Raw genomic sequence first — 57671 nt, 5'->3', positions numbered from 1 at the left:
TCGATTGGTGTTCGCGATGGCGCGATCGGTGGGCTGGCGACCGCGCTCCAATCAAGATCACCGCCTGATTCTGCAAGCCTTGCGAACGCGCAACGTCGATCAAGCCTGTAATCTGCTCACGCGGCACATTCAAACCATTGAGCGCCTTGCCCTTCCGGCGCCCTGAGCAAATCTGGCAAGCTTCATTGCGGATCGCCGACGATCGCAAGCGACGATCATGCGGCAAGCGACTAGCCTCATTGCAACGGGCTCTATTCCCAGATAGTTATGCCACCCACTAGCGACATCTCCACGGACGGCCATGATTCGTCACATCGTCTTCTTCAGCGCCAAGGACGAGGCGCATATCGACCATATCATCGAAGGTCTTTCGCTTCTCACCACGATACCACATGCGCGCCGGCTTGAGGTTGCCCGCAACCGCAAGACCGATCAGCTCGGCAACGATATCGATGTCGTGGTCTATGGTGAGTTCGACAGCGAGGCGGAGCTCGCAGCGTACAAGGCGCACGATCTCTACCGGGAGTCGATTAAGCGGGTCCGACCGCTCCGCGAGCTGCGGTTCGCGGCCGACTACGATGCATAGATACCCCTTGCGCCTCCACGGCAGGATGATCCAGGTGCTGTCGCAGCAAAAAGTCCACCGCCTGGTTAACTTGGCAATGGGCCTCAAGTTTCGGCCCATCGCAGGCAAGCGTCGTTCTCATCGGGGGGGCCAACAGATGGAACGGCACTTTCACGACGTCAGCCGCCGGTGACCGATAACCACGATGTACGTTCGCGAGTTGCAGTGGGTTGACCCTGTCATAGCGATGCGACGTCTCGGGCATCGATCGCATCTCACGTTTCTCGATAGCGTAGCAAGGCACGAGCTGCTTGGGCGCTACTCATATCTAACGTGCGACCCGTTCAGCACCTATAGGGTCGCGAACGGCCAAGTCAGTTGGAACGGACTGACTCTCGAGGCCGATCCATGGAAGGTCCTTCGCACGCTACTCGCGAAGTACCCGCAAGAGCATCGTCCCGATCTCCCGCCGTTCCAGGGAGGAGCGGCGGGCTACCTTGCCTACGACATGAACAGGACATTGGAGCGATTGTCTGCGCCGGCAATTGCCGGTCTGGGTTTGCCCCAATCCATCCTGCATTTCTATGATGTGGTCATCAGCTTCGACCACCGGGATAACAAATGCTGGATCGTCTCGACCGGATGGCCGGAGCAGGATCGGGTGCGACGGAGCGAACGAGCGCGTCGTCGAGCCGACCAGTTTGCAGCATTGCTTGCCGGTCCAAAGGCGCCACAGAAGGGTTGTCCCAGCAAAGCGGGCGCATGGCGCTCGAACTTCAGCCGCGAGGGCTACGTTGCGGCGGTACAACGCGTGATCGACTTGATCCTGGCGGGTGACGTGTTCCAGGCGAATATTGCGCAGCGTTTCAGCGCCCGCCTGTCGACCTCGTTTGATCCACTCGCCTTCTATTGCCAGCTACGATCATTGAATCCAGCGCCTTTTGCGGCCCTGCTGCGATGGGGAAAGCTGACCATCGCATCAAGTTCGCCGGAACGATTCCTGAAGCTTGAGGGACGACAAGTCGAGACACGACCTATCAAGGGCACGATCGCGCGTTCTCCTGATTTCAAGGAAGACCAGCGCCGTGCGGCTGTTCTCCTCGCTTCCGAAAAGGATCATGCCGAGAACACGATGATTGTTGACCTTTTGCGCAACGATCTGTCACGCGTTTGCACCGCGCATTCGGTCGAGGTTCCGGCCCTGTGCAATCTCGAGTCCTATGCCTCAGTGCACCATCTCGTGTCGATCGTTACGGGGAAACTTGCCGGAGGCGAAGACGCCGTTAGCCTGCTCCGTGCTTGCTTCCCCGGCGGCTCCATTACGGGAGCGCCAAAGCTGCGGTCGATGGAAATTATTACAGAAATCGAGCGCATAGCGCGAGAGGTCTATTGTGGGGCGATCGGCTTCATCGGCTTCAACGGGCACATGGACACAAGTATTGCGATCCGCACGGTCACGATCGACGGCGACCTGGCTGTGTTTCATGCGGGCAGCGGTATAACGGCCCTGTCGGAGCCCGAGGCCGAATACGAGGAAACGCTCGCCAAGGCAGAGCGAATCTTTGATGCATTTGGTTCTGAACCAGCTGGTGCATTTTGATTGTCATCATCGATAATTACGATTCCTTCGTGTTCAACATTGCCCGCTATTTCCACAAGCTCAGTGAAGCAACGGAAGTGATCCGAAACGATGCTATCAGCATCAGCGAGCTCGTTGGTCTCAACCCGCGCGCGGTGGTCATATCGCCCGGCCCCTGCACCCCAAATGAGGCAGGAATATCGACAGCAGTGGTTCGCGAACTTTCAGGACGCGTACCAATTCTCGGCATCTGCCTTGGACATCAATGTATTGGAAGCGTTTTCGGAGGACGGGTGGCGCGTGCGCATCGGCCCATGCACGGTCGGCGCTCGTACATTGCGCATGACGGCCGAGGGTTATTCAAGGGGCTGCCAACCCCGCTTGACGTCGGACGCTACCATTCTCTTATCGTCGAGCTTGATCAGTCATGTGCGCAGAATCTCATAGTGACAGCGCGTTCGGAGGAAGGCGAGATCATGGCCTTCACGCACGGCTATTATCCCACTTATGGGGTCCAGTTCCATCCCGAGTCGATACTTACGTCACAGGGGCACGTCCTGCTTATGAACTTCTTGCGACTCACAGAGGATTTTCGAAACCACGCGGAGCAATGAGAGGCGGCTCGCCTGCCGATCAAGATGGTGGACTGTTGGTTTCCGACGTGGTTGGAAGGCGCAGCGCCATATGGCAGGCATTTTGTGGTAATCAGCGCTGTTCCGTGCTCGGCTCCGCAGTCAGCGGCGCGCCTCCGACAGAAACCGGACCTTGCGGTTTCGTGAGCGTCATCGAGGCACCACGCGCTGAGGGCTGATCTAGTCGGTTAGAAAGATCTCGTGGAATGGTTCGTCACGAGATCACCATGTCAAAGGATAGTCGTAAGGATGGCGATAAGGATAGGCATACGTCTATCCTCAAGGACGGCTCGGACACGCTGCAGCGTGTCGAGATCATTACCGGGACGGGCCGGCGACGGCGCTGGTCGACCGATGCGAAGGCGGCGATTGTCGCGGAGAGTTTTGCGCCGGGTGCAAGCGTGTCCGCGATGGCGCGACAACACGACATCAGCCCAAGCCTGTTGTTTCTGTGGCGTCGTCGGACAATGCGGGCGAAGGTGGTGGAGCGCGGGTACGGAGACGTGCCAGCTGGCTTTTGCCGGTCGCGATCACCGGCTGCGGGGGCAAATTGCCCTCGTGCGAAGAGCAGGCGGCAATCGAGATCGAGGTCGGCGCGGTTTGTATCCGTGTCAGGGGGACGGTCGACCGCCGGGCGCGGTGCGAGGTGCTGGCCGCAGTAGGGACGGTTGGCCGATGATCGGGCTCCGACCAGGGTTGTCGATCTGGATCGCGACGCAGCCGATCGATTTCCGTCACGGCATGGACTAGCTAGCGATGCTGGTGAGCGAGGCGTTTGGGGCCGATCCGTACGACGGCGGACTTTGTGTCTTCCGCTCCAAGCGCCGAGATCGCGTGAAGAAGTCCGGTCTTGGCAAGGCCATCAGCTACACTCTCAACCATTGGGAAGGTCTGACGCGCTTCATCGATGACGGGCGCATCGAGATCGACAGCAATACGGTCGAACGCAGCATCAAGCCGATAGGCCTGGGAAAGAAGAACTACTTGTTCGCCGGCAGTGAAGGCGGGGCCGAGACATGGGCCATTCTCGCGTCGCTCATCAACACGGCGAAGCTGAACGACATCGATCCGCGGCACTATCTGACCAATGTTCTCGAGCGCATCGTCTCCGGACGTACAAAGATCAATCGGCTGCACATGCTGTTGCCGTGGAATTGGAAAGCCGAGCGCGATGGTTCTGAGGCAAAGCTCGCCGCCTGATCAGTTCGACGGCAGGGCATCTGTAACTTCCTGCGCATCGCGGGTGTCGTCCGTCATAGACTCGTCGCGGATCACGCGCGGCGTCACCTCGTGCAGATAGACTTGCAGCGACCTCGCCAGCTCGGTGAACTCCGGCAGCAGCACCTTGTCGACGAAGCCCAGTGACGCACGGATCATCACCGTGTTGCGTCGCTGGCGGTGATAACGAAATGGCCGGAGCCCGTATCGACGGCAAAGCGCTAAAACAAGCGTAAGCGCGTAGGTCACCCCATGTAGCGGATGATGTTCGATTGTCAGAGAATCTCCTGGCGATTTGTCCCAGGAGTTCATGTGAGGGAACATATGTCTGATACCAAGAATTTCGAAGTTATCACGGCTGCAGCCGAGCGGCTTAAATAGAACTGCTGTGTCTATCATTTTGCGGACAATAGCGCGCTCTTGGATCGAGAGACGGCTCGGCAATATGGTCATGTTCACGAGGAATGTCTAGCCAGCTAGACCGCTACTGTGTAAGCGGTGCGACGTATTTGGTCCGGACGCGCCTGATGCGTGATCCAAATGGTAAACTCTCCTCCTCGAAGACCCGCCCGAAGCCGGATGTCGTAACCGGCGATCAGTCATAAAGCTTGCAGTGGACTAGGCTGACCGCCCCTCCGGTCCGTCGCGCCGCTGTAGCGGCCGCTGATCGTAAGCGCGCCGAACGGCCTTTTGTCTGGACCTGAACGTCCTGACGTCTAGTGGCAAGCTGCCCTGGGGCCCCTTCCATTTGTGATTTGTCGCGCAGGTCTGTCAGCTTTCAGTAAGCTCCCCCGGATACAGAGCCGTTGAGGTTGGCGGGATGTGGCAGGGACAGTGCTAGCGTACCAGAACGGTCGGCGCCGAGTCATGTTTCTCGTCAGCCTCATCAGCAGTGCGGATGCGGCAGGAACCTTTCGTCAACTCAGCCCCCCGCCGGTAGGATCCGGACCGCGCCCGCACTGCTTCATTGGGCGGCTCGGCGTACAAATCAAGCACATCCTCGATGCGCCGGAGGCAGACAGGCGGTGCGCAAGCTAAAGGCGCAGATGCCGCCGATGCCGGGATGAGTGGTGACGATATCGCCAGCAGCGTGGACGTCGGCCACTCGATGGTCTATCGAACCCGTCGGCGTTTTGTCGCAAGGCAACCCGGTGGCCGCCCAGAGCGGAGAGCCCGTGCAGGGGCAGAGCGCGAGCTCAACGACAAAGAAGAGGTCCTTCTGGTGGCCACCTCCTGCTTCAGCCCTCCGACCGCGCGCGCTGGACACTGGAGCTGCTGGCCGACGAGACGGTCAGACTGACGTCGCAGGAGAGCCTGTCGCGCGAGACGGCGCCTGGCCGAGAACGATCTCAAGCCATGGCGCAGAAGCATGTGGTGCACTCCAAAGGTACAAATGGGGTATGTGGCCAGTGAAGGCCATCTAGCACCGGCCGCCGTCGACTTTGCCGAGCGCATGCGCGAATTTCATTGCCCCCGAAGCATGCCAATTGGCTCAACATCATCGAGATCGAGATTAGCGCGCTCGCCCGTCAGTGTCTCGACCGGCGCATCGACAGTTATGCCCATCTCGTCAGAGAGACCGCTGCATGGGAGAACGCCGCAACGCCGAGCGCGCACCCATCAATTGGATGTTCGCGATCGAGAAGGCGCGCACCAAATTAGGCCGCTCTCTATTCTAAAATATCTACCAGAGTGCCGAAAGCAAAAAGACTCAAAATCTCTGTGCCGAAACACTAGGTGCCCACGAGCCCCGTTCAGCCAAGTTGCGGCCGATGGAAGAGAAGAACGCGGCCTCCCGGTAGGCTCTCGGCCGTGTAGGGCTGACCGTGGACTAAGAAACGGGTCATTGGGACATCCCGGCTCGGCAGAAGACCTAGGCTCTGCAATATGTCGATCACGACAGGCGAAGCCTCTTGGGGGCCGTGCGTCCAGTGATCGCCGAACAACTCTCTCAGTTCAGGCACTTGCGGGAGTGGCTGATGGCCTGATGCCGGTGCGGCAGACGGCAGGGAAAGGTTTGGCGCCAGCGCCGAAGGAGCGTCCTCACGCCATTCGAAAAGTGCCGGCGAATCAAACCCTGGCGCAAGACCGCCATAGATATCTGAGGAAGTCCTTGGTGCCGCAGCTTCACTCGGCAAAGTTGGCCGAGGGTGATGAATGAGTTGAACGTCGTTGGGGCCTTTCGGTCCCAAGATGGCCGTGTAGCGTTCGCCGCCATCGCTCTCTCATGAACTTAATGGACCCAAGGTGACTGGGACCTCTTCCCTGATGGGATTTCAGAGCGCCGCGCCAAGAGTATAAGTCAGCACCGATCAACGCCAGCCTCGTTGTGGCCGGCGGCGGCTAAGCCATCGTCTGGTCGCGCTGCCCCCATTAATGGTGAGCCTCGCGTCCTGCGTGGCTCTGCGGCTCGGCTACAGCGTCGCGCATCACGGGCCTCTTCGGCTCGTGCTCTGAGCATAATCGACCATGCCTTCCCGCTTGAAGAAGTCGAGAACGTCTTCATTGATGCGAATGGAAATGGTGTTGTTCGTTGCTAGAACGGAGCAATCGCGGTTGCTGCCATAGAGCAGATAATAGCAGACCTCCTCACCGTTCCCAAGGTCCTCACTTAACGAGTAACGCACACTTGCTCTGTATGAAGCTCAACATCAGCGGCACAGACAGCCGCGATGGTCGCGCCGGCACCGGCCAACGGAAGGAGGTTCAGAACTAGCGAAGAGCTCAAGCTAAATGATCTCGAAGTATCTCCGACGTTCAAAGTCGGTGACCCGATGTTGAACGGATTCCCACTCCCAACGGCGCGAGCAAGCGAACGCTTCAACAAACCTTTCTCCGAAGACATCACTGGCCGCTGCAGACTCTGCAAACCGAGATGTTGCCTCTGATAGGCTTTGAGGCAGCCTCGCGGACGGACGACACATTTCCAGGCTTGCATCACCGACGATCGAAGCCGGTAGTTCCGGACCTGTCTCGACGCCCAATATTCCTGAACCAATCGCACATGCGAGCGCGAGATACGGGTTCACGTCTGCGCCAGGCAGCCTATATTCCAGGCGATGCGCAGATGGCTCTCCCGGAATGGCGCGAACCGCGCAGGAGCGGTTGTCAAGGCCCCAGCTTGGACAGATTGGTGCCCAGCAGCCAGGTACCAATCTCTTGTAGCTGTTGACGTTCGGCGCAGCGAGCACACAGAACTCATTCATGTATTCTAGTTGTCCGGCGATGAATTGCCTCATAAGATCGGAGACGTTGCCTAACGCATCACCGTCGTAGAATACATTTTTACTATCCGAGGACATCGAGATGTGAATATGGCCGGACTGGCCGGGCCATTTCTCGGAAACCTTGGCCATGAATGTAGCCATCATGCCTCGCGTTTGCGCCCAGGCTTTTATCATCGACTTGAATATGATTGCTCGATCGGCGGCTTCCAGCGCATCACAATGACGAAGTGACGCTTCGACAACGGCAGGTCCCGTTTCAAAGTGTAGTCCGCTGAGAGGTATTCTAGCCTTCTCACAAATCGCCAAGATCTCATCGAACAGCTCATGTTGTGCGACAGAGCGCGCAATCGAGTAGCCGAACGGGCCGCGCGTTAAAGGAGCCCATTCGCCGAACGGCTTGTCTTCAATCGTGTCTGCGTTCTCCTTAAACAGCATAAATTCAAACTCGAACCCGGCAGTGCAGTCGTATCCGTGGTCAGCAGTCCTTCGCAGGACCTTACGCAGAACACCGCGCGGACAGATGTTCTCATGTGCGCCCGCGAACTCCGCGAGATAGAGATATTGATCGCCGAGATGAGACACCGAACGGCCGGTGCCTGACAAAATCCGCAGGTCAGCATCTCCGAACGCCGATAGCGGCTTTTGCGTGAAACTGGCCGGAATGACCCGGTCCGTACAATCCCACGCCAGCACCGCTTCAGAGAACTTGATAACTTTATCTTCACCCGCGAGATCTTCACCTAAGACGTGTTTGCCTCGCAGAACGCCATCGAAGTCGCTTAAGCCGACCATCGCCGCGCGGGCTGGATTCGCTCCGGTCAACCTGGGATCAGTTGGCATCAGTCGCGATCCTGCATCACCAAATCGAACACCTGGTCCATCCGCATTGCTCGCAACTTGCGATAGTCATTCTCAAGCTGAGTCAAGTCGCTATTCACGAGATAAACGATGCCTGGTGTCGACACTAAGTCGATCGTGGGAACTAGCTCTTGACCAATCGGGACGAATGCAATGGCATCCGCGAAGCTCGGGAGCTTGCGGATTGCTTCGAGTCCCGGGTAACCGGCAACGACACCGCTCATATCTGAGATCAGCGAGACGCAAAGTGCGTGAGCCTGCCGCTTGTAGGGCCCGCGCAGCCTCATATATTCACCAAAGCCCTTGGGATCTGCGTAACGCCAGGCCGTCAAGGTCATATGGTTGTGCCCCAACGCCATCGTTCGTGCTTTTGCCGACATGGTCCCTTGAAGCCTCGCTCCGAAGTCCACCAGAACCGGTCCCCGATGATCGACGATGATCTCAGCATGAGCCGGTCCGTCGACGATCTGTAGTGCCTGCAACGCACGCACCAAGTAGTCGGACAGTTCCTGAACGATTGGTTCGTTGCCCCCCAACAATCTCTCAAGTGAGCAGACCGATGATGCCCTCTCAATCGGAACCGTGTCATAGGTCCACGCCTCCGTAACGAAGGCTTCCCCTTCGATCGAGACGGCATTTACGGTATATTGCTGGCCGTTTATTTTTTCTTGCCCAAGGGCAAAACGATTCAACGCTCCGACACGGTTCGTCTTCCCGACAATTGCGCTCACAGCCCGCTGAATATCAGCGTCTGTCGAGCAAAAGAATACATCCTCGGTACCCGTACTGTTCAGCGGCTTGATCACGATCTGATCGAACTTCGCTTCACGCTTCCAGCTCGCGATCTCTACAGGACTGTCGGACACGACTTGTCTGATCGATCGCACGCCTGCAAAGGTCAGCGCGCAAGACAATCGCGCTTTGTCACGCCGAGCAGCGGATAGCGCAGTCCCATTTGATGGTAAGCCAAGCCGCTCCGACAGAGAATCGGCGAGTTCAACTCCGGTCTCGCAGCCCGCGACAACGAACTCCAATTCCCGGCCATGGAGAGCCTGAAGATGATAATCAACGATGTCGTCATATCCCATGCGCTCGGTGGGGCGAATGACTTCATCATAAAGATCCGCATTGAAATGCGATTGGAATATGGACGGAATCTGTGCAGCCGACATCACATGCACCGTTCCAATTCCATAGCGCTTGAATTCTTCCGGTAGGTATCGGCCGGTAGAATATGCGTCTACGATTACACAACTCCGTTCTTTCATGCGGATCTCCGATACTGCAAGTAGATGTTTCCGACAGCGACAGCCGTAATGAGAGCATTTCCTATGAACGTATGTAACGAAGGCACGATGCGAGAATCGAAGTACTGGAACAGGAAGGTGATGATAGGGGCGGTGGACAGGACCATGTTGACGGTGAAGGGCTCTACCCGGCGAATGCCCTGCTGGATCAAGAGCAAAGGAACAATGATCGTCGACAGCCCAATTGCCGCGATCGCAAACCAATGCTGCGAGATCTCAGGCACGATAGATGAATGGTCGACCAGTCCCAGCAGCAAGAGAATCGTTCCATAAAAGCGATGCGCCAGGACTTGTCGGCCAGAAAACCCACGATCGAACAGCAGTTTGACAAGTATATTTGTAAGGGCCAGCGATAGGCCGGCCACGATCGCCAAGACGATGCCGAAGGACGATCGAGCCCCCCACTCCACGCCTGCGTTGCCGCTGGCCGAGATCCAAATCATGTAACTCCCGATCGTTGCGATCGTAACGCTCACGACAATATCGGATGCTGGAGGGGCACCCTGGCGCCTGATCAGTGCGTTTAACCACACTGTTGCGGTGGGCCCCAGCGCCACCATGAAGGCGATGACGATCGCAGGTTCAGCGTATTTCAGTCCGATAAATAGGCCGATCCAGCTGATTGCTGTCACGACATTGAGCGCGACGAAGACGAGGAGCGACCATTTCGCCACCGTTGCCTCGCGTCCTTCCTGGCGAGCCAGGAGATTGAACATCAGACAAACCACAGCGAAGGTCAGCAGGAGCGCGACGAACACATCCGCTTGCTGAAAATACGACGCCGCATAAACCTCGCCTGCCGCGCTCACGACGACATAAAGCGCCACAAATAGGACTCCCAGAACGAAGCGATTCGCCAATCCTCCAGTCTTCCTGTGCCCGCGAGGCGGCGCACGGCCCTCGCAGGACCGGACGCGTGCTTCGGCTCCGAGGGAGTGTCCTTTCGACGTGCACGGACCACGTTTGGTTTGAAATGTCACAACCTGCCTCTAGTTCTTCTTAGTTCGGTAGTACCCAACACACGCCTCTCCAAATGCCTTGAACAGTTGCTTGCTGAGGAGATCGGTTGAGACGTGCCATTCGGGGTGCCATTGCACACCGATTTGGAGCGTCGGGGCGCCAATGACCGAAGCCGCCTCGACCAAACCGTCAGGCGCCCACGCCTCGCGCCTCAGCGCCGGGGCAAGCGCCTCGATGCCTTGATTGTGCAGCGAGTTGACTTGCGCTTCGATCGTCCGCGCGATTGGAAAGAGCGCGCCATCGGAGCATATCCTGACGGTGTGCGCGGCGTCGTACTGACGGTCTCTTGGACGATCTGGCTTCTCGGCATGCATCGCGCCACTTTCCGGCTTCCACTCCGCAAGCGATGAGCGGAGCGTGCCGCCGAAATAGACGTTGAGTTCCTGAAGCCCACGGCAGATGCCCAGAATAGGCATTCCGAGCGCGATGGCGCTCTCTATAGTTACGGCAGAGAGCCTGTCCCGCGGACGGTCAAGGATCCCAAGCTCAACGTCCTGCCGATCAGCCTGCGTCAAGGACGCAGGCGCTCTCAGGACGGCGGGGTCGATGTTCGATTCATCACCTGTCAACACTAAGCCGTCGAGCCGGCGCATGATCGCCGGGGCGATCTCCTCCCTCGCATCTTCGGCGTCGATCGTCGGCAATATGACGCAAGCCACTCCCGCATGACGATGGAGTGCCTGCAAGTACTTGCGCCGCAACCAGTCGCGATGCACACCATCGACCAGAAGACGGTTCGAAGTGACGCCGACCACGGCTCGGGTGCTCTCTGGCCGTAGAAACGTCACGCGAGCTGCCCTCGCGCGCGAACCTCGGCAACGGCCTGCTCATACAAGCGTCGATTTCGCTCTTTTAACTGACCTATGACGCTAGGTTGACCTTGAGGTCCCTTGACAAAGAGACCACCCCAGGTCGCGGCAACCTTCGCATAGTTCGGATCCTGCATTCGGATTTTCTGAGCTTTGCGCAACAGCCAAAACGGGATGCCCGGCGAAAGATGATGCTCAAGGTGGTACTCATCCAGATTCTGTCCGAGGATGGCTCGTTCGAGGAAGTTTCCTTTCCGATTCCTGGTGAGATAGACGTTCTGCGTCTCGGTTTCGCACATAGGTGAGTGCTCGGCTAGCTCGATAAACCATCCGAGGACCTGAAACGTGGTGAGATAGGGCACGATCCAAAACAGGACGACGATATGGAGCAGCCCAACAGCATATGACCCGGCCAGGATGCTGATCCAGAAGAGATAGAAGCCATACTTGTCGATAAGTATGCCTGAGCGGCTCTGCTCCTCGACATCTGTGATCGAAAATCGATTGGCCCAAAGATACTTCAGATACGCTACTGTCGCGCCGCCGAAGATCGGCTTCCAGATCATGTTGAAAGCGTACCGCTCCGGAGGCTGCACGTTGTAAACGCCGCTGGCCAGAAAGAACTTCAGGTCGGGATCCTTGTCCGGATCTCCGAGATAGGGATGATGCAAATAGACGTGCGAGATCCGGTAGGCCCAGTGGCGCTGGAACAAGGGATAGGAAGCGAACAGAATGCCCAGGACGTAGTTCCAGGTCGTGTTCTTCGCGAGCGTGCGGTGAGCCGCATCATGAGCAATGGTTGTCAATCCGCGCTGATAGGCGCCAATCAGAAGGACGGCCAGCGGGTAGAGCCACCATGAGACCGACACAGTCGCGAGCGTACACGCTGTGATGACAGCGTAATCTTTGGCAATATAAGCCGCTCCCGTTATGTTGTCGGGCCTGAGCTCGGAGAGCTGCTTATTGATTTCTCGGCTGAATTGAACGGCCTCATAGCGTGATGACCTCAATTTCCAAGCGTCTGCCTGATTCATGAGAACCTCCTCCTGATCGCCTTGCAGGTTGTCAGATTGCGGAAAGCGCCTTGTCCAGATCGCGCAGGATGTCGTTGACATCTTCGATGCCGACGCAAAGCCGGATCGAGCCGCCAAATATGCCGGCGGCTTCGCGCTTTTCCCGCGGGACGGTGGTGTGGGTCGTCGAGACAGGATGGGTCACGAGCGTGCGGGCATCGCCTACATTCGAAACGTGATACATCAAGTCGACGTTCTGGATGAACTTGCGCCCGGCTTGTTCGTCCTCCACCTCGAACATGACCATCGCCCCGTGTCCGTATGCAGCATTGAGTGTCTGTTCAACGGTTTCCCGATCGGCGCCTTCGAAGAGCCCGGGGTAGAAGACACGGCGCACTTTTGGATGCTCCTTGAGAACGTCGGCCACGATCCTGGCATTCGCGCAGTGCTGCTTCATGCGAAGTGGCAGCGTTTCAAGCCCTTGGATCAGTTGAAAGCTCGCAAACGGGGCGATGGCTGCGCCGGTATCGCGCAACCAGGTCATGCGAGCCTTGAGAAGAAACTCGCTCCTTCCAAGATCGTCGACATCGCGCACCGCATTATGCCAAACAACTCCGCCATGCGCATCGTCGGGACGGTTGAACAAGGGAAAGCGAGAGGCTCCCCGGTAGCTAAACTCGCCGTTGTCAACGATCAGTCCACCGAGCGTCGTACCGTGGCCGCATATATATTTCGTTGCGGAGTACGTCGTAATAGCAGCGCCGAGATCTGACGGCCGGCATACCAGTGGCGTCGTCGTATTGTCCACGACCAAAGGCACGCCGTACTTTCGGCCGATCTCGGCCAGCTGTTTGACGGGGAGCGGAATCAGACAAGGATTCGAAATCACCTCTCCGAACAGGCATATCGTGCGATCATCAATGGCACGTTCAAATGTCTCGGGCTTTCGAGGATCGGCCGTCCTCACGCTGATCCCAAGACGCTTTAATGTGTTGTGGAGCAGGTTCCAGGTATTGCCATATAGATACGGAGAGGCGACGACATTGTCCCCCACTTCGCCACTTGACAGGTTGACGATCGCAAGGAACGTCGCTGCTTGACCTGACGCAACGGCGAGCGAGTCGCTCCCCATATCGACGGCGGCGTAGCGCCTTTCCAGCGCGCGGGTCGTTGGATTGATGATCCTTGTGTAGGTGAACCCATCGGCCTTGACGTTGTAGACGTCAGCGATGTGGTTGAGATCGCCATCGAGTTCATAAGCCGTATTCTGGTAAATCGGCACTGCGACGGCTTTCGTCGCCGGGTCTCGCCGATAGCCCGCATGCAGAACAGCAGTCTCGGCCGAAAACGGCAGCCGCGGGTCCCCAGCCACTCGAGCCGGCATCTTTATGCGAGCCCCGCATGCCTCTTGGCCCGACATCGGCTTTGCTAACCGAGCCTGACCGGACCGGAAATATGTACGAAAAGCGCACCCCAACTGCTCGATCCAGCTGGATTGGATTTCCCCAATGCAACCGACGCGAAAACTCCGCGTGGCAAGATGCAGCTTTGAGTAGATGTAAAGGTTGTGGGCCGCCAAGTGGCGATAAAGCCCATCGAATCCTGCCTGGTCCACGATTCCCGACGGCGCACTGAACGCGACGCAGACCGGCGACTGCAAGTCCGCGGACAGCAGCGGAGACACCAGTCCTTCGAGTTCCTTGACGAGATCGTCCCTGACCTTTTCGTACCTGCAGCGTCTGGCATCGATGCCCTCCTCGTGCAGAATCTTCAGGGCCTTTGTCGTTGCCTGAACGATGTGGGTGGGAGGGGTCGACCGCCACTCACCGGTGCGCTCGAGCGAGAGCCATTGATCTCTCACGTCGAGGACAAACGACCTCGGTTCTTGAACCGCATTCTCCAGCAGCTCGCGGGACGCGATGACAAACGCCACTCCCGGCGGCCCTTCTATGCACTTGTTGCTCGACGTGACCAGGACGTCAGGTCCACGCTGGCTCAGGTCGATATTAAGGCCGCCGAAGGAACTCATCCCATCGACGATGGTCTTTACGCCACGTCTTCTCGCCTCCTCCACGATCGCGTCCAGCGGATTGACGATTCCGGTTGTCGTCTCACAATGCACGAAGCACAGGTGCGTAACGCCAGGATTTCGGCTCAGATGCTCGCCAATTTCTTGAGGATCCAAAGGATCGGTCGCTCGCTTCACAAGCTTCAGTGCTTCGACGCCCCACAGCCGCAAGATTTGCAAAATACGCTCGCCATAGATGCCGTTTATGCAAACGAGCGGCCTGTGGGCTCGGGACACAAATGAAGAGAGAGCGGCCTCCATCGCAAAGGAGCCCCCTCCCTGAATAGGCACGACCGAATAGTCGTCAGCATTTCCCAGCAAGTTGAGCATCAGCCGCCTCATGCAGGCGGTCACTTCCTTGAACTCGCAATCGCGCGATGCGAGATCAAGCTGCATCTGGCTCCTGACCGCCAGCGATAACGACAATGGACCAGGCGTCAGCAAAGAGCGCTGTCTTATCAAACCATTCCTCCTCAAGTTGTATTCTTCAATAGACCTGGAGTACGCCCACCCCACCAGGGAGCCCCTGTGGCGAGTGTCGACTTCCTCCGTTCAACAGCTTCGGGTCAGATGCCCATAGATTGCGGGCGCGCTTCGCGTCTGTGTCCGAAACCCTGCCGGATGACAACCTCCACATCTCATCGCAGATGCAGAGCGATCTTTCACAAAGCTGCTCACCGATACCATTCATCACCTCCAAGATATTGGCCTTGCGACCGCGCCCTCGAACGCAACCGGCGGCGACGCGCGCTGTCATCTAGCCATCACGCATGCGCAGGCGTGAGCGCGGTCGCCTTCTTGCGTCGCGAAGCGGCAGGTCGACCGACCGACTTACGTGCGAACCTGCGTCATTCAGGCAAACCTGACATTAGGAAAGCGATGCAGCCGGATCATCGCGCCGGGATGCAGATTAAGGCATGGCACACTTGATGACGTCGCAGGCAGCGGGAGTCTGATGCATGGGCTTGAGACTTGATGCATTCGCACTTCGTAGCTCGTTGGAGGTTTGGGACGCTGATGACTGTCGCTGTCCATTTCGAGATCGTACAACTTGACGTTAGGGGCGTTTCAACCCTCTCCGGGGATTTTCTCGTGAGATTTTTTTCCTGACGTACTCCCATCTGGCGGCGACAAGCCGACGTAGGCAGCGGAGTGCGGAGGTTCACAGCGAGCTGAAGTATTTTGAGAGTTCGACATCAGGACATTCGGCATTCCGCCTGCGGCCGCATACCAGCAGGTAAGGATGGCCAGCCTTTCCGTTCACGTATTCCTCGCCATACCGCAGATGGAGGTACCGAGCTTCTCCGCCATGCCGCCGAGATCCTCCTGGATAGCTGGCACCTGGAAAGTGTACGCCTCGTCGCACATGACCGCCGCTGTCAGGTGTCGTTGCGCTGAATGAAGCGCCCTTGGCAGGCTGTGGTCGAATCCGGCTTGAAGGTAATCTGAGCGACCTTGCGATTGCTGTCGCTTTAGCAACGAACAGTTCGACCTTTCGGCGAGGCGCCGTGACGCAGAACCTGTCGTCCTGCTTTGCTAGGACCAGGTCGACTCGACTCCAGATGAGTGGCACGTGTCCCTCTGTGAGCGCGATCGTTAGGCTGGCAGCATCTCTCGGGCCTGCACTCCGCTTCGTGGCGAGAAAGTCTCACGAACGATCATCGCCGTGGCGAGCGTGCCGCGGTTGACGGGCTGGTCCAAATCGTAAGGCCCAAAGTGAAAGGAGTTCCATCGCGTCCAACACTCAATGGAGCGCAAGTACCTCGGCGGTAAGGCGCTCTGATTCGACGGATCGCATCTCGCAGCCGTTCTGCTCGCGTTGGCCCCTCTGCAGCGCCTGCTCGTTGATGGCGAGCTCGCGTTCGACGCGGTCTACCGCGCGGTCGAACAGGTTGACGGTTGACCAGAGCAGATCATCAAGAGATCGTCCTTGTCGCTTGCCATGGATGAGCTCCCTTGCCTTTTCGGCCGCGCCATGGCCGCCTTCATGACGATCAACGACGGCAGGCGGTACGGAGCAGAACCCGAAGCGCGGAAGTCCGTAGCGCAGCACGGGATGGCTAAGGTTCGCGGCTGCTTTGTCTCGCAATGCCAAGGCGCGGGTGTAGGCAGGCGTTGTCCGCCGTCGAGCGGCGGGCCACCGAAGCAAGCTTGCCGAAAGCCGGCATGGCCGCGACAGGAGGGAGTCGTGGTCGACTGCCAAATTCGGGTCCTGAAAACAAGTGCCCGCTCGCCGGATGCGGCCAAGCCCGGAAACCGAGGCCCCTCATACTGCGCGAGAGATCGAAGCCGGCCGAGACGCTGTCCGGCTCGGCTTTAACGGGAGCTCGGCGTGTCGCTGGCCGTACGCGCAGCAAGAAGCGCCAAGCGAAAAGTCAACTTACTGGAAGTCGGACTTCCTCTCTGGACTTTGTTGTCACATCGTAGATTCTGATCTGGAGCATGGGACGGCGTTTCTTGAGCTCCTCCGCTCCCGCCCATGCTCCATCTCTGCTCGCGTACTCGGTTTTGAGTTGGCCATCCACTTCGAGCACATAACCGGAAGCGGGCAATCGACGAGTGGGTGCGACCATTTTGTTCCTTTAGAGCCAAAAGTCCGATCGCAGGCTCGCCAGAGCTGGATCGCCTTGGCCGGCTTGCGGGATATCGTGCGAATCGATGGTGCGACGCGAGGGACCTCTAACCATCAAGAATTGACCGCGCCATCAAGACATCCACTACCGCTTCCGCTGAATGCTCTAGGGTCTGCTCCATGGTCCTGAGATGAACCTCCGGTGTCGTTGGTGCTTCGTAGCACGAATCGATCCCGGTGAAGTTCTTGATCTTGCCGGATCTCACCTTTGAATACAGGCCTTTTGGGTCTCGCCGCGCGCATTCCTCGAGCGGCGTATCGACAAAGACTTCTATGAACTCATCCTTGCCAACCAGGCTGCGCACCCTGTCCCGTTCGGCCCTAGTGGGCGAGATGAACGAGCAGATCACGATCAAGCCGCTGTCCGCCATCAACTTGGCAACTTCGCCGACACGCCGGATGTTCGCCACGCGATCCGTCTCCGAGAAACCGAGGTCCGCGTTCAATCCGTGCCGGAGGTTGTCGCCATCCAGCAGCATGGTATGCCGCGACATCGCAAACAGCTTTTGATCAACAAGGTTGGCAATCGTCGACTTTCCCGCGCCAGACAAGCCAGTGAACCAGATGACGCAAGGCTTCTGATTCTTGAGCGCGGCGCGCTCCCTCCTGTCCACGGATAGCGCTTGCCTAGCAATATTGGTGGCCCGCCGTAGCGGAAAGGCAATCATGCCGGCCCCGACCGTACGATTCGTGTAACGATCGATGACGATAAATGATCCGGTCTTTCGATTGAGGTCGTAAGGATCGAATACGGCGGGCGTTGCGGTCACAACATCGCAGAAGGCGATCTCGTTGAGGGAAAGCGTCCCGGCGGCCAGATGCTCACAAGTGTTGACGTCGATTCGATGCCTAATTGTGGTAATGCTGCCAGAAATCGTCTGCGATCCAATCCGCAGGACGTAATTGCGTCCGGGAGCGAGCGGCTCCTTGTCCATCCAGATCACATAAGCAGCAAGCTGGTCGGCCACCTTCGGTCGGTCGTCCGGTCGCGACAGAATGTCGCCACGACTGATATCGATTTCGTCTTCCAGTGTAATGGTAACCGCATCCCCGGCTTCGGCGGCGACGAGGTCACCATCGTGGGTCACGATCCGCTTGACGCGCGTGGTCCGCCCCGACGCAGCGACAACGATCTCGTCTCCTGTCGAGATCCTCCCGGAAGCCACCGACCCGGCATAGCCCCGAAAATCCGGGTTTGGCCGGTTTACCCATTGGACCGGAAAGCGGAAAGCCTGGCTTGCGGTGCCGGACTGGATGTCAATGCTCTCCAAATGCTCGAGCAGGCAGGGACCATGATACCAGTTGGCATGAGCGGAGCGGTCCACGACGTTGTCGCCGTAGCGGGCCGAGATCGGGATCGGAACAATCGAGGTGAAGCTGAGACCGGCGGCAAAGGCCAGATAGTCACGGGCGATCCGATCGAAGCACTCCTTGTTATATGCCACAAGATCGATCTTGTTCACTGCCAGCACGACATGGCGAATACCGAGCAGCGAGCAGATAAAGGAGTGGCGGCGGGTCTGAACCATCACGCCTTTGCGGGCATCGATCAGGATGATGGCGAGCTGGGCATGCGAGGCGCCGGTAGCCATATTGCGGGTATACTGCTCGTGGCCGGGAGTGTCGGCCACCATGAAGGAGCGCCGCGGCGTCGTGAAGAAGCGGTAGGCGACATCGATTGTGATGCCCTGCTCCCGTTCGGCCTCCAGCCCGTCCACGAGCAGCGCGAAGTCGATGTCATTGCCGGTGCTACCATGCTTGATGCTGTCGCGTTCCAGCGCCGTGAGCTGATCGTGGTAGATCATCTTGCTGTCGTGCAGCAATCGGCCGATCAGCGTCGATTTGCCGTCGTCCACCGAGCCACATGTGATGAATCGCAGCTGATCCTTCGTCCTGGCCGGGACCAGTTCTGTTGCCGGATTCGTAAACATCAAAAGTAGCCTTCCCGCTTCTTCTTCTCCATTGAAGCGGCTTCGTCGGCATCAATTAGGCGTCCCTGGCGCTCCGACACAGTCGTAGTCTGCATTTCCGCGACGATATCTTCGATCGTCGTCGCATCGGATTCAATAGCTCCGCTCAAAGGATAACATCCAAGCGTGCGAAAGCGGATCATGCGCATTTCCGGCGTCTCGTCGCCGTTAAGCGGCAATCGCTGGTCATCGACCATGATCATCGCACCATTTCGACGCACTATCGGTCTTTGGTTCGCGAAGTAGAGCGGAACCACCGGAATCTTCTCGAGCATGATGTATTCCCACACCTCGAGCTCGGTCCAGTTTGACATCGCAAACACGCGCATGGTTTCGCCCTGGCGGATCCGTGTGTTGAACAGGTTCCAGAGCTCCGGCCGCTGATTACGGGGGTCCCATACGTGTCCGGCCGAACGGAAGGAGAGTATCCGTTCTTTTGCGCGACTCTTTTCCTCATCGCGCCGCGCTCCGCCAAAGGCAGCATCAAATCCGTGGAGGTCGAGCGCCTGCTTCAGCGCGTCGGTCTTCATCACCTGGGTATGGAGCGCGGAGCCGGAATCGATCGGATTGATCCCGCGCGCGAGGCCCTCCTTGTTGACATGGACGATCAGGTCGAGGCCGAGCCGCCTGGCTGTCGCGTCCCGGAAGCTGATCATCTCGCGGAACTTCCAGGTCGTGTCAACGTGAAGCAGGGGAAACGGCAATTTTGCCGGATAGAACGCCTTGATTGCAATGTGCAGCATTACGCTTGAGTCTTTTCCGATCGAGTAAAGCATGACCGGCCTTTTGAACTCGGCGACCACATCACGCATGATTTCAATCGATTCAGCTTCGAGGCGGCGCAGATGTTTCGGTAGCATGTGCCTTCTTTTCGATGCAGGATCTCTGTTCTTCGCCGTTCTATGGCTCCAGCCTAGAGTGGGAATATCCGCGGCGGAAACGGCTGGCCAAGACGCATGGCTCGTCGATGAGCTCAAGCCCCACTGGAGAGGAGACTTGCAGACGCGGGAGCATATCGCATTCCGCCGCTGGTGCGGTCGGCGCCTGGGTCACACCTGATCGGGAGATCAGCTCGTGCGGGTTAAGGATAATGGCTAAATCAGCCAGCGTGTTTTATTCGCAAGCATTCAGATCCGTTAGCGGATATTGAGGATCCGCTCAAGCCGCGCGACTTCGCCTCGCAGCATCTCGATAGCCGCTTCGCTGTTGCGAATGCCATCCAGCCCCGCAGCTCGATCAGCTTCTGACGCCAACAGCGTCTGTTGCAACTGGGCAGCCATCGTGTGGACCGGCTCTCCAGCGTGAGGTGGGCCGGATAATGCTCCCGCCTTGGAGCTTCGCAAATCCCACCAGGTTCGGAATACCTGACGATAAGGTTCAGTTACCTCCCCTCCCCTATCCAGGACTCCGGCTTGCTGTGCATGTACCAGTTCCTGCTCATATCCGAGTTCTAGCAGAAGCTCGGCGCCGACCAGATCGGTCACGGTTTGCATCTCTTCGACGCTCAATTGAGATTGCCATGCCTTGACAGAGCTTTGGTCGACGGCGTTTCGTTCCAAGATTTTTCGGTCTCCGAAGCTACTCGATCGAAGATAATCTGCTTGTCTCATCCCCGCCGATGCGACGGCCGCTGGATCACAGCCGAGGCCCCTCAACAGACGCCGGATTTCCTCGTCCGGATGCGCCACGAACAGTTCGTATTGCACGAACTGTGTGCGCGGGCGAGTGCGGTGGGCGGCGAGCTTGGGAAGGCCCAGAACCAAATCGGCGAGTGACGTTATGATGCCGTCGGGCAGACGGAGCATGAGATCGACGAGACTGGAGACGCTGACCGGATGCGAGCTTTCTGCCCGCAGTGGGACCCCCCACGTCGATTTCAGTGAAGCCGCGATGGCATAGGGATTGCGCATCAGAAGGATGTGTGGCGCCTCTGGATAGACAGATTCAAGAAACTCAAGCGCCGTCCAATAGCGTGGTGTCTTGTCTAGGATGATGCGCTTGCCCGCTTGTGCCAGATACTGATCATAGGCTGCATCGGCAAAAGCGCGGCTAGGGATCGTGCTATCTATCCGACCCAAGAATTCAGAGGTCGCGGCCTCAATCAGCGAGCCACCCGCCGGATGGCGCTGATCCACCCTGCCAAATGCTTCAACCGCCAGCATCAACCAGGGTTCAGGCGGAGCCACAATGTCTGGATGGTGCTGCAGCAAATGCGCCAGGAGTGTCGTCCCGGATCGTGGAAGACCGAGGAGAAAGCACACCGCAGGCGAACGGCCAAAACATCCGCTCATCGTTCAGACGCCTCGTCCTTGAAAAGCGAACCCTGTCGGCGCTCGCTCGATTGATCGACAGAAAGCCAGCCGCAAAGCGCTAAAACGACCAGAATTTTGTCTGCCACTCATGACTTGAGAACCGTTCAGTTCGATCGATCGGCTGGATACAGAAAGACACCGCAATCGCGTCCTCGATTACTCGACAGTTGAAACGAAGTCACGAGCCAGCTCAACTACACGAAGATTGATTGCGGATATGGGAAGGTTGGAACGAACTATACAGACGTTTGCCGAAGACCGCCAAGGCACATGGGAAGGTTATTACGTATAATCACAGCTCCCTGTTGCTGAGGTATTGAAGACGTAAATGCGACATGCAACCTCGCTGATGCTCGGCATACACCAAAGAAGTTCGGCAAAAGAGCGGACGGCTCGGCGAGCTCGGCAAAGAAGCAGACCATGTCGCGGACATCTCACGTGGCAAGGTGCAGCAATCTTGTCAGCGCGCATCGCTGCCGACGCAAGCGTGAATGCTGCCCTTGGTCCGCCAAGACACTCCATAGTCCGGCCAGCCTGTTGTTCGCCAGCCTATCCTTCCGAGTTATACCAAGTAATTGATTTTCCTGCTCTTGGAGAGTTGCCCCTCCCTTAATCGGCGCAAGGAGACTTGTAAACGATGGAACCTGACTTAAGATGCCTCCGGATCTACCTGATCCAGCAAGCGCGCTTGGCCGCATCTCTACTGACGGAGACGAGCTTGTCCGGTCATTTATGTGGGAGATCAGATCGATTCGTGCGTCGAAGAACTTGCCAAATTAAATGTGCTGGGCATCACTCGGCCACGGTGGACGATCCTGATGGCTGTGAACTATTTGGGCAAAGAAATGCGTGTACCGGTCAACCTGGTGTCACGATTGATGCTCGTCGACCCCTCCTTCGTGACAACCCACTCAAAGCTGCTAGAGAAAAACGGTTTGCTGCGGCATAAGTCCTCCGCAGACGATGCCCGGATCGGGCAGATGTCGCTGACGGCCAAAACGCGCAAGCATCTCCGACTTTGGAGCCACGACAGGCAGCCCTGGTTGAGCTCGCTTTTGATGAAAGCGGCGTTGACCGATCAAGCGAGTTCATTGCCAAGGCTGCTACAGTGAGGCTTCGCCTGGAAAGGGCCCGCTCTGGCGTTCAGAAGATCAAACGCACGACTGTCAGAAATGGAGCTCGCTAACATGAGTCTCCCATCCTTCGAATATGTTTTGAAGCAGCGCGGTCGAAGGTGGTTGGGTCGTGTCCCCAGTGATGGTGTAGCTCGGTAGAGCAAAGCCGTCCGCACGCGCGCCCTCCCATAGCGCCGTAGCGGGCGGGCGGCTTTGCGGTGGTCACCGGCAGTTCGCCGGTAGGGTCGGGTTGCTGACACCAACCTGATTCGAGGAACCACCGATGACCGATGAGATGATGAACCTCCGCACGCTCGTGGAGAAGACCCCTGATGCGGATCTGCTGCGCGAGATGATCGGCTTTGCTGCCCAGCGCCTGATGGAGCTGGAAGTGGAAGGCCAGACCGGGGCCGCCTACGGCGAGAAGAGCCCCGAGCGTCTGGCGCAGCGCAACGGCTACCGCGACCGGACCTGGGAGACCCGCGCCGGCACGGTCGAGCTGCGCATTCCCAAGCTGCGCAAGGGCTCCTACTTCCCCGGCTTTCTGGAGCCGCGCCGGATGGCCGAGAAGGCGCTCACCGCCGTGGTGCAGGAAGCTTATGTGCAGGGCGTCTCGACCCGCTCGGTCGACGATCTGGTGCAGGCGATGGGCATGAGCGGCATCTCCAAGAGCCAGGTCTCGCGGCTGTGCGCGGAGATCGATGACAAGGTGAAGGCGTTCCTCGCTCGCCCGATCGAGGGCGATTGGCCGTATCTGTGGATCGACGCCACCTACGTGAAGGTGCGCCAGCAGGGGCGCATCGTGTCGGTCGCGGTGATCGTCGCGGTCGGCGTCAACAGCGACGGCCGGCGCGAAGTTCTCGGCATGGACATTGGTCCCTCGGAGGCCGAGACATTCTGGACGGCGTTCCTGCGCAAGCTCGCCCGCCGCGGCCTGCGCGGCGTCAAGCTGGTCGTCTCCGACGCCCACGAGGGCATCAAGGCGACTGTCGCCAAGGTGCTCAACGCCACCTGGCAGCGCTGCCGCGTGCACTTCATGCGCAACGCGCTGGCCCATGCCGGCAAAAGCGGACGGCGTGTCGTCTCCGCCTTCATCGCCACTGCGTTTGCCCAGGATGATGCCGAGGCCGCACGAGCGCAATGGCGGAAGGTCGCCGATCAGCTCCGCCCCAAGCTACCCAAGCTCGCCGGCTTCCTCGACGAGGCCGAGACCGATGTGCTGGCCTACATGACGTTCCCGCCGCAGCACCGCACCAAGCTGCACTCGACCAACCCGATCGAGCGCCTCAACGGCGAGATCAAGCGCCGGACCGAGGTCGTCGGCATCTTCCCCAATGAGGAGGCCATCGTCCGCCTCATCGGCGCGATCCTGCTCGAACAGAACGATGAATGGGCCGTCCAGCGCGCCCGTTACATGACGCTGGAAACCATCGCGCCGTTGAGTAATGATCCAACCGTCAGCCTCCCGGCCATCGCCAGCTGACCAGTCCGGCTCTTGCCGGCGAACGCGGTGTCCCACCGCCAGTTACACCACGCTCAGGGACACGATCAGGTGGTTGTGGTCCGTTCACAACGCCGAGGGCGCTCAGGTGATGACGGGTTCAGGATGTAACCGCCGCGCCGCCACCTATCAAGCTAACAGAGCGCTTTTTCAATTGCTGTTGAGCGCGCCATATTGCCTCGGAGCTCGAGCTAGCCAACAGGCTCGGCGAGGTTCGCTTACGCCCAAACTTTAGTCTGGCACGAGCTTCGAGGATGCCCCATTCGCGAGTTGTTTCCATTTCGCTAAAGCGATCAGCCGATGTGTTCGGCCCAGCGCGGCCAAGACTGCCTCGCCGAAGCTGAAGAAGCTGCTGGCCGAACGGATGCTAGATTCGGCCCCTACAGGAGTTCCTCTGAGACTGGTCAGCTTCTCGAACTAACGCGCCAAGGACTGGGCGTAGTGGCACCATCGCATGCGTTCCGGGGCCGAGTGTCTTGGGGTTTTATCTTCGAGACAGGGCTATGGCTAAGACTATCTCTTCACTCGCGATCATACATCGCAAGCGGCTGTCGAAACCGCCTTCCAAGAAACTTGATCAAAGCGCTGGAGCACGTTCCGCGACATTGAAGGCATCCAGTACGTGCCTGAAAACTTCTCTCAGCGCGGGTCGGCCACGCTAATGTGCGACAAAGTCTGTATGGCCAAAGAGGGCGGCCCGCGAGCCGCCCTACCGGCCACTAGCCAGCGTTGCTCACAATTACCGCTGATGTCCGAGTCCGATTCCGAGATTTAAGGCCTTCTGGCGTAGCGCACCTTCGCTGCGTTTGGTCATTTTTGCTATTTTTATGACCGGGGTCCGAGCCTTCGAATGGACTTTGAGCTCTTTGATATCTGCCTTCGTCCACTCGCGCCGCTTAACGCGTTTCTTGGTTGCTTTTTTCACGATGAATGCTCCTTCTGAGAGGAGCGCCTGTAACACATTTTTTTCGGAGCGACGACCGTAAAAAAGAGGCACTCATCGGAACTCGCGCCAGCGTATAAGTTCGGTCATGCTTTCTGCCCATAGTGTTTCGAAGAAAGGGTCAGCGGAGATAGCCGCCTTGGCTACGTTTGTGACGAGGTCTCAACTGCCGTCTCCGACCGATTTGAGGTCAAACTACGTCGGTGGTAACCGCGCCGTTGGACATCTTGGCGAATGGCATCGCTCACTAAACGCACCGCCCGCTTCTTTCGCTTCCAATTGCCGTCCAACCCCGCGGGGATCGCAATGCCTCGCGGAACGACCAAAAGATCGCGCCTTCCGTTCAAATAAACATCAAACATGTCGTCCCTCGTCAGGCACGAGCGTAGATCGCGGGTTCATACATTTGGTGACATCGAAGCAACAGTCGCGATTAAGAACTCTACGCGAGTTTTCTCCGGATGTTGCCGCACTTGAGGGTGCATGGCGCAATCCCGCTTCTCCTTCAGGTGCTCCGCATCGCCGAGAACACAGGAGGCTTCTCACGCCTTATTGTCGCTAACGTATCCACTTATCGGGGCTTCGTCAGATCGACACGATAATGACCATCCGCGTTTTTAAGAATATTGCCGCCCTTGTCACGAATATACGCCCGAGCAGGTGGAGCGCACTCTTTTGTGTTGAGCGTCTGGATGCAACACGCCTTGCCCTTTGAGACTGATTTCCCTTATCCAGCGGCCACCTCGCCGTCGCTGAGGCGAATCTGATCGGACCGAGTTGTAGTTCGGCCGAACTTTGATCTCCGCCGGGGGTAGTCGCGCCGGCGGTTCATAGCGGCGATTGAGGACGACGACGGCGGCGGCGGCCAGGCTGGCGACGAAAGCCAGCAATACGCAGAACGTAAACGCCGGATCGTGTCCCATCGCTGCGGCAAAGAAGAAGACGTAGGCAGAAACAGCGAATATAGACATAAGGGCTGCTTCACTATGTCGTGGACTTCGAGGCGGCGATGGGCTTGTCCTGTATCGGCCTTCTTTGAATGCGGGCATGCTCAGGAGTCAAGATCTTCGGTGAGGAACTGATTGAGCGAGATGATCGCGAAAGAGCAGCCGGAGGATATCTCACGACCGATCGCGCCGGGTCTGTTCGTTCGGGCAGTCTTTGAGCGGACTTGCATGGTGTTGGCTCTCGAGGTCGGCGGCGCAGCGGACTTTGGTCTGACACAGGCCACACACGCGTTGCAGATCGCAGTCTCGATTGCGGCAGCAAGCGCATTCTCGGAAACACCGCCAAGTGCGAGGCGCTTGCTCAAGAGTTCAGGAGAGCCCGGTCTTTGCGCCATGGTTCGAAAGGCGGATACGGACAGACTAAGGTCACGTGCGATCGCATCGATGTCCTGCGAGCTCAACTAAGCCGGTTCGGATGTCTGGGACAGGCCCGCGCGTAACCGGCTGAGGAGATGTCTAAACCGTCAAGGATATGTGTGCAGATTGGACAACCAAGCCTAACCCTTCGAAACAGCCATAGCTGCCGGAGGCAGACTTGTTTTTGACATTGGATCAAACAAGACCGACTTGTGGGAGCAGGTCCTTCGATCCGGATGGCCCTGCCGGTACGATGCTTGGCGGAGCGCTGCAGACCCCATTGAACGGCAGGCGGCAAACCGTCCAGCGAGGTCCGCTTAGGTGTGGTGAGACAACAGGGTGCCCGCCGAATTGACGAAAGCATCACCAGTTGTTCTCTCGAATCGACGGTCGACACGACCCTGTCCGGGATCACGCTTAGATTACAGATTGACCCCACAACTCAATTCGCAGACTTCTCGCCAAACTCAAGCTAACCAGCCTATGCCGGCGGCAATGCAGGCGGGGTTCGAAGCTCGATCACATCGGCGAAGACTGTCCAATCGCGGACACTCTTTTGCTTGCAGAAATCGGTCTCCGCCTGCTGTGCAGCAGCACTTAGCGAGGCGGCATCGATCTTAAACGCTGCCTGACAGGCACGATGTTCGTGACCGGTATCGTCACAAACGGTCTTAATGAACCGAACGTTAAATGAAGGCATGGCCCCCTCTTCTTGTGGGTTTGCTTATCCACCATCCTGCCATTGGCGCCTCAAGAGTATTTGATCTGCCTCAAGCAGCACCCCCAAGAGGTTTGGTTGTCCGCTGCTCCGTCGAGATAAAGTCGAGACTTTGGCAGCGCGGCCCGCGCGCTCCTGTTGTCCCGCAAGCCGCGCTATCTCTATCTGTCTAGCTTTGCAGATCGCACTCTGTTTGAGCCGAGGGACAGCGTCTTCTGGTCTGCTCAAGCCCTCGACCAACAAATTGGGGTGACGATGAATTGGGGAATGTCTCGAAGAGAGGATCGAGAGCAGCATGCGCCGTCACGCCCGAGATGCCGGCTATTGATCTCTATCGATCGCGATCTCGGGGGAGCGTTACAATTTTGCACCTTGAACTCCCATACTCAACCGCTGGCAATATGGAGGCTCGAGACGCCGCGAACCTTACACGCGATATTTGGTGGTCTCACGAGGCATTGCCGCAAACACCAGGTCATTGCGCCAATGACCGGGCAGAGGCATTTCTGAGGCGTGCCGGCGGCCAGGACTATCGACGGCGAGACTACGCGCACGTGATCGCGGGCCAATGAGGCGAACCGCCCCGACCTTCTGACGGTCCGCCCTGCCGCCCCGACAGCAAAGCCGATGATCAGGCTTGTCGCAGCCAACGTTTGATAAGGCCAAGATTCCGGACTTCAGCGCCAAAGATTATCTGGGATCAGCGCCGGCAAGGCTGCCGACAATGCGAAGCGAGCGATCAATTGACTATCTGCTTGCTGGCTATCGCAGCATTGAGGACAGATGCTGTCGTGGCCCATCGCGAGGGATGCGCCTCAAATCAACTCGGCTACACGCTGGCGTGTTGCAGACCAACGCGGGACCCTGGCGGATCGCCCGAGTTGAGACATGTCGCCTGCCAACGCGGGCCTGTCGGGCTCGCAGCAGCCGCTCGAGCTTGGCCGTTTTGGACGCGCATCAGCTCTTTTTGACCTGTATCAATTCTGCGGCGACTGCCTACTGATAGAAGTGAGCTTCCAGTCCAAGGTCACACACATGGCAGACAGAAAGACTTGGCGCCCCATCATCTTTTCATGTCCAGATACCGGCGACCGAGTTCAAGGACTGCTGCCGGACGCACCCGAACCGCGTGCCGATGACCTGCACAGAATAACCTGCGCTGCGTGCGATGGCGTCCACTTCATCGACCTGCGGACGGGCGCGATGATCAGCGCCGAGCGCAACTAGGCCCATCCGAATGGTGTCAAGAAAATTCCCGCGCCTTCCCGTTCTCGATTGGGGATGCCGCTCCGCTCGTAAGGGCGCGGCTGACGTCATCACAACCCAACGCCCCGCGCTGACGTCGTGGGACAAGGAGATTTTCACCAACGGAGGATGTTTCGGCATGACAGACTACGGCGACATTTGTCGCGGCGCCGGCCAGATCGTCGCAGCGCAGTCCAGTTTAACTTCTGCAGAACAGCGATGAATACCAACCGCCGCGGGCTTGAGCTGATTCAGATCGATTCGACCGAAGCCCGGGAGTTGTTTCGCAGCGCCAATCCTAATATTTCGGTTAGCGAGCGGATCATGTCCCGGCACGATAGGTTCAACGGCGCCACGGCCGATAAAATCCCGGCCGCGGCCGACCCCATCGAGAGCACGCGCCGCCTAGGTTATACCGAGTTGAGCCTGTTCGCGCGGCACACCAAGCGATCTCGTCCGTAGTGTTCAGAAGGTTGCCTGAATTTGTCAGCCCGCAGCGATGAACTCCGTCCAGGATCTAGTGGCGACCTGACCTGGGAGCGGCTCGAAACTGCGCCGCCCTTTGATCGGGATCTGGAGATTGCCGTGATCGAGGGTAACACCATTCACCGGGTGGTCTTTCCTTGCCGCCGGATCTTCGACGGCTGGATTAAGGCAAAGACCGGAGAACGCGTCGCCGTGCAGCCGACGCACTGGCGCATCTGGCCCGGATAGCGGCGACCATCCTGCGCAATAGATTGGCGTGAGTTGAGGCCGGGACTGCCTCGGGGTGGCCTCTCGTGGTAAACAATTTAGAGTTGATCAATGAGAGGGCCTGCCAGAAACATGTCGGACCACATCAGGTACGGCTATGGGCCTGGCGCGGCAGACGCCGCGTTGGCTCTCGTGCTGCGACGGGCGTTAGTCCGCATCTTCAGGACCGCACGGGCACGATCATCTACCTTCCGGTCGTTTTTCCCGCTTTCGCCGCGGCCGCGGACTGGGGGAGCTTCGCTACCCTGCTCTGCATCAGCGACGGCCGGTTCCAGCCCATTGTCACGTCTAACACGCATGGCATGGGTGTGGGGCTATCGATCTGCTGGACGATCATCGAGCCACGAGGAATCCGGGCGGCGACAGGATCTTTCAGTTCACCGCGCGATTGCGGAGCTTAGTGAAGACACATGACTGGGCGGCGCATTCTCGTGATCGACGATGACGCCGCTATGCGGGACTCGCTCGCGTTTCTGCTTGATGTTAATGGTTTCTACGTAGCAACCTATGAGACGGCGACCGCGTTTCTCAATGACGTCGCAAGCGGTCCGGTTGACTGCATTGTGTCAGACATCTGTCTGCCGGCTATGAGCGGTCTCGAACTCGTCAGAAAAGTGAAAGCCGATCGCGCCGACTGCCCCGTCCTCTTAATAACTGGTCATGGCGACGTATCGCTCGCAGTGGAAGCGATGAAAGCGGGTGCGGTCGACTTCATCGAGAAGCCGTTCGAGGAGGAGGTGCTATTGCGTGCGATCAATAGTGCTTTGGAAGCGCGGCCAACAAAGCCAGCCGACGCAGCGAAACTGCAGGCGGAAGCCCGCCTCGCGGATCTCTCGTCCCGCGAACGCGACGTCCTGCAGGGACTATTAGCCGGCAAGATTAACAAAGTGATAGCCCATGATCTCGGCATCAGTCCGCGGACAGTCGAGGTTTACCGTGCGAACCTGATGGCCAAGACTAATGTCCGCAGCATGTCCGAGTTGATGCGGATCGCCATTACCGCGGGACTCTAGCAGCAGCGCAAAATAGCGTGAATGGCTTATTCATGCATCAAGCTGACGAACGGCAGGTTTCGCGCGCACCGAGCCGATCATGTTTTCGGTGACGCCTGCCGATGCAACACACCCAGGCCGGCCGTTGCGCCAGGTCAATATGTCACGCGAGCCGAGACCTATGATCCGGGCTAGACCCCAACTCGGTCCACATGCGTACTTATCGCATGATCATCAAGCACGTCACCACGCCAGCGTACATCGATCAGGATGCCGTCAACATCGGCCCCGTCACCTCCGCGGCCGACCGATGCTGACGAGGATCAAAGTCAAGGCGCCGAACAAGACTTCCTGCGGCGAGCCGAAAGTGGCGATGGACGACAACGTTTCGGCTGGCTGGAGCTCTTCAGGGGTACGGCAGTGCGCGGCCGACGAAGCCAGCATGCAGCTTCGTAATCCGATTTGAGCATGTTTGAGCAACCAAGTGACCGCGTCGCCCCATACACGCCCCGCTCATGGACTTACGTGTAAATACTTAGGGGCTTCTACCTAGGGAAAACATCCAAATTTCCAATTCGTCAGGAGCAGCCAATCTGCGTCGAATCGACGTTGGTAAGATAGGGTCCGCCATGCACGCCCAGGCCGCCAGTTCTAGCGAGACGAGACGCCATCCGACCAGCGTCTTGCGTGGGCGACCTCATCGTCGTGAACCATTTGGCATAATTCCGAGACCGAAGCGTCTCACTCCCAATAGCGAGATCTACCGCGAAGACCAGGCAGCCCAATACCTCTATCAGGTGGTTTCGTGCGCTGTGCGGTCGTGCTGCGTAACGACGGACTGCCCAGGAGCTTTGTGCAACACTTCAGCTAAGTTGATTTACGCCAGCTCAAATTGAAGCGCGCTACTTTTTGCGTCGAATGGCGCGGACAAATCGCAGCCCCGCGAAGGACACCGAATTCGGCTTGGGCAGTCTTGCAAATGGCAGAAATCGCTTCCAGCCTAGATTGTGCCTCCAGGAACACCGCAATGATCATCGATCTTCTGCTTCGAGAGCATCGCAACATTGATCTTCTTCTGGTCGCTCTTCAACGCGAATTGGAGATTTTTGAGAAGGGGATCCGGCCCGATTATGAGGTCATTCGCGCGATTATCAGCTATTTCGAGGTTTACCCCGAGGTGTACCATCATCCACAGGAAGACTTGATTTTTTTCAAGCTCAAGTCTCGCGATCCGGAGGCAGCTGCAATCGTCGGCGATCTCGCGCTTGAACACCAGGAAGTCGTCGACCGTTTGCACCACTTCGCGCGAGCTATTGACGCTATCCTCGCGGATCGTGACCTCTTTCGGCAAGACGTCGGCAATATCATACGCGACTTTATAGTACGCGAGCGGCACCACATGATGTGGGAAGAACGAGATTTCTTTCCCGCCGCTCTGAAGGCTCTCTCGGCTAAGGATTGGACCGAAATCGCTTCCGCCCTCACCAATGATGGAGATCCGCTGTTCAGCGAGACAGCGGCAGCGACTTCCGATGCGCTAAGAGCGCATATTCTGCAATTGGAGCAAGAAGCTGAGGCCGAACGGAGCTCGGTCGCGTTGTCGTCCGCCAAGGCCGGCAATCCGTGACACAGCGCCGAGACGGACGGGCCGTATTGACGCGGCCGTTTGACAGCAGGAAGTGGACCTCATGCTCATTCTGTCGAAAGAAAATGGGGGTGCTCGCGGGCACGTAGGCTGCCGCCCCCCCCCAAAATGGCTTCTGCGCAACGTGATCGCTTCCTCGACCACCGGCGCAAACAGCATGGCGGAGCCTAGCTGAGCTCTGGTTCCGGCACCACAATGTAAACCTCGCAGGTCTGTCAGTTGCGCAGTGATATCGCGCGAAACGGACGCCTCTCGTGTCCGCCGACCGATGAGGACGGACGATTGCCGCCGCGCGGGTGCGGCGAAGCACCCACTCCTTGAGCCCCGCCCCATACGCTCTGAGACATCCGGCCGCAGCCGGTCCTACTCACTGCACGCGAATGCGAGGCACTGCCAGTCCCGGGTACGTTCAGCACCAACAGCAAGGCGCTGGACGTGGATCGCCACGACCAGTTCTGGCGCAATTGGATTTCAACAACCTATGGGGATCCGCATCGTAAATGATGCTCGTTCCTGACGCGTGACCGCTTCACGCGATCCTACATACGTGTATGCGGCGTGCAGCATGCCCTCCCATTGGCCTTGGAGCGGCCATAGGCATCGGCGACACTCCGTAATCAGGTCCAGAAACCTCTGTTTGAGATCTATGAGCGGACCATGCGGAGGGTGTCACGAGCTTGATGATGCCGCGGTGCCGATAGGGTGCTCCTCAGCGCCCAAGCCGAAACCCGACTATCGGGTGGAACCGGTCGACCAAGGACTGCCTTAAGCAAGGTTCAAATTTAGCAACCGCTTATGCATTGGATAAGCTTGCGAGATCCATGGAGCCGGGCTTACGTCGCCCTGATCGAACATAAGGCTCCAGGCAGGAAAGCGCACCGAGTTTGCTGTCCTGCGGCGACCGCCCGGCATGCCCCCTCGCTGCTGTCGTAATCGTGCCGACGTGCTCATGAGCGACAAACCTTGGTGTAGATTCTAACTCTCAGGCTATACGGTCGCATACCACGGCATAATTGAGCTACGCTGATCTTGTGCTTCAACTCGGCTCAGATTTTCGGCGAATGTCCTCGCCGTGATCGAACTGGCGGCTTCGCCGATGGAAGTCCGCGCGAATGCGTCAGCTTCGCTCCTCCCAGACTTTCGCCCGGCCCGCTAAGCGGGGCGGGGCATTTTTTATGTTCCTAAGGCTCCCGCGCAAATGACCACAAGCGGATCAGCTTTGTCGAAAAGAGACCGAAGCCCGGATCAACGGCCTCGCGGATCGAATGCAGCGCGCAGTTCGCGGGCGGCAGTGACCATGTTCGCTAGCGCTGGCCGAACCTCCTCCCATTTGCGCGTCTTCAGGCCGCAGTCTGGATTGATCCAGAGCTGCGAATCCTGCAGCCGCGTCCGAGCCAACACCATCAGCTCCTTCATTTCGCTCGTCTCGGGAACGCGTGGAGAGTGGATGTCGTACACGCCCGGCCCGATCTGATTTGGATATTCGTAGTTCCTGAACGCGTCGAGTAGTTCCATTTTCGAGCGCGATGTCTCGATCGAGATGACATCCGCGTCCATTGCAGCGATCGCACCAATGATGTCGTTGAACTCCGAGTAGCACATATGCGTATGAATTTGCGTTTGATCGGCGACGCCCGATGAACAGATGCGGAAGCAATCGACGGCCCAGTCGAGATAAGCCGCCCACTCCGATCGACGCAACGGCAATCCTTCGCGGACTGCAGCTTCGTCGATCTGGATCATGGTCGCACCAGCATTCTCGAGATCGCGGACTTCGTCTCGGATCGCGAGCGCAATCTGGCGGCAGACCTCGCTTCTGGGAATATCATCCCGAACAAAGGACCAGTTCAAGATCGTCACCGGTCCGGTCAACATCGCTTTCATCGGCTTCCTTGTTAGTGATTGCGCGTAGCGCCACCAGTCCACGGTGATAGGCTTCGGCCGTGCTACATCGCCAAACAGGATCGGTGGCCTGACGCAGCGCGAGCCGTAGGACTGCACCCATCCGCTCTTGGTAAATACGAAGCCGGCGAGTTGCTCGCCGAAGTACTGCACCATGTCATTGCGCTCAAACTCGCCGTGCACGAGGACGTCAAGACCGATGTCCTCCTGCCAACGTACGGCGCGCGCAGTCTCCTCCTTGAGGAACTTGTCGTATTGCTCGTCGCTTATCGCACCTCGCGCATGCGCCGCACGGGCATTCCGGATCTCTGTGGTCTGCGGAAATGATCCGATCGTCGTGGTAGGAAAAGCCGGTAGTCCGAATCGATTGCTTTGGATCTCGGCCCGACGGGCAAATGGGCTCGCGCGCCGACACATGGTCTGGTCGATCGCTCTCATCCGGACAGCGACATTGGCATCACGGATTTTCGGCGAAGTCCGGCGGACAGTCGCGGCACCTTCCGACTCGGCAAGAGCTAACGCAACATTCTGGTCGCCTGCGAGTGCACGCGCTAGGATCGCAAGCTCCCGCATCTTCTGGACCGAGAAAGCAAGCCAGCTCTTGACGTCGGAAGCGAGGCCGGTCTCGAGTTCAACATCGACCGGCACATGAAGCAGCGAGCAGGATGGGGCGATCTGTACACGATCCTTGCCGAGCTTCGCAATCGCGGGTTCGAGCCGCTGGCGCAGCGACGACAAATTCGACCGCCATACATTCCGACCGTCGACGACACCGAGCGACATGACGAGATCACTTCGGCCGCCAGCGATGATCTGGTGCAACAACTGTGGCGCTCGAACCAGATCGAGGTGCAGCCCGGCAACTGGCAGGCTCAAGGCGGTGTCCAGATTGTCGCCGAGGTCGCCGAAATAGCTGGCAACCATGAGCTTGATCGCCGGCCCCTCCTTGGCGAGCCGGTCATAGGCATGTCGCAAAGATTTTCGCGTCCCCTCATCCAGATCAAGAACTAGGCTGGGCTCGTCGAACTGAACCCAATTTGCCCCACGTTTGGCCAATTCCTGCATAACCTCGATATAGGGCGGTATCAGTTCATCCAGCAGTGAGAGTGGCTGGAACGTGGGATCGGGACTCTTGCCGAGCTTTAGGAATGTGACCGGCCCGATCAGGACGGGGCGGGTCTGAAAGCCAAGGGCCTTGGCTTCCTCATACTCCTCGATCGGCTTGCGAGAGCATAGCCTGAAAGTCTGTCCCCTGTGAAACTCGGGGACCATATAGTGATAGTTGGTGTCGAACCACTTGGTCATCTCCTGCGCGGGTGCGCCAAATCCGCGCGGTCCGTGACCGCAACTCGCTTCCTGGTCGTCGCATTGTGAACCGCGGGCCATGGCGAAGTATGTCTTGAGCGAAACGGATTCGGCTTTCGAGGCGTAGATCTCCGGGATGGCGCCAACCATGACACTTGTGTCGAGCACCTGGTCATACAGCGAGAAATCGTTCGATGGAATGACCGTGACGCCGATAGATTTCTGACGGGCCCAATTCGCGGCACGCAGGCCAGCTGCGTCCTCGAGCAGCTGCTGTTCGCTGCTTTTTCCGGCCCAGTAGCTTTCTAGAGCGACTTTGAGCTCGCGCCTTGGACCGATGCGTGGCGTTCCGAGCGTGGCAACAGGGAGGGAGAGAAGAGACATAGCGTTAACCCATGTTGGGGGCAAAGGCCATGGCGGACGCAGGCAGGGGAAGTCGCGGTGCGACGGCTGCTTGGCGCACCACCGGGACACCCCGCCCGTGGACGAATATAGTGTCGGGGCAGGTCTCCTGGCTCGCAGGTCATCGCTGCTGTCCGGCCTTCCCGAAGCCGCGCAGGCTTCAGTGACGTCGTTGGACAGCGGCTCGCCGCTCACAGTTGCGGGGGCAGCGCCGGCATTTTCACCGGCTTCCCTCTTAGCTCCGGATCAAATGGAAACCGGAGAACCTCGACGACTTGGATTATCGGCAAGAGCAGTCTTCCGTCAACCTCTCAGATCATGTCTCAAGCTGATGCTGCGACATCTGCTACGCGAATGACCGTGCATCTCTAGCATTGAGATGATGTAGCAGTGCTCTCCAATCAGCGATACCGCAATGAGCATCGCAGTTGCCCGCGGGTTGCACGCCAGATCGGTGGAAAGGACAAATGCGGCTTGCGCGGTCGGGGCCGCTGCCTCGAGCAGAACGCATTTGTCGCCAGTCCCAGCTTCCCAGCGGTTTTTCGAGCACGCGCGCCATCCAGCCACCTTCTCGACCAACAGGATCAGTGTTGAATAGGCCAAGACACCTGGCTAAGCCAGCAACTTACAACTTACCCGGGCAGCACGTTTGATTTGCGGTGCCAGCCACACCCCAAATGCTCGGCGAAGATCGGCTTGCCGTCGTTCGCCATCGAGTACAAAGCGCGCCTGACTGAGGCTGTTCTCGACTTCCGGAGCGCCGGACGTCGCGAAAGGAGCGCCAAACGCGCCATGGCCCCTTGGCCGAAAGTGCCCGAAGGCATGGCAGCGATCAAAAGCCCACATTCCGGCAACGATAACCGAACCACACGGTTCAATGACGGCAAACGTGCTGCCACTTCTCATCAGGAACTTGGCACCGAGGCGTTCCGCTGTGCCGTCGAACATCCGGTGCGTGACGGGGATGCATAAGCCGTGCTGGAGAGGTTGAACGGAAACATCGAGACATGCGCCAGTCGGAAAGTCGACAAAGAGGACACAAAACCGGTGCGAATTGCCGTCTATTATCTGGCACGAAGAATGCACGTCCTCTGCCTGCCCAGTCCTCCTGCTGGGCATGTCCAGCACAGCAAATTGAGGCTGTCGGTGGCAGTGAAGTTAGCGGCGCGTGACATAGAGGGGAGCGCCTGCTCGCACGGGAAAACCAGTGGTCGCCCCGTCGCGTCGCCGCTAACTTCTTGCGCTCGCGCATAACAGGTTGAAGGTTGCCTGCTCTGGAATGACGTGTGGATGAGACCGGATAGGCCGACGGTTATGAAGAAAACGTCAGGAAGACGCGCGCTATGGCTTTGGCTCGGTCGATCCCTGATCTGCCTGGCCGGGCTGGCTGCGACGAGCAACACTGTTCGCGCTAACGACAGCCCCCTTGTCGAAAGAGTCAAGTCAACGTGGCGAGCGCAAGACGGTGAGACAATAGAACAAGTTATCTCCAACGTCTCGAAGGTGGCACAGTTCGTCCCTCGGATGTGGGGCGTCGCTGAACTTGACCAAAATGAATATGTTTTTGTTTCTTGGACCAGGCACCGGGATGATAAATCAGACGAAGAGTACGTTATCACCTGGAAGGTCGCGCTCGACGGGACGATTGAACTTGCGTCGACCTATGCGAAGCCAATGGAATTGGGCTGGCGCGCCTTCGCGCTCTCGTTGATCGCCAGTGAAGTCAAGGATGGCGAAAGGGACGCAAATCTTGGCTTTCTGCATGACCCGGCCAACTTCAACTTTGTGACGACCATGCAAGGTCGGCTCGGTGATCTTCTGCGGCAGGGCAGCTGCACTATCGTTGATCCTGTTGGAGTGGACTACTTGCCGAAGCAGAATGACAAGCCGACCGAGAAAGGTGATCTGTGGCGCGTTTTGCTTGTGGTGAACTGTAATATCCCAGGGCCCCGCTATTTTACATACAACGGGGTCATCACTTTCGAGAAGAGCGAAGGACAAGATTGGGAGCCGCAATCCTCCTTTGCCAAGCGTATCGCGGCTTTTCCTCCTGGCTCCTGGTTCGCTCGCATGGAGCCAAAGGAACGGGAGGATTAGAAGGGAGCTAAAGGCCTCGGTAAATGATCGCGCAGAGCAAGATCGCGCCGTAGCTCCTGCAGGGCCGAACGCCTCAGAGCAACGGCAAGACTATCAGCTCTAAACTCTCCGGTGTTTACACCTTGAACAGTCGCGAGCTTTCCCGCGGCCTTCAGCCGGCCATCGAGAAAATGGGGCAGCACGATTACCTCCGATTCTTTCTGCGAGGAGTCGAGCTCAGCGGCGCGTGCCGCCTTGCGAGAGGCGGCTTGACCTCGGCGCACCCCACGCAGTGGAAGGACACCATTTGCGAGAGAACCAGCTCTCCATGCCATTCTTCACGGGACTGGGCCTGCAGATGCCTCGGGCCCAAGCCCGATCCGGCGTGCGAACCGCGCATCGCGCGACTGACTGGCACCCGCAAGAGCGTGACCATTCCGAGGCCGAGGTGGCACGCGGGATCGACTGCTGCGACGAAACCGGTTAATAGGGTAATGGGGCAGTGTTAGCGGCCCCGGCTTGACCACCGGTCCTTCGAGTGCCCCCAACGAGGAGCCGGAGCCGTGCGCGAGGCATCGAAGACCGGACTGAGTCGCCCGCTAGATTTCCTCGCACGCATTCGTCTGCGCATCGTAGATCCGGATTTGAAGCATGGGAAAGCGCTTCTTTAGTTCTGCTCCACCTGCCCTGGCGCCGTCTTTGGTTGCGAATTCAGCTCTGAGTCGGCCATCCACTTCAAGCGCGTAAGAAGAGACGGGCAATTCCCGGGGGGCTGAAACCATTTCATTTCCATTGGGTAGTGAGGTGGCTCAGAATGATGTGTAGCTTGAGTCGGCCATACCACACCAGAGCTACCTGCTCGGATGCCGCGATGGGCCTTGTGGATTGACGCCTCGCACCGAATGGCATCAGGACGGCACTCGCGATCGTCCGAACACGCGGGCGGCTTACCCCTCGCCGGTGCGTATACGAAGTAGCCACGGCTCCACATGGTTGTCCTTAAATTTTCCCGGCGCAAACGCATGCCCTCATGCCGTGCTGGGTAACTCTCAACACGTGAGTACGGGGAAGCGCACAACGAAAGAGCGGCCGCCAGTCGCGCCGACCGGGTCATGAAAAATCCTGGCCTTCTCCGAACGGGGCCGCGGCACCACCCGACCATCCCGGCTGGCTCTCAAGAGAGCTCCTGGTTTTCCGCGGTTTGCGCAAACGATACCGATTCACTTGCGCTGCGAGCGTTGAGCTGGACTCCGTGGCGCCTTTCGTCCAAATCTCTGATAGGACGCGAGACCAGATTTCTTTCGAACGTCGGTCTTTCCGTGGCAAGAACTTAAAATGTCATCGCTCTCGCCGAAACCGTCGGCAGCCTTCTGTGTGCCGATGGGGGTTGGCACAAAGCATAGCCAGGTTGCTGTCCTCCACGCCTGACTTCCACTCGACTGTCACAATTCACAGGCGCTTTTCTTCTTCAATCGCGTGAGAAACAGCGTTCCGAGGCTCGGCTTTCTCCCGCATGCCGAGTTGGCGGCTGAGCGATGGGGATCTCCTCCTCAGGCCGAGAGAGGGTGCTGTGCGCGCCCACTGAGTGAGACCGGTGAGGCTCGAAGGATACCGCGATACGCACACCGGAAGAAATCGCTTGAACCTCACGCAGCGTCAGGTCGTAGCTTGGAAATGAGGGCCAAGCTTTCATAAAGCAAACGTCGAAAGATGCGGCCCGATAACGGACATAGTGCGTTTAAGCGTCGAACGCGGCGCCGGATCGCACGTGAACATGAATCAAGACGAAAGGCTATTGTCGGAATGAAACACCGCGTAATGATGGTCGCATTGTTGGCTGTCATCACATCTCCGGTCTGCGCGGCGAAGCTCAGCGGCCCTCCGCGCATCCTCGACGGCAATACGATCGAGCTCGAGAAAACCACGCTTCGGCTCTCAGGCATCGACGCTCCTGAGACTGACCAGATTTGCCTCGACGCCCACGGCCGGAAATGGGCTTGCGGCGTGGCTGCTCGCGACGAGCTTATCAAGCATTCGAACGGACGAACGTGGGATTGTCATACCACAGGAGTTGATGAATACGGCAGGTCGCGTGGCCGTTGCTTCATCGAAGGCGAGGACGTGAACGCCTGGATGGTACGCTCCGGCTGGGCACTATCGTCGCCTTCTGCCAATACGTACGTTATCTATGAGGTTGTGGCGAGCAAAGCCTATGCGGGGCTGTGGTCGGGGGCGTTCATCGCGCCCTGGGACTGGCGTCGCCGCAACAAGGGGACGATCATCATCGGCGCGAGCTCGGTTCCGATCGACGCTCAGGAGCTCCTGCTCGGATCCGCTTTGCTATCGGACCCGCCCTCGTCAGAGTGTCTGATAAAAGGCACCGTGGGCCACAACGGCGAGCGACTTTATCACTTGCCCGGGCAATTCGGTTACGAACAAATCGACATGACGAAGAAGCCCGGTGAACGCTGGCTCTGCAGCGAATCGGAAGCCGAAGCGACCGGGTGGCGCAAAGCCGCGCGATGAGGTGAGATGCATGCATGCAGGCCATTATCCGAATATGTCCTATCTGACCAAGATCGCGCCTTCGCGCCGCTCGCTGTTGCTGTTCGCTGTTTCGGCGGCTTGCCTGCGGCTTGACAACAACATTGTCGATGCGAAGGAAGCAAAAACGCCGCCCAAGCCGAATAACCTGCTCTCGCCGGATGCTGCCCTGAAGCGGCTGATGGAAGGTAACGATCGTTATGTCCATGGCGTATCACGAGGCGACGATTTCAAGCGCGAGCGCTCTGTTTTGGTGGATGGGCAAAATCCATATGCCGCGGTTCTGAGCTGCGCCGATTCTCGCGTGGCGCCTGAACTTGTCTTCGGCAGCGGACTCGGTGATCTGTTTGTCTGCCGCCTCGCCGGCAACTTCGCCAACGATGACACGGTCGCCAGTATGGAATATGCGGTCGCCGTGCTGAATACGCCGCTGATCCTGGTACTTGGCCACGATCATTGCGGTGCGATAGACGCCACGATCAAGTCGCTCCACGACGATAAGCCGCCGCCGGGGCACATTTCATCCCTCATCGCTGCGCTTGCGCCTGCAGTAACAGCATCTCGCCAGCAAACAGGTGACACGTTCGCAGAAGCAACCCGACGAAATGTAGTCGATAATGTCAACAAACTTAAATCGACGGGGCCGATTCTCAACGCGGCAGTTGAGCAGAACAGACTGAAGGTCGTCGGGGGGCTATATCGGCTCGACACCGGCAGGGTCGAATTGCTGAGCTGACGCTGGCACCTTCGCGCGGCCAGCTGGTCGTTTGCCGCCTGATACAGGGCTTCATCGAGTTCCGCGCAATTCGCTCGTGCATCGGCTGCATCAACTGCACCGAGTACAATCAGCTCCACAATTGTTATAGCTTCGGGAAGCTTTATGTTATGCGCGGCCTCTTAATCCTCCTTGTGTTCTACGCGCTCATGTTGGCAACGCGAGGCCAGCACCAAGAAACACTCATATCGCGGCCAACAGTATTCAAGCCTGCACCTTAATGCGCGAGGCGGGCCGAGGGGGGTCAAGCGGCAGATCGCGGTGCGAGGCATGCAGGGTCTGAGCTCTCGGCCCCCGGAACAAGCGACAATTCCGGCAGACTCTCACTCCCGATCCGGCAAGCCATCTATGGTCCTGCTTATGATCACCAGGCTCAGCCAGGGCCGAAGATCAAATAGAGCAGGATTACGACCGACATGACTAACCAGCCGACCGACGTAAAGAAAATAGCTACTCGCGTAGGCATCGGACGTCTCTCTGCATCAGCCATTTGGGAGACCACAAGTGTCGGAAAGCAGCCTTGTTGCATCTGTCTTGGGCCTAGCTTGGATCAGCATAAACAGAAACTTGTCGCGCGCACGACGATGGCGACCATCGGCTCGAGCGGAGAACAATCTTTTATGCCCGCGCCGGAGTTCGTGAAGCCTGACGGTCAACTATCGACAGACGCGTTGACGTGCCATCTAAAAGGCACTCGTGGCTCTGCGCAGGCGGGTCTTGTCATTGGAAGTTCCGAAGTGGCGCATCGGAAAGGAGCATCTTCGCGGCCGGCGTGCACCTTTGAAGTGCGTTTTTCCAATGCGGACATCAGCTTGATGATCGCGACTCGCGCGGTCATCGCACGTCGTCCATAGTCTCTTCAACCAACGCATCGTCGACCAGACTGATCAGGCGTTGCTGCCGCTCAGGCTCCGCGACCACGGTAAATTGCGCTGTTGGTAGTCTCAGGAGATCGCAGCGGGGCTGAAACTCCAGCAGGCAAGCCGAGCCCGACTGGTCCGCGGCCGAGGTCCACTTCAGTCGTTCTCCTCCCGCCTTGTTCGGTTGATGACTTCTTGTGCCTGGTATCAGACACGGGAGGCGCGAGCATCCTCCTGGCGCGGCACGGGTCACGTGATCTCGCTCGATTCAGCCACGACCGGCAGACATGATTGGTGGCACGTCGATTGCTGGGGATATGGAAACGAGCCGCAGGCTTGGGGTACCGGTCGCCAAGTCAGGTATTCACAACGTGGTTCGCGCCGGCCGAGCCCCAATTGTGACAACCTGTCCGTTGGATAAGACATGACAAAACGAGCGCTGCCATCAGCCGTCCGAAACATAGTGCAGCAGAGGCGGATCGATCTCGCCGCCTCATATCGGTTGCCTTGCCAGTTCAGCCTCAATGGCAACATCGAGGCCACATCTCGATCAGCCTTCCTGGCCCTCAACACCTTTTCTTTGAGCCAATCCGCTCGGGGTGCGGTTTGGACTGGCAACCGCCTGCAATCGCATCACAGCCGATTATCAACTGCGACAGTTTCGACGATCCCTCCGGCTGGGTATCAATCCGGCCGGCTTCGCCATGCGCGGGCAGTCCATATCAATGACACGCGCCGTCGACCGGCTCAACACCCGAGGAAAGTTTATGAACGCTCCACCAGAGAAGATCACTGCAGAAGCCGACGCTATGGCTGCGACCTGGGATAATCTGTCGCCGCTACTGGTCGATATCCGCGCGCGTCGAGACGAGTTCGCCCGAGCGCAGAAGATTCCCGACGAGATCATCGAGGGCTTCAAGCGCGTTGGCGTCTATCGGGCTATGGCGGCCAGGCGATTCGGCGGTGAGGAGCGAACGCCGGCCGATTTTTGTCGCCTGATCGAGCGCATTTCTGAAGCCGACGGCTCCGCCGGTTGGGTCGCCAGCTTCGGCGATGGGGCTCGCTACCTCGCTGCTCTTCCGGACGACACGCTTCGCAAGGTATACGCGAATGGACCTGATGTGGTGTTGGCAGGTGCGGTTTTCCCACTCCAGCCCGCCAGGCGAAGCACCGACGGATTTGTCGTGAACGGCGTATGGCCATTCGCCAGCGGCTCACCGGGCGCGGACCTGATAGGCGTTGGCATCACTGTGGAAGACGATTCGACCGGTGACCTTGTGCGCGTAGCCGTAATGCCGGCCGAGAAGGTGACAATCCGCCCCAATTGGGACGTCATCGGCCTGCAAGGCACCGGCAGCCACGACGTCGTTGTCAACGATGTCATTGTGCCGGAGGAATGGACCTTGATCCGCGGCGGTCCGCCGACACTCGACGGGCCGGTCTATCGTTATCCGTCCGTGGCTTTCGCTGCGCAGGTGCATGCAATTGTCGGCATCGGTATTGCGCGCTCGGCGCTAGACGAGGTGGTCGCCATGGCCGGAAGCCGCGCCTCGATCACTGGAGCGCCCGTGATGGCGGAGCGCGGCTATGTCCAACTGGAGATGGCCAGAGCCGAAGCCATGCTGCGTTCCGCCCGTTCCTTCTTCTATGAGGCCACCGAGGAGCTGTGGAAGGAAGCGCTCAAGGGTGCGGTAAACCGGAGCACGGCGACGCTGATGCGACTCGCCGCAACGAACGCCGCGCGGCAGAGCGCTGAGGTCTGTAGGATTGCGAGCGGTCTCGCTGGAAGTACGTCGCTCTATACCACCAGCAATCTGGCGCGCGCCATGTGCGACAGCTTCGTGGTTGCCCAACACGCAGCTCTAAACGAGGGAACGCTCCAGAGCGCCGGCCGACTCCTGCTCGGAAGTGCAGCACAGCCGGGCTTTCCATGAAGTGGTTCACCCACGTCCCCACACGCTCTGCAGCTACGAATTGCAGAGCCTGCGATATGATGCGGCCTGCGGTTGCAAGGACTTGGCGGCCTGCCGGCCTTGTTTAAAGGACAAGAAAGAGAGAGACCCTTGCGGTCAGGCGCTTCTCAAAAACACCACCGCATCTCCATAGAGCATCCCCTCCCCGCCGCACTTGCCCCATTTCCTCATACGACCGCGGCTATCGGCCCGGAGATCAACCGGCCCGCACATTCCGGACACGCGCCAGCACGCTCCAGAACATCTGCATCGTCAGGCTAAAAGGCCTTGAATCGCACGCGACGTCACGGTGTACCATGAGAAATAGATGACGAGGATGCCCCGAAAATCGGAGCGGACGGCGGCTTCCTGCCATCGGTGAGACGATGATGCCAATGCGGTCGTTGTGTGTGCAGCAGAGGGCCCTCGCGTGCGGGATCGCGCGAACGGGCAACGAGTGCTCGCATGCGAAAAATAACGTACTTCGTCCCAGCCCAGGGGAAGCTGGGTTGCTGCGCTCTGCGGCCGACACATTGACGCCATTCAGCTGCGGATCGTCTCTGTTCGGCAACGCTCACTTTATCACCATGGCTCGACGATCCTCAGGATAACGGACAATACACCCTTCAAGGTTTGTGCGAGCCAGCGTTGAGCCGCATTCGGTCAATATCGTCTGATAGAAAGGAAAAGGCGCGAGATTTCTCCGGTCATTAATCCTTTCGTAATTAGAATTTGCGGTGAACGTTTTGCCGCAAATAACCGTCGACAGTTCTCCCTCTGTCGACGACTGACTTCGGCCCGGCTATCGAAATGAGGCCGGGCTTTTTTTTGCCACCGATCGACGACAGTTTGGACTGTTCTGGCCCGTGGTATCTGATGATTGCGAAGCTTGGGGAGACAGAGACAAACGTCAGAATGATCGAGAGGATAGTTCATCACATCCTGAAGCCGATTGATCCGATCCTAGTGCCCGAGCTGCTCTGGCTGCTCGCCTCCATGGGCCATGGCGACCACCCTCGCGGCCCGGGCACCCACGACTCTGCTCGGAGCGCCTGATCCAGCTCCCGGGCATGAGTATGGAGAAGACTGTCCACGCCATCCTAACCTTCTACCCGCTTGAGATTTCGCCGATCCGCGCGCGTGATGATGCCGGTCGACGATCTCGACCGTGTGCCCGGACGCACGCACGGTGCAGACCGAGATCGAGCGCTGGGTCGGTCGCCCCATCAGTCGCAGCAAACTCTCATGTCCGGATCTTCTCGCGCTAAGGCTTAGGGCTGGCGCGGTGCAGGTGGGTGACAGCACCGGATATGCGTGCTTTCTGATCAGGAAGGGCGTGATCAGCTGAGAGAACAATTCTGCGCAAGATTGCGCAGGACTCTGCACCCAAATTTGAATAGCCTCCGCGCAACAGACCGACTATTGTCGATCCATGTCGCGCGCCTTGTGTGTCTAACTGCTACTATCATCCTGTCGCTGCTGTCGGTCGTCGCGAACGCTGCGCCAATCCAAAAGCGGCCCAAGCCGGTCTGGCAAGGTTACGGCTTCCTGCCCGGCTATCGCCAGCCGCTCAGCAACAGCATTCCGCTCTACGGGCATAAGGACGCGATGCGCCGGCTCTCGCGCGCCGACCGGCGCCACTGGTATATTGACCCGGTTCATCAGTACCACGGTTGGGATGGCGAATGGCACTATTTCGGCCGCCCCGGCTTCCGCCGGCGGCCGCTACAATGGCGGCGGTTTCGGGCCGTGCTGGACGCGGACGCCGATCGGGCCGATCTGGAATTGCGGGTGATCGGGCGGCGCGGCTAGGAGAATCTTCGGCCATTGCGCCAGCATTACGTCAAGGCGTTTCCTGACATCCTCGCCGATCTTCGTCATCGCGCCGCAGCCGCACGGGCCGAGCGTGCTCGCAGATTCGATGATCAACTCCGCTTGCGACACATGAGCAGCAAGTAACCGCGATTACGATGGCGGTCTTGATCCGATCCGGCACGAGATCGGCCGCTGATGATCGCGGCCCCCTTCTCCTGCGCCGCACGCTTTGCTGGACAATCGGCTGCTGCAGTTATGCTGGACGCCTCACGGCGACCTTCATATGGCATAAACACATGCTTCAGCTCGCTTTCCGATTGAGACAAGGAACTACGAGAACCAGTTGCTTCGAAGCAGTGCACCAGCTTACCAGAGGTTCAGACCATCAGCTGCCGTTCAGATGATTCCACGCTTCGAGCCCCAGCTGGCAGTGTTGATTCAAACATATGAAACGGCTCGGCCTGCTGGCTGCAAAGTCCTCGGTCGTGCCGGCTCGCCAAATAAATGATTGTCAGAGACCCACCACCCGCCCGACGCCGACGTGATGCGTGTGGTCTGCAATGGCAGCCGGAAACCGGAGTGCCCGCTCGGCTACTGACATCCCCTCGCCTTCATGACGCCAATTGTGCAGCTTTGGGTGGCATGGAGCGCGCTGGTCAGGTCTCCCAGCAATGAATGAGGCGCTCGATACGAGCAGCCACTAGAAGCGCGTATTTTTGAGCAATACATCACCTTCCACTGTGCGCGGATAATGGGCCGCCACTTCGAATGATGGTAGCAAGTCCAGAATGGCTTGCAGGGACAACTGCCCTTCGTAGAGCTCACGGTCGCTATATTCCGTGTAGATGAAGCGCGTGTTGCTCAAGGTCCGCATGCCGCCGGCAATAACATCGGCTTCGGCTCCCTGGACATCCATCCAGATGAAATCGACCGTGTTCAGCTCCGCCTCGCCGCACCAGTCATCCAGCCGCCGCGTTTCAACCGAGACAGGGCGATCGAATCGGACCCAATCATACTCAGTGAGATGATTCTTTGGGCGGCGTATTGAGCCGGAGAGGTCCCATTCCTTCGCGTCACCATCTGCATTGCTTGGATGGAAGTCGATCATCCCGTTTCGATCACTGATCGCGATTTCAAGCAGCTTCACCTTATTGAGGGACGAGCCCAGCTTTTTCTTGAAGCGCGCGATCGCTCTGGGGTCCGGCTCAAAGCAGTAGAGCTGAGCTTGCGGGCAGAGGTTGAGAAACTGTTGCGTATCGGTCCCGTCATTGCAGCCGATATCCAGGATGACTGGATTCGGCTTCTGAAGAAGTGAGACGATGTACTGGTGGACTTCTACAGAGGACACAGGTGCTTTTCCCATTGGGCGCGGAGATCGCGTGAATTTCGAGCTTCGAAGCTGCAATCACACGCCAGATGCGCCGGCACAACGTATATCAACGTATATTATTCATATGCCCCTCAGTCCCCTTGATCCATGACGGCTATTTGGATGCCATCGACATAAAAAGGGAAACCTCTCGGACCGACAGGTGCAGCGACTGCCATGGCGGGCCTCTGCTGGGTTCGTACCAGCGTGCAATGACCTTATCGAGCTCGGTCCAGATCAATTCTTGAAGGTCCCGCGCTCAAGATAGTTGGCATAATCGTTATTATGCGCGAGGATCTCATATTGTTCGAACCCGCCCTTCGATGAATCTTGTGCGCCGCACGTTTCCCCGGCTCCTAGATGCTGCTGTAAGACGAACCAATTATGTGCAGCCAGGCCGCCGCCGTCGAAATACGCCGGCGCTTCGATCGGTGTAAGGGCCGCCAAGTTGAGGAACCCTGGGATCAACCGGGTGTTCCGACGAAACGCAATGTCATTTTCGCAACAGCTTGGCGGACTGTGTACCTGAGGGCGTTTGCTTCCGGACAAAGACACGCGCAGACCAGGCAGCGATTCAGCAGAACTGCAGGCATGATCGTTCAGCTCATTTTTGGCCTGACTCTTGCTGTAATTGGGCTCGTCACAATGTGACTATCTCCAACTTGTTCAGACGCTCAGGAGACTTGTATGAATTTCCGTCCGCTTCACGACCGCGTCGTGGTCAAGCGCATCGACGCCGATGAGAAGACCGCTGGCGGCATTATCATTCCCGACACAGCCAAGGAAAAGCCTTCGCAGGGCGAAGTCATTGCAATCGGCCCGGGCGGCCGCGATGAGACCGGCAAGCTGATTCCGATCGACATCGAGGTCGGCGACCGCGTGCTGTTCGGCAAGTGGTCCGGCACCGAGGTCAAAATCGACGGCCAGGACCTGCTGATCATGAAGGAGAGCGACGTGATGGGCGTTCTCACCGATGTGTTTTCCACGAAGAAAGCCGCCTAACCCAGCGCTCGCACAGCCCACCCCCTGACGAGCGCCCGGCGGGCGCGCTGAAGGAAGAGAAAATAAGAACTGAGGAATTCTTTATGTCAGCCAAAGAAGTCAAATTCGGAGTAGACGCGCGGGACCGCATGCTGCGCGGCGTCGACATCCTCGCCAATGCCGTGCAGGTCACGCTCGGTCCGAAGGGCCGCAACGTAGTGCTCGACAAGTCGTTCGGCGCGCCTCGCATCACCAAGGACGGCGTTGCCGTCGCCAAGGACATCGAACTCGACGACAAGTTCGAGAACATGGGCGCCCAAATGGTGCGCGAGGTGGCTTCGAAGGCGGCGGATGCTGCCGGCGACGGCACCACCACCGCGACCGTCCTGGCCGCCGCGATTGTCCGCGAGGGCGCCAAGTCGGTTGCCGCCGGCATGAACCCGATGGACCTCAAGCGCGGTATCGACCTCGCGGTCGAGGCCGTCGTTGCGGACCTGCAGAAGAACTCCAAGAAGGTCACCTCGAACGAGGAGATCGCCCAGGTCGGCACCATTTCGGCCAACGGCGACCAGGAGATCGGCAAGTTCCTCGCCGACGCCGTGAAGAAGATCGGCAACGAAGGCGTGATCACGGTCGAAGAGGCCAAGTCGCTGGAGACCGAGCTCGACGTCGTCGAGGGCATGCAGTTCGACCGCGGCTACATCTCGCCCTACTTCGTCACCAACGCCGACAAGATGCGGGTTGAAATGGAGGACCCTTACATCCTGATATACGAGAAGAAGCTCTCCTCGCTGAACGAGCTGCTGCCGCTGCTCGAGGCCGTGGTGCAGAGTGGCAAGCCGCTGGTCATCGTCGCCGAGGACGTCGAAGGCGAGGCCTTGGCCACGCTTGTGGTGAACCGTCTCCGTGGTGGTCTGAAGGTCGCGGCCGTCAAGGCTCCGGGCTTCGGCGATCGCCGCAAGGCCATGCTCCAGGACATCGCGATCCTGACCGGCGGCCAGGCGATCTCGGAAGATCTCGGCATCAAGCTCGAGAACGTCACGCTCAACATGCTCGGTCGCGCCAAGAAGGTGACGATCGACAAGGAGAACACCACGATCGTCAACGGCGCCGGCAAGAAGGCCGACATCGAGGCGCGCGTGGCCCAGATCAAGGCGCAGATCGAGGAGACCACCTCGGAATACGACCGTGAGAAGCTCCAGGAGCGTCTCGCCAAGCTCGCGGGCGGCGTCGCGGTGATCCGCGTCGGCGGCGCGACCGAGGTCGAGGTAAAGGAGCGCAAGGATCGCGTTGATGACGCGATGCACGCGACCCGCGCGGCAGTCGAGGAAGGCATCCTGCCGGGCGGCGGCGTCGCCCTGCTCCGGGCTTCCGAGCAGCTCAAGGGCCTGCGCACCAAGAACGACGACCAGAAGACCGGCGTCGAGATCGTCCGCAAGGCGCTGTCCTGGCCGGCCCGCCAGATCGCGATCAACGCCGGTGAAGACGGTTCGATCGTGGTCGGCAAAGTCCTCGACAACGAGCAGTACTCTTATGGCTTCGATGCGCAGACAGGCGAGTATAGCAACCTTGTCTCCAAAGGCATCATTGACCCGACCAAGGTCGTGCGCATCGCAGTCCAGAACGCCTCCTCGGTGGCGGCGCTGCTGATTACGACGGAAGCGATGGTTGCCGAGCTGCCGAAGAAGGCCGGGGCTGGTCCAGCAATGCCTCCAGGCGCCGGCATGGGCGGTATGGACTTCTGATCCACTCTCTCAAAGTATCGATGACATCAAAAACCCTGGCACGAATGCCAGGGTTTTGCTCGGGCGAGCTTGCAACGTAGCCCTTGCAAGCCGCGCCAAAGGCCCAACCCATCCGCCTATCCGTATGAACGGCGGTAGGGCCCAGACTTAATTTGCTTGTGACTTTTCCTTCGGCGGGGAAATGGCCTCGGTCGACGTTAAACGGGTCCAGCACTGCGATGGAAGTGGGCCTGTCGCTATTTCAGTCTCACGAACCTACCTCTGCTGAGTGTTTGAACCCTTCGTCTGGCGCTTATCCGGCGCCGCCTACCCGTTTTCGACCTTCTTGCCTACTTTCCTGTCCTGACGCGTGGTCCCAAGCGCCCAAATACCTTTCCTGCAGTTTCGCACTTACATCTCATGGCGAGAGCGCTTGTTTGAAACCCCTCAGGAGAAGTGCTCATTGTCAAGAGCCACAAGATGTCCCGTGGAAGTGCCATGATTTAGCGTGCGCTTCATTTTTGTCCTCGCGGATGGGCTCCGCTTCGCCTACTGGGCCCTGAACTCCGCCGCAGGGTCCTACCATGATATCTGTTTTAGAGAGAGTGTGTGTCAGCAGGTTGCGCAATTGAGGCTGTTGAGCATACGGCCAGGCAAATCACGGGGAATGACTTTTGAGGATGCAGCGGGACCGAAACTTTGGACTACCCAGAAGTAGAGTTTTACGACTCTGAACACTTTGGCGGGCTGGTTGCGCCACGTGAGTTCGCAGCAAAATCGGCGATCTATTGCCGATTGCCCTCCGGGAGCATTCTTTGTTGTAGAATTTGCGCCAAATCCCCACGTTTCCTGGGCGTCTGCATGGCTGAGGAACTGATCGGCGCTGAGATCGGCCGGGAAGCGGTAGGCGCAATAAACCCCCGTCCCCGACAACGTGCTTATACTGCGCTTGCATCCACACTATACCAATGTGTAGCCAAGCTAGCCACGCGGATGAATTGGCCCGAAGCGGGGCCGGGATCATTATGGGCCTTATGGCTATGTATACTCAGGTTAACGCCCAATTCGGTGAGGCGCAGGAACGCACAGCTGAGGGCCGTGCAGCTGCACTTTTCTCCAGTTTGATCGCTGACCTCAGTCAGCTGAATTTCGCAGACGCTGATGACCGCCGAGCATTCCCTCCAACCCTACACAGCATCTTGGCAAGGCATGGACTGTTCGGGCTCACCACACCAGGAGAGCACGGCGGATTAGCTCTTTCCTTGCAAGAGGCCATCGACCTCATCTCCGCCACTGCATCCTTCGACGTCTCCGCTGCCTCCACCCTCGTCATCCATAACTTCCTAGCCTTGCCCTGCATCGAAGCGGCACCGCACATCCCCGAACAAAAGCATATCATTCGGGGTGCAACACGCGGCGATCTCTGCGCTTTCGCTTTGACCGAGCCTGGAGCTGGCTCTGCCCCGAGGCATATAGAAGCTTCGGCTCTCATGCGCGAAGATAAAGTTCGGATCTCTGGCCGCAAGATCTGGATCGGCCTCGCTGACTGGGCTCGCTGGATCGTTTGCTTTGCTCGCGCGTCTGGTCCCGATGCGAAAGGTCGGCTCGTTGGTGTACTCGTTGACAGGCAGGCTCCAGGGCTAAAGGTCACGCACGAGCATCGCACACTCGGTCTACGTGGCATTATTCAGAATACTCTGGAGTTTCAGGATGTCGAGGTGCCGCGTGCTTACGTGCTCTCTCGCGATCAAGACGGCTGGGGCGCGGCGTCATCTAGTATGAACCGCGGCCGCATCGGTGTGGCTGCTATGGGTCTTGGAGCGCTTGAGCGCGCTATCCAGCTCGCAGCCTCTTATGCAAGCCATCGTCGACTCGGTAAACTGCGTATGATCGAGAACAGCTACATCGAGCAGTTATTTGGGCAGATGGTGCTGCGGCGGGAGGTCGTGAAGGCGATGCTGGCAGCATCCTGCCGACTTGTTTCAGCGCAGGGCGCGCCCAACGTCCACCTTGCGTCGGCAACGAAGGTTTTGTCCTCGGAATGGTGCGGTCTTGTCGCTGATCAATGCGTCCAGCTGTTAGGTGGCCGTGGTTACGATGAGGGAACGCCTTTAGCTAAAATCTATCGAGACGCTCGCATCCTCCGCATCTTCGAAGGTCCGACTGAGGCGCTCTTATCACACCTCGGCCGCTGCCTCCTCTCTAAAGCCACCCGTGATGAAATAGCCGATCTGTTTCGGTCAGTTGGTGCGGCTTCAGTCCATGCTGCTGCAGTTGAGGAACTCTCTGGGCTCCATGAGACAGACGGTGCCGTGCTGATCTATGCGGGTTGGCTCACCACATTGGGCTTGGCAAAAGCTGTCATGTCTGCTGGTTGCTTCTCTATCTCAGATTGCGCCGCAGCAGCGGCTGACCTGGTCAGTTCCGAGCTAGCAACTCTCCGTACTCGCGCGCCGGCACGGCAATCTGTCGAAGTCCGCAATCGGGCCAGTCGGACTCTGACCACCTTCCTTCAAGACGCGGCTTGTTCTATTCGCTCACCTGTTCTCACTGACGATTACCTTAAGCTAGTGCAGTATGTCTGAGAACTAGCGGATGCCGGACCTCTTTCCACCTGGTGGTCCCGCGCGCGACTATGCAACTCCGGAAAGCCGAAGACTCAACGGCGAGATCAATCGGCGGACCGAGGTGGTCGGCATCTTCCCCAACGAGGACGCCATCGTCCGCCTCATCGGTGCAATTCCTGCCCGATCAGAACCACGAATGGGCCGTCCAGCGCGCCCATTACATGACGCTGGAAGCCATCGCAACGTTGAGCGATGATCCCACCATCAAGCCTACCGGCGATCGCCAACTGACCTCCCGGCTCCAGCCGCTGGACGCCGTGACCCGCCGCCCGTTGCACTATGACATGGGACACGATCGCATCGTATCATCTACGTGACACCCGACCACAATGTCGAGAAAGAGGGGTCCGTGAAAGGCAAGCGTAGATCGGATCCCGTTTTGACTGGCCGTTCACGGCTATTTTGGCCCGCGTGAAGCGCTGATGCGCCTTCCATTTTCCGGACAATGCGGAGACAGCGGCCTCGAGCGCTATCCGGTCGATGAAGCGGCGATCGAATCTCTCTGGGCCGCACGGACGCATATGTCCGTGCTCGGGACGAGAGGGGTCACCTATGACATCGAGGTATTCCGACATAGTCCGGCACACCGCCGACATCCGGCGGCATCGAGTAAGAGTGGAAGGCCGTTCGTTCGCCTGTTGTCGGATCACTTTTCGCGCTTGATCGGATGGGCCCAGCTGTCGTCGAAGTCGCAGAGATAATGGATCGTCTTTCGTGAATGATGTCGCGGAGCCGCGCCTTGCAAACATCGATGGGCTTCTGATGACACTTTCTGCGACACATGGCACATGCGAGTTTCACGACCTCTTTGAAGAGATCGGCTTGTGTCTATGCTTGACCATACCCTTAAGTCGGACGTCCGCTGGACAGACGCGTGGGTTCCAGACAGGAGCATCGACCCACCCACACCGGCCGCTTTCGTTTTATAGATCGCGTCGGGTTCGTCAGCTTTCGGAAAGCTAGTCCGTGTACAATGCCGTTGAAGTTAGCGGCGCGTGGTAGGGACAGCGCTTGCTCCGTGTATGCGTGGGGCTTTTGGGCGCCGAGTCACGTTTCTGCTAACTTCAACCAGTGCGGGCGTGGCAGGGACAGCGTCTGATCCATCCAGCCCGACCAGCGCCGAGTCGCGCCCGCGCTGCTTCCGGTGTGAGACTGGAATCATATCTAAACCACGGGGCGACGTCTTCCAGATCAAGCTAATAGCCAGCTTGCGCGCATTCCGCGGAGAGGGCTCCGGGTCGCATGTCACCTGGCATTGTTCGGGAAGTGTCAAATGACCTTCTAGCCCAGCTCGATGCAAAGTTTGACCGTCAGGCTTGGAACGAACCTGCGTCGGTTCCGGGGCTGAGGTCTTCTCCAGAGCTGAACGTCAGCGGAAGTGCAGCGACGAGGACAAGGCGCGGATTGTTGCGGAGCTCGTGGCGAACGTCGACTCGGTCGTGCGCTGGTGCGACGGCATGCATTGTCGTCCACGGCAGCTGTCTGGCTGGCGAGTTCAGTAGAGAAGTGGCCGGCGACGATTCCGAAGCCGACGAAATACAGCTTGTGCCGCCTGTGTTGGATCCGTGATGCTTGCCCTTGGCCCTGAGCGTAAGGACGAAAAGCGCCGAACCCCACGCGAGGAGCTTAACCAGCTTTCATGCAAGCTCTAACGGGCCAACGGTCCTGCTTCAGTGCAAGCGAAGCCCATTCAGTCTTTGACGCGCGAGGGCACGAGCTCATGAACCCGAGTGACCGGCCAGCCTCTCTCTGAATATTCTCCCCCTCGCTGCACTACTTCCAGAGAGCTTCCGTCGAGCGTGCCCCTCCAACGTCCGAAGGGCGCCGGTGAGCTCCGCTACCACGTCGGGCGCACGTTCAGGGTGCCACAATCCGTCTTCCGTGCCGTGGTGTTGCACTGTCGGACGCGACGCGGCTGTCCGGCATTAATCGCGAAAGCATCCGCGCGTGGGATCGGCAAGGCCCGTTTTGGAACCTCCGCAACACTCACGTCATCCTCTGTGTGACGACCATCGATATATCAAGTCCGTTCGGCGGGTTGCGGTAGCGGTCGGCAAGACTTTTGAACAAATCACCCATCTGATCTGACCGAACTGTAAACTCTCCATAGTTAGGATCAAAGAGGGTCGTCATTCCGTTCGATGTAGACGTTGCGATCATGTGGGCGTCACCTTCGGCGAATCGCAAGCTGACCAAATAGATCGATGGATCGTGGGTGACCTCGCTCACGATCTGGTCAATGCGCGAAGATGTACCAAACCTATATCGCTTTTGCTCGGCGGACGGCTCTAGGCCAGCTTCGCGTAACATCGTGCTTCTTGCCTGAGGATTGTGAGAACTTTCCGCCGACTTGAGGCGTTCATACCGCTGCTGCAGCACTGCGGCTGAGCTGTGAGTTTCAGTACCCGGGCGGAGCGCCCTCATCCGGGATGAAGGACTGCTTGGGAGATTGCGGATCCACTCCGCTGCCAATCCAACGCAGATGCCGTTGACATTGGCCTCGGACAATTCAGCAGTCCTGTAACCGAACAGAGGAGGGATAGGCCTCGCTGGAGAGGATGGACTTGAGCTGGAGGACAAAGAGGTTATGCTGGAATCTGAGGTGCTTGGACTGTAAATGTTTGCATCGGAGGTATGTGGCCTGCTGCAGCAGAGCCCCATTTTGTCGGGCAATTCCCCAGGTGACGAGCTCTCCCGTCGAGCGAGATCCATCAGTGTTTGCGCAAATTCGCTGCTGTCTGCCGGCTGACGCGGTTCGTTAGTTTGATTAGGGCGTGTGGATTGACCACTAACTCGATTATACATGGCGGCTCGCCTGCCTCTTCAGCGTACGTTTCCTCAGAGCGAGGGCGGGCTGCTTACGCCCTGCCTGCGAATGCTATTGCGGCAAGCTGACGACGAGCTGACAACCAAATAGGCTTGGAGAAGCTACCGCCCGAGTTGGCTATTTGGCGACTCGACCGTCTCTGCTCATCAGCCCCGCTTCAGATGAGGAGTAGTGCCGACGAGCTACCGGCTCTTGCAGAGCGACCGGTAGGCCTAGCTTGAGCAATTCCGCATGCCGTCAGGGTGACCGGACCCCGGCTCGTGGCGTAGGCGGCGCCTGGACAGCGCCTTCGTCAAACTGAATTCGGCCTTCGCTTTGGCTTCGGTCTCAGCATTTCGCGTTATGCCATTCGGTCGGCACATGCTTTTCGCTTCGTCGGATCGTCCAGTGATTGACTCGTGACAAGTCGTCTGCCCGGTGAGACGTCGTTGTTGCTGCCGAACCGGCGTTCAGCACGGTACTGCAAACACTGGTTTGAATGCCACCAAGACCCGAACTCCAATTCGTTCCTTCGATAATAATTGGTCCCAAGCGCATACGAGACATCTCTTGAACCGGATCAGTGCACCATCAGCAGCTCCTTTGAAAACAGCGATTTCAGGCTCAGCACCCCTGCACAGTGCAACAGGCGATCGGCGACTATATCCGCTTGCGACGCCGCGTTCCGGCGGCGCCGAACCGGTGCTTCTGCACCCGCTCGGCCTCATCTTCCGCTCAGATGTCCTTTTAACTCAGCTCATCATGCTGTCGCGCTCATCTGGGCGAACAACTTTGCGGCTTCTGATGGCCCTAGCCCAACGATGCCCACAAAGCTCGGCGGCGGCATTGGGATGCCGCGATGAGTGGGTCTCCACAGGTGCAGGCAATATCGGCTGTTATTCACATACTGCGAATGTGGCGGATGCAATTGCATGACACACTCCTCTTCATCCCAGAACAGGTCTTTGACAAAGCACATCTCGTCCCAATTCGGACAGCGCCGCGGCGTCGAGACAGCGACATGCTCCCAGCCAGGACGGACGAATCCACTTATCTTTAGTTCACACCCGCAAGGCCCCTGCACGAGGAACACGCCGCAAGGGCCTGATCCCGGAACGGTAGCGAACCGGCCGTGTTGCACGCGGCCGGCCTCCAGCTTCTCTATCATCTGCGCCCGCACGCCCGCTCCTTTGCCTCTCGGATGGCCTTGAACTCGACGCAGATGACGTTGTCTCGCAACTCGTCAACCGGCTCGATCCTCGGCCCAGCGCTCCTATACCCCTTTTCAGCGCACCATCTGAGAAAGCCGCAGATGTTCATCATCACTCGTTCTCCTGTTATAGTCTTCTAACACTCGCATTGTGGGCGAAGGTCGCTCTCAAGGGCCACTGATTGCCTGAGCATGCGCGATAACACGATCTGCGCGATGGCGAATCAGTCCGCCGATTGCACCTTCCCGCTCGTAAGGCAGCTGTGCCATCAAGCCCCTCTCATGCGAATCATCTTACTTATCGATGCCAGCCAGTATTGGTCGCACGTCGCCGAACAGATCGCGCATCAGCAACAGCAATGTCCGCCATCGCTCTTGCCCACTTCAAGCAAGCGTTAGCGCCCATTCATGTTTCATGGTGACCTTCTTCACAAGAACTTGTCGGCTCTTGGCCGTCACCTCCTCTTCAATGAATTGGTCGGCATCATGGCATGCTCCCTATGGTGGCGTTTGACATCCACATTCTATGATGACTCGCAAAACCACTGCTGGCACCAGTTGATGCTTCGCGGCGATCTTACTGCTTGGTGAGATCGTAGTACTTGACCATTCGCAGCTTTCGGTCGAGTCTGAACGGTGCCAATGCGCCATCTACGTAAGCTCGATTGAATTGTACGGGACCAAATCAAACGGGCCTGCACCAGAGCCGCTGACGCCGAGCACGAACTGTTTTCGAGCTGATAGCATCCAGCGGATCGCCTGCCATCTCGGTGTCTCCTCGTAAGGTGATGGTCAGAAACAATGATTAATCGATCTCTATGAGTGCGACCGTCGGCCGCCTTCCCGCGCTACTACGATACAGCTCTTACGCATTTCTCACGGTATGACGCTCGCGAAGCGCTCACGCTTTTGCTGCTAATGCGGGTGTTGTCTTTCAGACATGGACGTCGCGAATCCGACCTTGGACAGCGGTTCCGTGTCGCCAACGCCCGACAGAGGCGTTTTTGCTTACATCAAAGCGGTGCCGACACTTCTCCGTCGTGGCATGTAGATTGCTGTGGCAACGGAACGCCGACCTTAAATGCACCGACGATACGACGAGCATACCATCGGCCGGATGCTCGCCGCGCTCAGACAAACGATTCTGACACTCTCCTTATGAAAGAGGACCGCGAACTTATGAGTAGTACGAGGCATGCAAAACCCGGCATTTTTCCGTGGACCAGCGCGACGTCTGATGAAATGACGCATTGGCGCGCACCAAAGCAACAACCGATCAAGCATTACGGCGCCGATTGTCGCTCCCGGCAGGTGCAAAGGAGGTGGAACCTTTGGCTGCTGGCTGCACTCCTCATAAATGCGCTGCTTTGGGCCGGTATCTACTGGATCATCGCAGCGCTCTTCTGAAATAATCTCGCGGATGCCAAAGGCGCGAGGAGCTTACCGACACCTCTCGCATGCCGCGGCCGCACCGTATGCGCACCATCAATCGGACGTGGAGACCTCTTCACAGACTTGGTTCCAGTGACACACTTCGCGCGACTACCTGGAAATCCGTCCCTCCGACCAGCGCAAAGTAAATATTGACCGATGCCGCAGAACTCTCGAATTTGCCAAACTGATATGCCATTGCAGCCGCGACGAAGTGCAAAACACTGACCTGTAACAGCTCAACATGTCCCCGCGCGGATGTCATCCGGGCTTCCGCTTTAACTGCGACGCATTGACTCGTCTGGATCCCGCATTTTTCGTCATATGAGAATTAGCTTTCGAGAAGCTGACTAAACAAGTAGACTTGAAGGAGCGTTGGGCAGGCGGCCTGCTCCGCCTTCACCTA

The 57671-nt window shown here is 58.3% G+C and carries 39 protein-coding genes, 4 pseudogenes and 1 riboswitch (1 of these 44 only partly in view); of the genes and pseudogenes, 25 read left to right on the top strand and 18 right to left on the bottom strand.

Going from position 1 to position 57671, the window contains the following annotated elements; all coding sequences use genetic code 11:
- The 6 genes and pseudogenes from I6F37_RS34435 to I6F37_RS34410 all read left to right on the top strand — a co-directional run.
- Window positions 1-166, top strand: partial view of a GntR family transcriptional regulator gene (locus I6F37_RS34435; protein WP_225130873.1) — the 3' end only. It extends 470 nt beyond the left edge of the window; the window shows 166 of its 636 coding nt (coding positions 471-636); the start codon falls outside the window, past its left edge; it ends in the stop codon at window positions 164-166.
- Between the two features lie 135 nt (window positions 167-301).
- A complete protein-coding gene (locus I6F37_RS34430; RefSeq protein ID WP_225130875.1) occupies window positions 302-586 on the top strand; it encodes a Dabb family protein in 285 nt (94 codons plus the stop codon).
- Window positions 587-770: 184 nt separating this feature from the next.
- Window positions 771-2165, top strand: coding sequence for an aminodeoxychorismate synthase component I (gene pabB / locus I6F37_RS34425; protein ID WP_225130877.1), 1395 nt, complete (start codon window positions 771-773; stop codon window positions 2163-2165).
- Entirely contained in the window at window positions 2162-2758 is a 597-nt protein-coding gene (locus I6F37_RS34420) for an aminodeoxychorismate/anthranilate synthase component II (RefSeq protein WP_225130879.1), read from the top strand. Before pabB ends, I6F37_RS34420 begins: the two co-directional genes overlap by 4 nt.
- 293 nt (window positions 2759-3051) lie before the next feature.
- Window positions 3052-3240, top strand: a pseudogene (locus I6F37_RS34415) (transposase); the annotation flags it as partial.
- A 364-nt stretch (window positions 3241-3604) separates the two neighbouring features.
- Window positions 3605-3976, top strand: a pseudogene (locus I6F37_RS34410) (transposase); the annotation flags it as partial.
- On the opposite strand, the gene I6F37_RS34405 reads toward I6F37_RS34410, so the two are convergent.
- From I6F37_RS34405 to I6F37_RS34355, 11 genes are all read right to left on the bottom strand, one after another.
- Window positions 3977-4447, bottom strand: coding sequence for a hypothetical protein (locus I6F37_RS34405; RefSeq protein WP_225131000.1), 471 nt, complete (start codon window positions 4445-4447; stop codon window positions 3977-3979).
- Between the two features lie 2276 nt (window positions 4448-6723).
- On the bottom strand, window positions 6724-8061 hold the full coding sequence (locus tag I6F37_RS34400; protein ID WP_225130881.1) for a glutamine synthetase: 1338 nt from the start codon (window positions 8059-8061) through the stop codon (window positions 6724-6726).
- Entirely contained in the window at window positions 8061-9347 is a 1287-nt protein-coding gene (locus I6F37_RS34395) for an ATP-grasp domain-containing protein (RefSeq protein ID WP_225130883.1), read from the bottom strand. Before I6F37_RS34395 ends, I6F37_RS34400 begins: the two co-directional genes overlap by 1 nt.
- Window positions 9344-10246 carry a DMT family transporter gene (locus I6F37_RS34390; RefSeq protein ID WP_225130885.1) on the bottom strand — a complete coding sequence of 301 codons (903 nt, stop codon included), beginning with the start codon at window positions 10244-10246 and terminating at the stop codon, window positions 9344-9346. Before I6F37_RS34390 ends, I6F37_RS34395 begins: the two co-directional genes overlap by 4 nt.
- Window positions 10247-10375: 129 nt before the next feature.
- Window positions 10376-11161, bottom strand: a complete 786-nt coding sequence (locus tag I6F37_RS34385; protein ID WP_225130887.1) for a gamma-glutamyl-gamma-aminobutyrate hydrolase family protein — start codon at window positions 11159-11161, stop codon at window positions 10376-10378.
- A gap of 29 nt (window positions 11162-11190) precedes the next feature.
- Window positions 11191-12249: a dhydrorhizobitoxine desaturase gene (gene rtxC, locus I6F37_RS34380; RefSeq protein WP_225130889.1), complete on the bottom strand. Its 1059-nt coding sequence runs from the start codon at window positions 12247-12249 to the stop codon at window positions 11191-11193.
- 31 nt (window positions 12250-12280) lie between these two features.
- Entirely contained in the window at window positions 12281-14812 is a 2532-nt protein-coding gene (locus I6F37_RS34375; protein ID WP_225130891.1) for a 2-aminoethylphosphonate--pyruvate transaminase, read from the bottom strand.
- 1228 nt (window positions 14813-16040) lie between these two features.
- Window positions 16041-16349 (bottom strand): hypothetical protein, encoded by a 309-nt coding sequence (locus tag I6F37_RS34370; RefSeq protein ID WP_225153939.1) that lies wholly within the window; start codon window positions 16347-16349, stop codon window positions 16041-16043.
- A gap of 626 nt (window positions 16350-16975) precedes the next feature.
- Window positions 16976-18859 carry a sulfate adenylyltransferase subunit CysN gene (gene cysN / locus I6F37_RS34365; RefSeq protein ID WP_225130895.1) on the bottom strand — a complete coding sequence of 628 codons (1884 nt, stop codon included), beginning with the start codon at window positions 18857-18859 and terminating at the stop codon, window positions 16976-16978.
- Window positions 18859-19824, bottom strand: a complete 966-nt coding sequence (gene cysD, locus I6F37_RS34360; protein ID WP_225131002.1) for a sulfate adenylyltransferase subunit CysD — start codon at window positions 19822-19824, stop codon at window positions 18859-18861. The genes cysN and cysD overlap by 1 nt, the downstream gene beginning before the upstream one ends.
- A 210-nt stretch (window positions 19825-20034) precedes the next feature.
- On the bottom strand, window positions 20035-21189 hold the full coding sequence (locus I6F37_RS34355) for a sulfotransferase (RefSeq protein ID WP_225130896.1): 1155 nt from the start codon (window positions 21187-21189) through the stop codon (window positions 20035-20037).
- 755 nt (window positions 21190-21944) lie between these two features.
- On the opposite strand from I6F37_RS34355, the gene I6F37_RS34350 reads away from it, so the two are divergent.
- Window positions 21945-22322: a MarR family transcriptional regulator gene (locus tag I6F37_RS34350; RefSeq protein WP_225152236.1), complete on the top strand. Its 378-nt coding sequence runs from the start codon at window positions 21945-21947 to the stop codon at window positions 22320-22322.
- A 286-nt stretch (window positions 22323-22608) separates the two neighbouring features.
- Window positions 22609-23808, top strand: a complete 1200-nt coding sequence (locus I6F37_RS34345; protein ID WP_225130900.1) for an IS256 family transposase — start codon at window positions 22609-22611, stop codon at window positions 23806-23808.
- A gap of 757 nt (window positions 23809-24565) precedes the next feature.
- Here I6F37_RS34345 and I6F37_RS34340 read toward each other — a convergent pair.
- Together I6F37_RS34340 and I6F37_RS34335 are read right to left on the bottom strand one after the other, a co-directional pair.
- Window positions 24566-24751, bottom strand: coding sequence for a hypothetical protein (locus I6F37_RS34340; protein ID WP_225130902.1), 186 nt, complete (start codon window positions 24749-24751; stop codon window positions 24566-24568).
- Between the two features lie 656 nt (window positions 24752-25407).
- Entirely contained in the window at window positions 25408-25740 is a 333-nt protein-coding gene (locus I6F37_RS34335) for a hypothetical protein (protein WP_225130904.1), read from the bottom strand.
- A gap of 111 nt (window positions 25741-25851) precedes the next feature.
- Here I6F37_RS34335 and I6F37_RS34330 point away from each other — a divergent pair, with 111 nt between their 5' ends.
- On the top strand, window positions 25852-26181 hold the full coding sequence (locus tag I6F37_RS34330; RefSeq protein ID WP_225130906.1) for a hypothetical protein: 330 nt from the start codon (window positions 25852-25854) through the stop codon (window positions 26179-26181).
- A gap of 433 nt (window positions 26182-26614) precedes the next feature.
- On the opposite strand, the gene I6F37_RS34325 is transcribed toward I6F37_RS34330, so the two are convergent.
- The gene (locus I6F37_RS34325) at window positions 26615-26833 is read right to left on the bottom strand and encodes a hypothetical protein (protein WP_225130907.1); all 219 of its coding nucleotides are present in this window, start codon (window positions 26831-26833) and stop codon (window positions 26615-26617) included.
- A gap of 906 nt (window positions 26834-27739) precedes the next feature.
- On the opposite strand from I6F37_RS34325, the gene I6F37_RS34320 reads away from it, so the two are divergent.
- The 5 genes from I6F37_RS34320 to I6F37_RS34305 all read left to right on the top strand — a co-directional run bounded on the left by I6F37_RS34320 (window position 27740) and on the right by I6F37_RS34305 (window position 31468).
- A complete protein-coding gene (locus tag I6F37_RS34320; protein ID WP_225130909.1) occupies window positions 27740-28078 on the top strand; it encodes a hypothetical protein in 339 nt (112 codons plus the stop codon).
- A 237-nt stretch (window positions 28079-28315) separates the two neighbouring features.
- The gene (locus I6F37_RS34315) at window positions 28316-28558 is read left to right on the top strand and encodes a hypothetical protein (RefSeq protein ID WP_225130911.1); all 243 of its coding nucleotides are present in this window, start codon (window positions 28316-28318) and stop codon (window positions 28556-28558) included.
- A gap of 123 nt (window positions 28559-28681) precedes the next feature.
- A complete protein-coding gene (locus tag I6F37_RS45650; protein WP_275945328.1) occupies window positions 28682-28810 on the top strand; it encodes a hypothetical protein in 129 nt (42 codons plus the stop codon).
- 449 nt (window positions 28811-29259) lie between these two features.
- Window positions 29260-29862 carry a response regulator FixJ gene (gene fixJ / locus I6F37_RS34310; RefSeq protein ID WP_225130913.1) on the top strand — a complete coding sequence of 201 codons (603 nt, stop codon included), beginning with the start codon at window positions 29260-29262 and terminating at the stop codon, window positions 29860-29862.
- 1006 nt (window positions 29863-30868) lie between these two features.
- Complete coding sequence (locus I6F37_RS34305) at window positions 30869-31468, top strand: hemerythrin domain-containing protein (RefSeq protein ID WP_225130916.1); 600 nt, start codon at window positions 30869-30871, stop codon at window positions 31466-31468.
- A gap of 1263 nt (window positions 31469-32731) precedes the next feature.
- Here I6F37_RS34305 and metE read toward each other — a convergent pair.
- Window positions 32732-35077 (bottom strand): 5-methyltetrahydropteroyltriglutamate--homocysteine S-methyltransferase, encoded by a 2346-nt coding sequence (metE, locus tag I6F37_RS34300; RefSeq protein WP_225130918.1) that lies wholly within the window; start codon window positions 35075-35077, stop codon window positions 32732-32734.
- A gap of 99 nt (window positions 35078-35176) precedes the next feature.
- Window positions 35177-35380, bottom strand: a riboswitch (cobalamin riboswitch).
- Between the two features lie 411 nt (window positions 35381-35791).
- Here metE and I6F37_RS34295 point away from each other — a divergent pair.
- The 6 genes and pseudogenes from I6F37_RS34295 to I6F37_RS34270 all read left to right on the top strand — a co-directional run bounded on the left by I6F37_RS34295 (window position 35792) and on the right by I6F37_RS34270 (window position 45097).
- Window positions 35792-36067: a hypothetical protein gene (locus I6F37_RS34295; protein ID WP_225130920.1), complete on the top strand. Its 276-nt coding sequence runs from the start codon at window positions 35792-35794 to the stop codon at window positions 36065-36067.
- A gap of 342 nt (window positions 36068-36409) precedes the next feature.
- On the top strand, window positions 36410-37192 hold the full coding sequence (locus I6F37_RS34290; protein WP_225130922.1) for a nodulate formation efficiency C protein: 783 nt from the start codon (window positions 36410-36412) through the stop codon (window positions 37190-37192).
- A gap of 1797 nt (window positions 37193-38989) precedes the next feature.
- The gene (locus tag I6F37_RS34285) at window positions 38990-39697 is read left to right on the top strand and encodes a thermonuclease family protein (protein ID WP_225142062.1); all 708 of its coding nucleotides are present in this window, start codon (window positions 38990-38992) and stop codon (window positions 39695-39697) included.
- A gap of 10 nt (window positions 39698-39707) precedes the next feature.
- Window positions 39708-40451 (top strand): carbonic anhydrase, encoded by a 744-nt coding sequence (locus I6F37_RS34280; RefSeq protein ID WP_225130943.1) that lies wholly within the window; start codon window positions 39708-39710, stop codon window positions 40449-40451.
- A gap of 1624 nt (window positions 40452-42075) precedes the next feature.
- Complete coding sequence (locus I6F37_RS34275; RefSeq protein ID WP_225130945.1) at window positions 42076-43284, top strand: acyl-CoA dehydrogenase family protein; 1209 nt, start codon at window positions 42076-42078, stop codon at window positions 43282-43284.
- A 1446-nt stretch (window positions 43285-44730) separates the two neighbouring features.
- Window positions 44731-45097: pseudogene (locus I6F37_RS34270) on the top strand (hypothetical protein).
- Between the two features lie 720 nt (window positions 45098-45817).
- On the opposite strand, the gene I6F37_RS34265 reads toward I6F37_RS34270, so the two are convergent.
- The gene (locus I6F37_RS34265) at window positions 45818-46465 is read right to left on the bottom strand and encodes an FkbM family methyltransferase (protein ID WP_345944121.1); all 648 of its coding nucleotides are present in this window, start codon (window positions 46463-46465) and stop codon (window positions 45818-45820) included.
- 258 nt (window positions 46466-46723) lie between these two features.
- Entirely contained in the window at window positions 46724-46954 is a 231-nt protein-coding gene (locus I6F37_RS34260) for a hypothetical protein (protein WP_225153937.1), read from the bottom strand.
- Between the two features lie 219 nt (window positions 46955-47173).
- Between I6F37_RS34260 and I6F37_RS34255 the strand changes: the two genes are divergently transcribed.
- The 4 genes and pseudogenes from I6F37_RS34255 to I6F37_RS34240 all read left to right on the top strand — a co-directional run.
- Window positions 47174-47488 (top strand): co-chaperone GroES, encoded by a 315-nt coding sequence (locus tag I6F37_RS34255; protein ID WP_128932171.1) that lies wholly within the window; start codon window positions 47174-47176, stop codon window positions 47486-47488.
- Between the two features lie 83 nt (window positions 47489-47571).
- A complete protein-coding gene (gene groL / locus I6F37_RS34250; protein WP_225130950.1) occupies window positions 47572-49212 on the top strand; it encodes a chaperonin GroEL in 1641 nt (546 codons plus the stop codon).
- A 1004-nt stretch (window positions 49213-50216) separates the two neighbouring features.
- Complete coding sequence (locus I6F37_RS34245) at window positions 50217-51776, top strand: acyl-CoA dehydrogenase family protein (protein WP_225130952.1); 1560 nt, start codon at window positions 50217-50219, stop codon at window positions 51774-51776.
- A gap of 70 nt (window positions 51777-51846) precedes the next feature.
- Window positions 51847-52015 (top strand): annotated as a pseudogene (locus tag I6F37_RS34240) (transposase); the annotation flags it as partial.
- Window positions 52016-53804: 1789 nt separating this feature from the next.
- On the opposite strand, the gene I6F37_RS34235 reads toward I6F37_RS34240, so the two are convergent.
- Entirely contained in the window at window positions 53805-54479 is a 675-nt protein-coding gene (locus I6F37_RS34235) for a YopT-type cysteine protease domain-containing protein (protein ID WP_225131004.1), read from the bottom strand.
- Between the two features lie 715 nt (window positions 54480-55194).
- Here I6F37_RS34235 and I6F37_RS34230 point away from each other — a divergent pair.
- Window positions 55195-55560 carry a hypothetical protein gene (locus I6F37_RS34230; RefSeq protein WP_225152235.1) on the top strand — a complete coding sequence of 122 codons (366 nt, stop codon included), beginning with the start codon at window positions 55195-55197 and terminating at the stop codon, window positions 55558-55560.
- The last annotated feature ends 2111 nt before the right edge of the window (window positions 55561-57671 follow it).

Source organism: Bradyrhizobium sp. NBAIM08 (assembly GCF_020193935.1).
Classification (GTDB): Bacteria; Pseudomonadota; Alphaproteobacteria; order Rhizobiales; family Xanthobacteraceae; genus Bradyrhizobium; species Bradyrhizobium yuanmingense.
This window is presented reverse-complemented; position numbering and strand designations above follow the sequence as displayed.

Bases quoted from the DNA above. Each gene is read 5' to 3' on its own strand.
- I6F37_RS34275 (WP_225130945.1), top strand. From the start codon at position 42,076: ATGACACGCGCCGTCGACCGGCTCAACACCCGAGGAAAGTTTATGAAC.
- I6F37_RS34255 (WP_128932171.1), top strand. From the start codon at position 47,174: ATGAATTTCCGTCCGCTTCACGACCGCGTCGTGGTCAAGCGCATCGAC.
- I6F37_RS34320 (WP_225130909.1), top strand. From the start codon at position 27,740: ATGTCGCCTGCCAACGCGGGCCTGTCGGGCTCGCAGCAGCCGCTCGAG.
- rtxC (WP_225130889.1), bottom strand. From the start codon at position 12,249: ATGAATCAGGCAGACGCTTGGAAATTGAGGTCATCACGCTATGAGGCC.
- I6F37_RS34325 (WP_225130907.1), bottom strand. From the start codon at position 26,833: ATGCCTTCATTTAACGTTCGGTTCATTAAGACCGTTTGTGACGATACC.
- I6F37_RS34355 (WP_225130896.1), bottom strand. From the start codon at position 21,189: ATGAGCGGATGTTTTGGCCGTTCGCCTGCGGTGTGCTTTCTCCTCGGT.
- pabB (WP_225130877.1), top strand. From the start codon at position 771: ATGTACGTTCGCGAGTTGCAGTGGGTTGACCCTGTCATAGCGATGCGA.
- I6F37_RS34395 (WP_225130883.1), bottom strand. From the start codon at position 9,347: ATGAAAGAACGGAGTTGTGTAATCGTAGACGCATATTCTACCGGCCGA.
- I6F37_RS34280 (WP_225130943.1), top strand. From the start codon at position 39,708: ATGCATGCAGGCCATTATCCGAATATGTCCTATCTGACCAAGATCGCG.
- I6F37_RS34315 (WP_225130911.1), top strand. From the start codon at position 28,316: ATGAATACCAACCGCCGCGGGCTTGAGCTGATTCAGATCGATTCGACC.
- I6F37_RS34235 (WP_225131004.1), bottom strand. From the start codon at position 54,479: ATGGGGCTCTGCTGCAGCAGGCCACATACCTCCGATGCAAACATTTAC.
- fixJ (WP_225130913.1), top strand. From the start codon at position 29,260: ATGACTGGGCGGCGCATTCTCGTGATCGACGATGACGCCGCTATGCGG.
- cysN (WP_225130895.1), bottom strand. From the start codon at position 18,859: ATGTTTACGAATCCGGCAACAGAACTGGTCCCGGCCAGGACGAAGGAT.
- I6F37_RS34405 (WP_225131000.1), bottom strand. From the start codon at position 4,447: ATGACCATATTGCCGAGCCGTCTCTCGATCCAAGAGCGCGCTATTGTC.
- I6F37_RS34400 (WP_225130881.1), bottom strand. From the start codon at position 8,061: ATGCCAACTGATCCCAGGTTGACCGGAGCGAATCCAGCCCGCGCGGCG.
- I6F37_RS34285 (WP_225142062.1), top strand. From the start codon at position 38,990: ATGATGGTCGCATTGTTGGCTGTCATCACATCTCCGGTCTGCGCGGCG.
- I6F37_RS34335 (WP_225130904.1), bottom strand. From the start codon at position 25,740: ATGTCTATATTCGCTGTTTCTGCCTACGTCTTCTTCTTTGCCGCAGCG.
- metE (WP_225130918.1), bottom strand. From the start codon at position 35,077: ATGTCTCTTCTCTCCCTCCCTGTTGCCACGCTCGGAACGCCACGCATC.
- groL (WP_225130950.1), top strand. From the start codon at position 47,572: ATGTCAGCCAAAGAAGTCAAATTCGGAGTAGACGCGCGGGACCGCATG.
- I6F37_RS34430 (WP_225130875.1), top strand. From the start codon at position 302: ATGATTCGTCACATCGTCTTCTTCAGCGCCAAGGACGAGGCGCATATC.
- I6F37_RS34305 (WP_225130916.1), top strand. From the start codon at position 30,869: ATGATCATCGATCTTCTGCTTCGAGAGCATCGCAACATTGATCTTCTT.
- I6F37_RS34245 (WP_225130952.1), top strand. From the start codon at position 50,217: ATGGGCCTTATGGCTATGTATACTCAGGTTAACGCCCAATTCGGTGAG.
- I6F37_RS34345 (WP_225130900.1), top strand. From the start codon at position 22,609: ATGACCGATGAGATGATGAACCTCCGCACGCTCGTGGAGAAGACCCCT.
- I6F37_RS34290 (WP_225130922.1), top strand. From the start codon at position 36,410: ATGAAGAAAACGTCAGGAAGACGCGCGCTATGGCTTTGGCTCGGTCGA.